This is a genomic window from Streptomyces cellostaticus (assembly GCF_001513965.1).
In the GTDB taxonomy this organism is placed as follows: domain Bacteria; phylum Actinomycetota; class Actinomycetes; order Streptomycetales; family Streptomycetaceae; genus Streptomyces; species Streptomyces cellostaticus.
The window spans coordinates 1-57,671 of sequence record NZ_KQ948051.1 but is presented as its reverse complement, the minus strand read 5'-3'; the positions used below and the strand labels follow the sequence as shown (position 1 = coordinate 57,671).

Here is a 57,671-nt window from a genome sequence, read left to right as displayed (position 1 = left end):
ATCCGGCAGGCCGCCGAGTGATCGGGCGGCTGCCGCGGGGCTACCGCAGACTGCGGCTCGGCACCCGGCTGGCGCTGGGGCTCGGGGTGCTGGCGCTGGTGGTGTTCGCCGTCGTCGGCACGGCCCTGACGACCTACATGCGGGACTATCTGTCGAACCAGCTCGACGACCAACTGGGGCTCGCCCAGGTCGCCCAGTCCAAGAACGTCGCGGAGACCGGCACTCTCCAGGGCAAGAAGTACTGGGGCTGGTACTACGCCGTGTACGACGTGTCGGGCGGCAACGCCGTGCTCCGCAAGCCGGAGGAGACCGGCGACCTTCCCCAGGACATCGCCCCCCTCACCTCCCTGGCCAGGGCCCAGGCCGCCGCGGACAGCGAGATCGTGCGCACCGCGGACCTCACGGGCGACGGCGACTACCGGCTGCGCGCCTGCGAGGTCAAGCCCGGTGTGGTCCTGATCAGCGGCGCGCCGATGGCCGACATCGACGACACGGTACGGCGGCTGATCACGGTCCAGGTCATCGCCTTCGGGCTCGCGCTGCTGGCACTGGTGGTGTTCGGCCGGCGGATGCTGCGCCGGGGTCTGAACCCGCTCAGCGACATGGCGCACACCGCCCACGGCATCACCTCGCACGACCTGACGGAGTCGGCGGCGCGGCTGCCGCTGCGCGCCGACAAGCGGGGCGGCGGCCCGGAGGTCGAGGAGCTGCGCACCGCGTTCAACACGATGCTGGAGCACATCGACGACTCCCTCGCCGTGCGCGCCGAGGCCGAGCAGCGGCTGCGCCGCTTCGTCGCGGACGCCTCGCACGAACTCCGTACCCCGCTGATGTCCGTACGGGGCTACGCGGACCTCTTCCAGTACGCCGCCGCCAACGCCCCCGAGGAGCGCGACAGGCACCTGGCCCGGCTGCGCGCCGAGGCGGCCAGGATGGGCGTGCTCCTGGACGACCTGCTGCTGCTCGCCCGCCTGGACTCCGCGGAGGCGGACGCCCCGCTGCGGCTGCAGGACACGGATCTGGCCGGGCTGGTCGAGGAGGCGGCCGCGGCCTTCCGGGCGAGCCATCCGGACCGTCCGCTGACGGTGCCGTCCCCTCCGGCCCCGCTGGAGCTGCGCGTGGACCCGCACCGCATCCGGCAGGTCCTGGACAACCTGCTCACCAACGCGGCCGTGCACACTCCGGCCGGTACGCAGGTGCGGATGGAGGTCGCGCAGGAGGAGGACAGGGCCGTGGTGCGGGTCGCGGACGCCGGCCCCGGCATCCCGCCCGCCGACCAGGAACGGATCTTCGACCGCTTCTACCGTGTCGACAGAACCCGTAGCCGCGACCGCGGTGGCAGCGGCCTCGGCCTCGCCGTGGCGAGTTCCCTGGTCTGCGCCCACGGCGGCACCCTCACGCTGGCCAGTGAGCCGGGGTCGACGGTGTTCACGGTGTCCCTTCCGCTCGACCACGAAGGTCTGACGAACCGGTGACGTGACCGGCGCGGCCGCGGCCCACCGGTCCGCCGACCCGACGCGAGATCGTCGACGCCCTGCGCTACATCGTCGACACCGGCTGGGGATCGGCCCGCTTGCGGGAGTGGCCCGTTGGGTCGTCCTGGTCGGGGGTAGGTGCGGCGGTGCGGCAGTACGAACCACCGGTGGTGGCAGATACGGCCGGCGGTTTCGCGGGCGCCGCGGTCTTGCGGGAGGTTCAAAGACGGTTTCTGGCGCGTGGGCACCCCCTTACCGTTCCGCGGTCTCCCCGCGCAGCCGGGCGGGGGTCACCCCGTGCCAGCGGTGCACCGCCCGCCGCAGCGCTCGCACGTCGGAGAAGCCCGCCTGCCGGGCGATGTCACGCAGGGTCAGCCCGGGGCGGCGCAGCAGCTGCTCGACCCGCTCGCGGCGCACCCCGTCGACGACCGCCTCGTACGTCGTGCCGCACTCGGCCAGGCGACGGCGCAGCGTGCGCTCGCTGGAGGCGTGCCGTCGGGCCTGCTCGACGAAGGACGGCACGTCGGGCAGGCTCTGTGCGATCGAGATCTCCAGCACCTCCAGCAGATCCTGCTGATCGCGCCTCGACGCCGCCTGCTCCCCGAGAAGCTCCACGACGGCGGTGTAGGTGACCTGGTCGCGGCCCGGCATCGGCCGCCCGGCCCATGCCGTGGGGAACACCAAGCTGTTCCCCACGGCGTCGAACCGTACCGGGCAGCGGAACAGCTCGGTGAACGGCTCGCTGTCGCGTGGGGCGGGGAAGGCGAACTCGACGCTCTGCGGGGCGAACTCCTCACCGGAACTCAGCCGTGTGAGGGCGACGACGCTGGCGAACGCCTCCTCGGCCAGGAAGACCGCGACCGCCGGATCGAGGGCGGGATCGGGCAGCGCGGCCCGCAGCACGTAGCCGGCTTCCTCCTGCCCCGCCGACCAGACCACCATCGCCCCGGACAGGTTCTGGAAGCGCACGCCCGTCTCGATGGCCTCCCGCAGCGTCTCCGCGGCCATCTGGGCGAACCCCAGGAGGCCCCAGGAGGTCAGGTGCTGCACGGCACCCACCCGCAGGCCCAGGTGAGCGTCACCGGTGAGCTCCAGCGCCCGCCGGATAACGGCACTGCCCTGACGGTAGGAGACCCGCAGCGCCCCCGAGCGCATCATCGTCTCGTCCAGCCCGACCCGTCTCAGCTCGGGCCGGAGGTCGACTCCGTACCCGTCGGTGACCGGGGTGAGACAGCGCAGAATGTTCGGCGGGATGGTCGCCGAGGTGCTGCGGCTGGTTCCCGGCGACTGCGCCGGGGCGGGGCTGTCGGACATGGCGTTCCTTGTGACCGGGCGTTGCTCGCTGCGCACACAGTAGAAGGGTTCTTCCCCGATGCCTCTCAGGCAGGGGTACGGCTCATGCTCAGCTGCTCCGGGAACTCGTCCGGTCACGCCGCCGTCCGCAGGGACGTCCGCTGCCCCGCGCCGACACCGTCGCCGCCATGACCGGCGAGGTCCAGCGCCGCGGAGGCGGACTGTCCTGGCCGCCGCCGGCATCCTCGTCGCGTTCGCCCTCCCGGCGCCGGGAACACGACGCCATCCTCAGCGCCCTTCAGGCACGAGACACCCTGCCGGCACCATCTGCCGCGTCACGCACCGCTCCATGGCGCTCGACAGCAGTGATGCGAACTGCGCTCCGGTCCGTTCGCTGCCCGGCAGGCGGCCCCGCCCTTGCCAGGTCGCGCGGGCAGGTAGCGGGCGGGGGAAGATCAAGTGGTGAACTCATCTGTGGCGGAGGCTGTCTCCGTCGTTCTGCTGCTGGCGGTGCTGGCGTGTGCCGTCGTTCGCCCGTTCGGGTGGCCGGAGGCGGTTGTCGCCGTCCCGGCTGCGGGCGTGGTGATCGCCACCGGGGCGCTCTCGCTGGGGCACGCCCGTGAGGAGGCGGAGCGGCTCGGGCCGGTGATCGGGTTCCTTGCGGCCGTCCTGGTCCTTGCCCAACTGTGTGACGACGAGGGACTGTTCCACGCGTGCGGGGCGTGGATGGCCCGTAGCGCGGCGGGGCGCCCGCGCCGCCTGCTGGTGCAGGTGTTCGCAGCCGCGTCGGTGATCACCGCGGTGCTCAGCCTGGACGCCACGATCGTGCTGCTGACGCCGGTGGTGTTCGCCACCGCTGCCCGGCTCGGTGCCCGGCCGAAACCGCACGTCTACGCCTGCACCCACCTGTCGAACACCGCGTCGCTGCTGCTGCCGGTCTCCAACCTCACCAATCTGCTCGCGTTCGCCGCCAGCGGGCTGAGCTTCACGCGCTTCGCCGCCCTGATGGCCTTGCCCTGGCTGGTGGCCATCGCCACCGAGTACGTGGTCTTCCGCCGGTTCTTCGCCACCGACCTGGACGCAGGAGCTCAGGCCCCGCGCATCGCCGAGCAACGCGAACTGCCGGTGTTCGCCCTGGTCACAGTGGCCTGCACGCTGGCCGGGTTCGTCCTCACCTCCATGGTGGACGTCAACCCCGCGTGGGCGGCCTTCGCCGGCGCCCTCGTGCTCGCCGTGCGGGCTCTGGCCCAGCGCCGCAGCACGCCCACCGCCATTGTGCGGGCCGCCGCGGTGCCGTTCCTCGCCTTCGTCCTGGCCCTGGGACTGGTGGTCCGCGCGGTCGTCGACAACGGGCTGGCGGCGGGGCTGGGGCACCTGATCCCGGGCGGTACGGGACTGGTGGCCCTGTTCGGCATCGCGGCCCTGGCCGCGGTGCTGGCCAATGTCATCAACAACCTGCCCGCCGTTCTGGTGCTGCTGCCGCTGACCGCCCCGTCCGGGCCGGGCGCGGTCCTGGCCGTCCTGCTGGGGGTGAACATCGGCCCGAACCTCACCTACGCCGGCTCCCTGGCCACGCTGCTGTGGCGGCGCATCGTGCACGAACACGACAGTGACGTCGAACTCGGCCAGTTCACCCGGCTCGGTGTGTTCACCGTGCCTGCCGCCCTGGGAGTGTCGGTGGTGGCACTGTGGACCTCGCTCACCCTCATCGGAGGCTGACCGTCATGAAAGTCATCGCCTGGATCACCGAGGGCACCTGGCCCGCCGGCATCGACGCCGCCCGCGCCCACGCGCCCGACGACGCCGACATCGTGCTGCTCCACGTCACCCCGGCCGACGTCCCGGGCGCGGCGCACGGCGCCTTCGCCGGTCTGCTCGGCCGCGGCCATGGCGAACGCGACCCCGGCACGCAGGTGGAGCATCTGGCCGCCGCCTCCGCCGAGACATTCCTGGCCGAGGCCGCGCAGCGTCTGGGCCGCCCGTGCGCCCGTGTCGAGCGGACCGGCCGCGTCGAGCGGGAGGTCGTCGCCGCGGCCGAGGGCGCCGACCTGCTCATCCTCGCCCGTGACGGTGACCGTACCCATCTCGGGCCGCGCAGTCTCGGGCATGCCAGCCGTTTCATCGTCGACCACGCCCCGTGCCCTGTCCTGCTGGTGTGGCCCGAGCCCGCACCCGGCATCGACACCATCCCGCCCCCGCCACCCCACCCGCCGCACCACCGATAGCGGCAGGCACCCGGCACCGGACCGTCTTCCGCAGCCAGGAGCATGGCCGACGGTGAAGCAGACCGATTCCTGATGCGATGCGCGTGATGCGGCTGCTGCCGATCTCCTGCCCCGGCCGTCTCATCCCGGAGGGAGCCGACGCTCCGCCGACATGGCTTGGCAGGGCGTCCGCAGGGAGGCAGCCCCTGGGAGCTCCTCACCCCTCCCGGCGGCGGGGCTTGGCCGGAGCTCCCCGTCGACGCCCCACTGAACCGGTGACGGGTGACTCCGAGGCGTGAAGGTGTTCCCTCAGCCACTGCTCCGTGTTGTTGACGTGCAGGAGTGCGGCGGCCTGGCTCAGGAAGGCGTCGCGGGTGGAGAGGGCCGTGAAGATCGACTCGTGTTCGGCGAGGGTGCGGCCCGCGGCCTGGTCGTCGACCAGGCCACGCCAGATCCGGGCGCGCAGCGTACGGCCCGAGATGCCTTCCAGGAGCGTGAGCAGCGAGTCGTTGCCCGTCGCGGAGATCACGGCCCGGTGGAAGGCCGCGTCGTGGGCGTTGAGCTGCTCGACGTCGTCGCGGGCCTCGCGCATGGCGTCCAGATGGCGCTTGACCTCGGCCAGTTGGTCGTCGGAGATCCGGGTGGCGGCCAGCGCGGTGGCCGCCGGCTCCAGCAGCCGGCGGACCTCCATCAGGTCCAGCAGTGCGGCCGAGTCGCTCTGGAGGAGTTCCACGGCTCCGCCGAGGCCCTCGAACAGCAGGCTGGGCTCGAGACTGGTCACGTACGTTCCGTCGCCTCGCCGGACGTCCAGCACGCGTGCGACGGCCAGTGCCTTGACGGCCTCGCGGGCGAGGTTGCGGGACAGACCCAGCTGGGCGGCGAGGTCCGCCTCCGGCGGCAGCTTCGAACCCGGAGGCAGCGCGCCGCTGCGGATCAGCTCACGGATGTGCTCGATGGCCTTGTCGGTCAAAGACACCGCGCACTCCTCCCGCGACCGGCCCGCGCCGGCACGTCCGCCCTGATCAGGCCCCGAGCGCGAAGATCGGCCCACAAACCGTCGGGAACGGGCCGATGGTAAAGCTGCACGTTTCGTTCGACCCGTTCGAGATGTCGCATGCCCAGGGTGACGTTGATGATACTGGGATGCGTGCCGGGGAAGGCCATGGCCGCGGCGGGCAGGCTCATCCCGTGCTCCGCGCAGACCTGGGCGATCTCCCGGGCGCGCGCGACCCGCTCCGGCGGAGCCTCCCGGCAGTCGTACATCATTCCCTCGGCGGGCCGGTCGTGGGAGAGCAGCCCGGAGTTGAACACGCCGACGGCGACCACGCTTTTGGCCAGTTCCCGCGCGGTGGGCAGGACGCCGTCCAGCGCCGACTGGTCCAGCAGCGTGCAGCGCCCGGCCGGCATCACCACGTCGGCGGCGGTCTCGCGCAGGAAGCGGGCGAGCATCGCCGACCGGTTCATGCCCGCGCCGATCGCGCCGATCACTCCCTCGCGGGCGGTGCGGATGCGGCCCTCACCGGGGTGGAAGCGGAGCATCACCTCGCCGAGTGCGATGACGTACGGCGAGGGCCCGACGAAGACGGGCGGCGGTGCGCCCGGCGGCTCGCTGACGATCAAGACCTCAGCCCGGACCGGATCAACCTCTCGTCGCTGACCTCGGTGCCGGCATGACAAGCGGCTGCGGCGGTGCGCTCCCGGCGCAGCCGCAAGCTGTCCGGCATGGTCACCGAGGCGGAGCGGGGCCACCGGAGTGTGGCCCCGCTCGCACCCGTACGCCGATCTCTGGAGGCCGTCGCGGAAAGGCGAGGCGCCCGGAGCCGATCAGCGGCCGCGAACCAGTCGAGGGCTTCCCACACGTGGTCGCATGTCGTCGCGCTGCCCATGTCATGACGGCTTCCTCCAGCCACGGCCCATGGGGGAAGCAGCGCGAACAGACGCGTACCAGCGCCGGTTGACCGGCAGGAGGACGGTCGCCGTACCGATGGGAGGTGCCGTTCGTCCCACCCGACAGGACCGCGTCCTCCCAGGCGCACCAGTCGGCCGTGGCCTTCTCCCGTACCGCGGCAGCGGAGAGCGTTCTGTTCGGCCGCGGGACGCACATCGTCGTCCGCACGGCGTGCGGGTCGCCGCCGTCGACCAGTCCCAGTGGATCGTCATGGCCGACGATGACTTCCACGTCGCCCGTGTCAGCTCGGCGTACAGGCGGTCGCCTGGATTCCGCAGAGGTCGGCGTAGCGCCCGCCGAGAGCGAGCAGTTCCTCGTGGGTGCCCTGTTCGGCCAAGCGCCCCCGGTCCAGGACCAGGGGCCGGGCAGTTGTCGGGATGATGGATCGGACGTGGGCGGCGGGATCAGTGCCGGGCGAACTGGACCTGGGTCGGTTGCACGACGTTCGGCCGTAGCGCGATCCCGCTGATGGCCAGCTGCTCTCCATAGATGTCCGTGAGTCTGATCGCGCTGCCGCATCCGCGGCCGTCGGCGGAAATGAAGTAGTTGTAGTCGGTGCGGGGCAGCTGCCGCCAGCCGTTGCCGGTGCGGACCTCCAGCCGCGCGACCGGATTGCGGTGGCCGATCGCCTGGATACCGCACCAGTAGGGGTTGGACCCGGTCTTGTACCGGATGGAGATCGTGTCGGACGTGTGGGGGCTCAGCAGGCTCCAGGTGATCGGTATCCGGCCGACCTTGAGCGGGGCGAGTTTGGCGAAGGCCTGTTGGCTGAGGTCGAGTTGCCCGGGAGCGCAGGGCAAGGGGCATTCGTTGGTGATCCGGACCGTGATGGAGGCGCCGTTGGCCGCGCGGACGCGCACGTACGCGCCGCACGCCCTGGATGTCTCGTAGTCGGTGGTGTTCATCGCGGCGATCATGAGGTCGCTGCTCGGGCCGAACAGGCAGGCGCCGTTTCCGTCGCCGGCCTCGTAGGCGGTGGCGACCCCTCGGTAGGTGGCTCCGGGCCGGATCCGTCCCGTCGACGGTGCCGCGGTGGACGCCGTCCGCGAGGGCCGCGGGGTGACTTTGGCCGATGGTCGTGCTGCCGCGGTGCTCGCATCAGCCGTCGGCGTCGAGGTGCCGGTCGCGGTCGGGGTCGCCGACGGGGTGTCCTTGTCGGCCGCGTTGCCGGCTCTCACCTGGGCGCTGGCGGCGGGTGTGGCCGCGGCAGGTGCCACATCCGTCTTGCGGTCGGGAAGCAGCCCCATGACCAGGTAGGCGAGAACGCCCACGGCGGTCAGCCCCACCGTGGTACCCAGCATCAGCCTCTGTCTGCGCCGGCGCTGCCGCGCGGCCTGCCTCGGTGTCTTCATGTCCGTCCGTTCGGAAGATCGAATCGATGGTGCACTGCTCAGTGGCCGCATGCAGCGAAAAGGTTGCCGCCGATTTCTCACAGGGGAGGGCTCCCGTTCCCGCAGCCCCCGACGGGCTGCCGACGCCCCGCGCAGTGACCGCAGCTCGTGTGCGAGCCGCGGCACGAGACCGGCGTCGGAATGCACGGGGCTTTCACGTGTGGTGTTGATGACATCCGGAAGTCGCCGCTACGGCCGGTGTCATGGCCGTCGTCGGCCTGACGCCCACCGCCGGTGCGGCTCAGGCGGCGGGGCCGATGGGCGCGCACCACATCCGGGGGCGACCCGGGCAACACCGACTGGTCGATTGAGCTGTTCTGCAGACAGAGCCAGGCGGACGAGCGCATCTCGCAGTGGATCGCCAACCGGGGCCGTACCGACGACAAGGAGACCTTCGCCCGTCCGAGACGGCACGCCCGCCGGGGGAGGCGGCCGTCGGACACTGTACGGCCGCGGGAGAACGGGCGACCATCGGTGATGTCGCTGCCCGGGGTGGGCGTGGGCACGGTTTCGCGTGTCCTGAACGGCAGCGACCACGATCTCACCCTGCTGGATGTGGCCACGCCGGACCAGCGTGACCGGCAGTACCGGGCGGTGGCGGCCGGCGATCGCTTCGACGGGCTGCTGACGATCTCGCTCGCTCCCACCGATGACGAGGTGAAAGAGCTGACCCGGGCTGGTCTGCCCACGGCGCTGCTGGACTGCGAGCACCCGGACCTGCCGCGCGTGGTGATCGACCCGGGGCTGTCCGGCTGGGACGGCGTCCACGGGTTCGTCGGTCCGTCGCTGCGCAGTGACTACCAGCCGCTCAACGGCAGCGCGCTGGTCCTGGGCAACCCCGAGGACGCCCCGACGCAGCAGTACTCGCATGACGTGATGCCCAACGGACTGGTGGAGAGCTTCATCGACACGGTCCCGGCCGGCGACGGCGGGACCCGCTTCGGCGGCACCCTCGCCCGCACGCTCGTGCTGTCCCCGCGGGGCAACAGGACCAGGCACACCAACCAGTTGGACTACGGCTTCATCCCGTAACCCACCCTCAGTCGAGCACTCTGCCGTGGCCGGCCACATCAGCCATGGCCGGCCACGACCCTCGCAGCGGTACACGAGCGGCCGAGCCGCGCCGCGGTGACTGCGACGCGGGTCGATCACCTCAGGCCAGGGGGTCGAGGAAAGTCAGGACAGAGGCGTCCTCCTCGATCAGCGGAGCGAGGGCGGCGTTGAACGGGCCGCCGTACGAGGCCTTCAGATGCGCCTGGAACGCGTCCTCGTCCCGGTAGACCTCGAAGATCCAGAAGGCGCGCGGGTCGGACTCCTTGGTGTACACGTCGAAGGTGAGGTTGCCGTCCTCGTCTCGTACCTTCTGCGCGTACTCCCGTATCAGGCGGGCGACTTCGCCCTCCGCTCCCTCGCGGGCGGTGAACTCGGCGAGCAGGGTTTTCTTCACGGTCTTGTGTCCTTGTCAGTTCGGGGTGGGGGAAGATCTGGTCGGTGATCACGGCCTCGCCGCTGCCGCCGAAGACCTCGACGGACGACCGGTCGACCAGGATCCGCAGCTTCACCTTGCCGTTCGTGGCCTTCAGAGGCGCGGTCCGGATGCCGGGGAAGGCGCTGCTGAAGTCGACGGCACCGGAGCGGGTGCGGTCGATGTACAACTCCTGTGTGGTGGTGTCGTATCCGATGACGGTTTGCTCTCGCCCGGTGCCGGTGCGCATCTTCAGGCCGAAGCGTTCGGCGTCGTTCAGGGTGAACGTCGCCTCGATGTCGAGTGCCTGGCCCTCGGCCGCGGAGCCGATCAGGGGCTGTGAGGTGTTCGTGACGGTGACGTCGGCCGCCGTCGCCGCGGATCCCTCGCGCAGCGAGGTCAGGTTCGACACCGGCTCGCTGGTCAGCCGGATGCGGCCGTCGATGGTGCGCAGGGCCGTCTGGCGGGGGATGCTCTGCGCGCCGCGCCAGGGTGAGGTGGGGATGGACGTCCCGTACTCCCAGTCGTTCATCCAGCCGATCCTGTACCGCTTGTCGCCGGGCACGTTCTCCCAGGACACCGCCGCGTAGTCCCCAGATGTCGCCGTTGGGGTTGTACTGGTGGAAGAGGTGGTACTCGCCCTTGTCGAGGGCGCAGACGGTCGCCATGGCCGCGATCGTCCGCACACGGGCATGCCGGACACGGATATGCCGGAACACACGTCGAGAGGTCATCGGGTCTCCTGTGCCGCGGCCGTCCGCGCAGCGGAGACTGCGGCTCTGACACGGACGGACCGAAAGGTGGCACCCCGGCCGGCGCCGTCGTCCATGCCGTCGACCAGTGTCATCGTTGACTTGTGTCATCGATGACATCGAGTGGCCCGATGATGAGCGCAATCCGGTCGACGCGTCAACAGTTCGGGCGTGATTGACCCCGCGCGGATCCCGGTCGCGTCAGATGCCGCCGACTGCCGTCAACCGGTCCAGCTGCCTCTGCCAGGGCGGGTTGGGACCGGCGACCGAGCAGGTCAGGGCCGCGACCCGAGCGGCGAACCGGCATGCCTGGGCCACCTCGCCGAGATCGAGGCCGGTCAGCCGGCCGCCGAGGTGTCCGCGGGCGCCGAGGTGGTGCAGCAGGCCGGCGGTGAAGGAGTCCCCCGCCCCGACGGTGTCCACCACCCGCGTCGCCACGGCCGGCACCTGCAGCCGTTCGCCGTCGAGGGAGGCCAGGGCGCCGTCGGCCCCGCGCGTGATCACGACGAGCCGGGCTCCGGCGGCGTGCCAGACGTCGCAGGCCCGCTCGGGCGAGGTTCCGGGCAGGAGCAGTTCCAGGTCGTCCTCGCTCAGCCGCAGTACGTCGGTGAGGGCGCACCAGTGCGCCAGCCGGGCGCGATAGACCTCGGGGCGCACCAGCAGCGGCCGTACGTTGGGGTCGATGCTGATGGTGGCCCGGGCGGAGGCCGCCGACAGGAACTCCTCCACCACCGCCGCGCCGGGCTCGCGGACGAGCGCGAGGGAGCCGGTGTGCACACAGGCGGTTCCGGACAGATCCACTCCTGCCAGTTCCTGAGCCGTCCACTGCCAGTCGGCCGTGTTCTGCGCGTGGAAGGAGAACGCGGCCTGCCCCTGGGCGTCCAGCTCCGCCACGGCCAGCGTGCTGGGTTCGGCGGCCGGGACGGCGTACGACAGGTCCACCCCGGATTCCTCCAGGTGGGCCCGGAACAGGCGGCCGAACACGTCGCCGGACAGGCGCGCGAGGAGGCGGGCGCTGGTGCCGAGCCGGGCCAGGGACGCGGCCGTGTTCGCCGGTCCGCCGCCGGGCAGCACCCGCAGGGCGAGTTCGTTCGAGGCGCTCGCGGGTTCGCAGAAGGCGTCCGCGACACACTCTCCCAGGACGGTGATCTGACTCGGGTTCATGGCTGCCCTTCTCGCAATCGCTGGGTGGCCGCGTGGGGGTTGCAGCCGCGAGCGTTGCCGATTTGTGACGGGGGTAAGGCATTGACGTTGCCGGGATGCGGAGTCCATCATCCTCGCCATGCGGTGTCAACGATGACATAAGTCAACGATGACATCCCGGGGACGGCATGCTCCGATGCCGACCACGCCGCTCGTGATCCCGCAGGAGTCGTTCATGTCGCGCACCACTCGTCTGACCCCGTCCCTCCTCAGAGTCGCCGCCTGCACGGGCATCGCGGCCCTCACCCTGACGGCCTGCGGATCCGGCTCCGGATCGGGTTCCGCGGGCTCAGGCTCGGGCAGCGTCAAGGTCGGTCTGATCACCAAGACCGACACGAACCCGTTCTTCGTGAAGATGAAGGAGGGCGCGGAGAAGGCCGCCAAAGCGGACGGCGCCCAGCTGATGACCGCCGCGGGCAAGTTCGACGGGGACAACTCCGGTCAGGTCACCGCCATCGAGAACATGGTCGCCGCCGGTGTGAAGGGCATCCTCATCACCCCGAGCGACTCCAAGGCGATCGTGCCCGCGATCCAGAAGGCCCGTGCCAAGGGTGTCCTGGTCATCGCCCTGGACACCCCGACCGAGCCGCAGAGCGCGGTCGACGCCCTCTTCGCCACGAACAACCTCACGGCCGGCGAGCTGATCGGCGAGTACGCCAAGGCCGCCATGAAGGGCAAGACGGCGAAGATAGCCACCCTCGACCTCGCGCCCGGCGTCTCCGTCGGCGTCCAGCGGCACGACGGCTTCCTGAAGGGCTTCGGCGCCACCGACAAGGACGTCGTCTGCGCCCAGGACACCAATGGTGACCAGGCCAAGGGCCAGACCGCGATGGAGAACTGCCTTCAGAAGTCGCCCGGCATCAACCTCGTCTACACCATCAACGAGCCGGCTGCCCTGGGCGCGTACACCGCACTGAAGGCCAAGGGCCGGGAGAAGGACGTCCTGATCGTCTCCGTCGACGGCGGCTGCACCGGCACCCAGGCGGTCAAGGACGGCAAGATCGCCGCGACCTCGCAGCAGTACCCGCTGAAGATGGCCGCCGAGGGCGTCAAGGCCGTGGTGACGTACGCCAAGAACGGCAAGAAGGCGTCCGGTTACACCGACACCGGTGTCACCCTGGTCACCGACAAGGCGCAGGCGGGCGTCACGTCCAAGGACACCGCCTACGGCCTGGAGAACTGCTGGGGCTGAGCTGCCCACGAGGACAGTACTTCCACCGCCTCTCCCCCCAGTGGGGCGGCCGGCCCACGTACCTCCCCGACCTGGGACGGCCGCCCCCATGTCCTGACGACAAGGACATCTGTCTTCCGACAAGGACTTCGCATGACAGCCACGACGACGCCGTACGCCGAGCTCAAGGCACCGACCACGGTCCGCAGACTGCTCACGGCACCGACCACCGGCCCGCTGGTCGCCCTCCTGCTGGCCTGTGTCTTCTTCTCCCTCTCCACCGACCAGTTCCTCACCGGCGGGAACTTCTCCCTGATCGTGCAGCAGGTGATGGTCGTCGGCACGCTCGCCATCGGCCAGACCCTGATCATCCTCACCGCCGGCATCGACCTGTCGTGCGGCGCCGTGATGGCGTTCGGCAGCATCATGATGGCCAAGATGGCGGCCGAGGGGACCCTGCCCCCGCTCCTCGCCATCGCGCTGGGCCTGGCCGTCTGCGGCGGCTTCGGCCTGCTCAACGGGCTGCTGGTGCAGAAGGTCCCGCTGCCGCCGTTCATCGTGACCCTCGGCATGCTCAACGTCGCGTTCGCGCTGACGCACATCTACTCCAAGGAGCAGACGGTCACCAGCCTGCCCGGCCTGCTGACGGCTCTCGGGCAGACCTTCCCGCTCGGCCACACCGACATCACGTACGGCTCCCTGGTCACCATCGCGCTGTTCCTCCTCCTCGCGTACGCGCTGAGCAGCACCGGTTGGGGCCGGCACGTCTACGCCCTGGGCAACAGCTCCGAGGCCGCCCGGCTCAACGGCATCCGCACCTCCCGCCTGACCATCGGCATCTACACCGTGGCCGGCCTGCTGTACGGCATCGCCGCCCTGCTGCTCATCTCCCGCACCGGCGTCGGTGACCCGCAGGCCGGGCAGACCGACAACCTCGACAGCATCACCGCCGTGGTCCTCGGCGGCACCAGCCTCTTCGGCGGCCGCGGCTCGGTGCTGGGCACGTTCATCGGCGTTCTCATCGTCGGCGTGTTCCGCAACGGCCTGCAGCTGATGGGCGTCGCCTCCATCTACCAGACCCTGATCACCGGCGTGCTGGTGATCCTCGCGGTGACCGTCGACCAGATCTCCCGGAAGAGGGCACGATGACCGCCACCACGTCCCCCACCCCTGTCCTGCAGGCCCGCGGTCTGGTCAAGCGCTACGGCCATGTCACCGCCATCGACGGCGCCGACTTCGACCTCCTGCCCGGCGAGGTCCTCGCCGTCATCGGCGACAACGGAGCCGGCAAGACCAGCCTCATCAAAGCCCTCACCGGCGCCCTGGTTCCCGACGCCGGCGAGATACGCCTGAACGGCGAACCCATCACCTTCTCCGGCCCGCAGAGCGCCCGCGCCCACGGCATCGAGACGGTGTATCAGGACCTCGCGGTGGCCGCCTCCATGGACATCGCCTCGAACATGTTCCTCGGCCGGGAGCTACGCCGCCCCGGTGTCCTCGGCAGTGTCTTCCGCATGCTCGACAAGAAGCGCATGCGTCAGGAGGCCGCCGAGCACATGGCCGACCTGAAGATCGGTCTGCGCTCGCTCACGCAGGCGGTCGAGACTCTCTCCGGAGGTCAGCGGCAGGCCGTGGCGGTGGCCCGTTCCGTCGCCTGGGCCCGCAGCGTCGTCGTCATGGACGAGCCCACCGCCGCACTCGGCGTCAAGGAGTCCGGCCAGGTCCTGGACCTCATCCGCCGCGTCCGCGACAAGGGCATGCCAGTCGTGCTCATCAGCCACAACATGCCCCACGTCTTCGAGATCGCCGACCGCATCCACGTCCACCGGCTGGGCCGGCGCGCGGCTCTGATCAAGCCGTCCGACTACTCCATGGCCGAGGTCGTCGCCATCATGACCGGCGCACTCGGCGTCGACGAGGCCGGAGGTACTGTCGTAGCGGATTCGGAGGCCGCGAAGGCCGCCGGAGTCCAGGCCACCTGACAACACGACTCAGCTCTCACATGTCCGGCCGAGGCCGCGGCCGGAACCGAGGGCTCACAGGAGACGGTTTCTCCATGGCAGCGAACCGCCGCCCCACCCTGGCCGACGTCGCCCGCGAGGTCGGCGTCAGCGCGAAGACGGTCTCCCGTGTCCTCAATGAGGACGGACCCGCCTCGGCGCAGACCAGGGAACAGGTACTCGCCGCAGTGGCCAAGCTCGGCTTCCAGCCGAACCTCATGGCCCGCAACATCCGCGTCGGCGGCCCCGACACCACCATCGGCCTGGTCATCCCCGACCTCGGAAACCCCTTCTTCGGAGCCGTGGCGCGCGCCATCGAGGACACCGTCCGCGAACGCGGACTGACTCTGCTCATGGGCTCTTCCGCGGACGACCCCGACCGGGAACGCGCCCTGACGGACAAGTTCCTGGCCCGGCGTGTCAGCATCCTGATGATCGTGCCGTCCGTCGGTGCCGACCACTCCCACCTCAAGAGCCACCGCGCAGCGGGACTGCCCGTGGTGTTCCTCGACCGTCCGGGAGTCGGCCTGTCCACGGACAGCATCGTCAGCTCCAACCGCGCGGGGGCCCATGACGGCGTCGCCCACCTGATCGCCCACGGCCACCGGCGCATCGGCTTCATCGGCGACCTGCCCGTGAAGCTGTACACCCGCCGCGAACGCCTGGCCGGATACCGTACGGCCCTGCAGGAGGCCGACCTGCCCTACGACCGTGCGCTGGTCACCAATGCCCACGATCAGCAGGGAGCCGTGACCGCGACCTCCCAACTGCTCGGCCTGGCCGATCCGGCCACAGCCCTGTTCGCCGGCAACAACATCGTCGCGCTGGGCATAGTCGCCGAACTCGCCCGCAGCAAGCGGAAGGACATCGCCGTCGTCGCCTTCGACGACGTCCCGCTCGCCGAGGCACTCGAACCCGCCCTGACCGTCGTCGCCCAGGATCCCGAGGAAATCGGCCGAACGGCAGCGGCCACCGCCCTGGCCCGCCTCGACGGCGACCGCTCCCGCGCCCGCACCATCACCGTTCCCACCCGACTGATCGTCCGCGGATCGGGCGAGCACCCTGCGCCTGCGCTGCAGGAGGGTTGATCCTCTCGGCGGACTCCTGACGTCCGCCCCTGGAGACGTCACCGACGTGATCTTCAAGGCCGTCCACCACGACGACATCACACCACCGCACCGCGGCCCGGCCTACTGGAGCGCCGTCTGCGCGTTCGGCGAAGGCGACACCCCCGCCCCCGGCTCGAGCGCCGAGCGTGTCCGGCGCGACATGCCGGCCATCCGCAACGACCTGCGCGCCGTCCACCCAGGAGATCGGCCGCTGCACTGCTCGCCTCCTTCGAGGCCATGGGCCGGTACGCAGCGGCTGTTCAGGTGTCGGTGACCGGAGCCTTTTGGACGCGGCACTCTCGCGCCCACCCGACCGCGCCCCGGCCCCGTCGGACAGGCCGGGGCGCGTCCGCCCGGCCGGGTCAGTGTCCTCGGCAGCAGGACTCACCCGGCGCCCGGCCGGTGCCCAGCACGCCCATGCGCTGCGCCGCCTCGGCCCGTGCCCGACCCGTCTGCGATCCCGCGTCGTGGACTACCCGTCCGGAGATCAGGGTGTACCGGACCTTGCTGCCCCGGATGTCCTTCACCGGGATCTTGGTGATGTCCCGGTCCAGGACGATCAGATCGGCCCGCCGTCCCGGCCGCAGGGTTCCCGAGGCGGCGTCGTGCAACTGGTACGCCGTGCCCGCGGTGTGCATGACCAGCGACTGCAACCGGGTCAGCCCTTCGCGGGCGTTGAGCGGCGGCTCCTGGGACTCGGGGTTGCTGCGGTCGATCGCCGTGGCGATCTGGGTGAAGGGGAGCAGCGGGTCCACCGGCCAGTCCGAGCCGCCGGCCAGCCATGCTCCCGCCCGGGCCAGGCTTTGAGCCGGGTACAGCCGTGCGTACCGCTCCGGCCCGATGTAGGGCCGCAGCGCGTCGCTCGTGAACGATGTCGGCATCGCCCACTGCAACTGCATGCTCGCCACCACTCCGGCCCGGGCGAAGCGTCCGTAGTCGTCGGGGTGCACCAGTTCGAGGTGCGTGATGGTGTGCCGTCGGCCACGGCGACCGGGGCGGGCGACGGCCTCGTACGCGTTCAGGGCCGTGCGTACGGCGCGGTCGCCGATGGCGTGTGCGTGCATCTGCCACCCGTCCGCGTCCAGGGCGCGGACGACAGCCCGGTAGTCCCGGTCGCTGACGTACAGGTCGCCACGGTGGTCGGTCGGCCTGCCCTGGGCGTCCAGGTACGGGGTCAGCAGGGCGGCGGTCTGGGCCGGGAACTCCATCACGCCGTCGAGGAACACCTTGGCGGTCGTCAGCCGCAGCGTGGCCGGTCCGGCGAAACGTCTGCGCACGTCGCGCAGGTACTCGGCCGCCGCCCGGGGCTTCTTGGCGAGGTCGGCGTCGATCAGCAGCGCGGGCGTGATGTGCTGTGGCAGCAGGCCCTTCTTGATGAGGTCGGCATAGGTCTTGACGCTGTCCTCGCTGCTGGCGGCGTCGAGGAAGGACGTGATGCCGTTGGCCAGGAGCGTGTCGGCCATCCTGGCGTGGGCGGCGTCGATCCGGTCGGCACTCGGCGGAGGGATCACCGCGGAGACGAGCCCTTGGGCGTTGTCCTTCAGCAGACCGGTCGGGTTCCCCGCGCCGTCGCGGACGATCTGCCCGCCCGCCGGGTCGGCGGTGCTGCGGTCGACTCCCGCGAGGGCGAGTGCCCGGCTGTTGACGAGGCTGTTGTGGAAGTCGGAACCCTGCAGGTAGATCGGGCGCCTGGTGTTCAGCGAGTCGAGCAGCGTCTTGTCGGCGACGGTGCCCGCGGGCTGCAGGCCCACCGGGTTCCAGTCGGTGACTTGGAGCCAGCCGTCCGGTTCCTGCGCCGCCGTGGCGTCCAGCATCTCCTGGACCCTGGCGCGGAACTGCGGAACTGTCATGGTCTGATTGCCCAGCGACGGGTTCAGCGACTGCATGGCCGCCCCGAGCGGGTGCATGTGCCCGTCCTGGAGGCCCGGCATGACCGTACCTCCGTGGGCGTCGATGACGACGGTACGGCGGCCGATGCGACGGCGTATCTCCGCGTCGGACCCGACGGCGAGGATCTTCCCGTCGCTGCCGACGGCCACCGCCTGGGCCGGTGCGCCTCCGTGAGCTCCGGTGAACACCCGCCCGTTCAGCACCACGGTGGTCACCCGCACCGGGGAGCGGCCGGTCGCGGCCCGGGCGGCCGTACCGGTACCGGCAACCGCGAGCGCACCTGCCCCGGCCGCGGCCAGGAACGTCCGCCTGTGCAGCGAGCCGTCCGCGGGCCCCTCGACGCTGGTGACAGGGATATCTGGCATCTGATCACTCCTCTCCCGGCGACCGGTCCCGGCCTCCGTTGCCGGGTAGGCTGATTGATTAAGTTCTTAACCACAAGCCGTTCCGCTGGTTGGGGTGTGCATGAACAGCTCGGGCTCCTGGCGGCGTCCCACGCTCGACGCCGTGGCCACACGGGCGGGGGTGTCCACGGCCACCGTGTCGAATGCGCTGGGCGGCACCGGACGGCTGTCCGAGGCGACCAGGCAGCGTGTGCTGGCCGCGGCACGCGAACTCGGTTACGCCCCGGCCAGCACAGCCCGTGCCCTGGCCCGCGGCGGCACCGGGGTGCTCGGCCTGACCATGACGACGTACGGCGACCTGCCCGTCCCGTACACCGAGATCCCGTATTACGCCCAACTGACGCTGGGAGCCATGGCGGCGGCCCACGAACGCGGCTATCTGCTCCTGGTGATGCCGAGTTCGATGTCACCGTGGATGTGGCTCAACACGCCGATGGACGGCGTCATTCACGTCGGACCGCGCGCGGAGGACCCGGTGCGTTCCATCCTGCGGGAGCGCGGCATACCGATGATCAGCGAAGGCCGGCCGCCCCAGCCGCACCGGTGCGACGCGTGGGTGGACGCCGACCACGAATCGGGCCTGAGCCTCCTGCTCGAACACCTCGCGCAGTCCGGCGCCCGGCGGATCGGACTCTCCCTGCCCCTTCACGACGACGCGTACCCGCACCTGATCGCACACGCCTACCGGTCCTGGTGCGACGAACACCGCATGCCCGCCCTCGTGGAGGAGTACGCCTCGCTGCCCGACTACTTCATGGCCGAACAGAACGCGGTCGGCCGGCTGCTCCGCCGCGATCCGCGGCCGGATGCCGTCATCGGCGTCTACTCCGACTCCGGTCACAACATCCTCGCCGCCGCCCGGCGCCACGGTCTGCGGGTGCCGCAGGATCTGCTGGTGGCGTGCGTCAGCGAGGATCCGGATTACGCGAGCACAGCCCCGCCCGTCACCACCGTCAGCCTCCGTCCGGACCAGGTGGGTACCGAAGCGGTCGATCTGCTGATCGCTCTGATCAACGCCCGCAGCGGTGTGGAGCGGCGTCGGCTCGTGCAACCGGTGCTGGTCCCTCGCCGGTCCACGCGCCGCGCGGTGCGACGCAGGACCGGCACACCGTGACCGTGCCAGGGCTACGGAGGCGCCCCTCCTCGGCGAGGGGTGTCCGGCCGAGGACAGCTGTTGCGGACGACACCGGCCAAAACAGCTTGGGAACTGCTGCTCATCGGTGGTGGTGCGGGCCTCGGCGACACGGCGTTCGACGCCCGCTGGTCGGGTGAGCGGGGTGTGCGGTGGCGGGATGCCGGAGGCGAGGTCGTCCTGGTCGAAGGTGTAGCGGGCGGCGGGCTGGGGCGCCTCGGCCGCCTGCGCGGGGACGGCCGGGGCGGCCGGCAGGCCCGCGCCGAGAGTCAGTGCCACGGCGGCCGGTGCGCGTCTCCGGGATGATCCGTCAGCGGGAGGCATGGATCGCGTCCTCACTCTTTGAGTGTCGGCATACGTCGGACCGACAGATCGTCTGCGCCGCAGAGGCAAGGAAAGTCGTCTGGCCGGGCAGGGACGGGGTCCGCGACCTCGGGGGAGGGTGCGGACCGGGCCCACGGTTGTCGAAAGGATCACTTCATCGAACCGGTTCGGCGAAGCTAGCACCGGGCAACCCGGCCAGCAATCCCCTCGACACGAGGATCTACCGGCTCCGGCCGGGTTTGCGAGAATGCGGCCCGGGGTGTTGACAGGCCTTCGGGCGGTTCCTACCTTCACTTCATGCGAACCGGTTCGACAATCCGGAGATCGCACTTCACCGTTCCCAGCCTCAGGCGCCCGGCGGTATGTTCCTCGCGGAGCAGCGAACCGGTTCGAGCAAGGAGTTCCCGTGAACATCGGTGAGATCGCCAAGCGGGCCGGTGTCTCGCGGAGCACCGTGTCGTATGCGCTGAGCGGCAAGCGCCCGGTGTCGGAGGAGACCCGCCGGAAGATCCAGCAGGTCGTCGACGAGCTGGGCTACCGGCCCAGCGCCAGTGCCCGCGCGCTGGCCAACGGCCGGACCAGCACGATCGGTCTGGTCTTCCCGCCGGCCGGGAACCACTACACGGGGATGCAGCTGGACTTCATCGGCAGCGTCGTGGAGGCCGCCGCGGCCTACGACTACGACGTGCTTCTGTCGCCGAGCGGTGTGGACAGCGACCGCTCCTTCCAGCGGCTGCTGGGCGAGCGGCGGGTCGACGGCGCGATCCTGATGGAGATCAGGCTGGAGGACGACCGGGTCGATCACCTGGCCGAGCTGGACTTCCCCTCCGTCGCCATCGGCCGTACCGCCCATCCGGAGCGCGGCTGGTGGGTAGGCCTGGACCACACCGCGCTGGCGGCGGCGTGCGTGCACCACCTGGCGGATCTCGGCCATCGCCGGGTCGCCTTCGTCAACCGTCCCGAGCAGTTGCTGCGGGCCGGGTACGAGTCCGCGCACCGTGGCCTGGACGGCTTCACCAAGGCCGCGGCCGAGCGCGGGCTGACGGTGCGGACGTACTGCTGCGGGGACGACGCCGCGTCGGGCCAGGCATGCGTGGAGCAGATCCTGCGCGACGACCCGGCCACCACGGCCCTGGTCACGCTGAACGAGGCCGCTCTGGGCGGCCTCTACCGGGGGCTCGCCCGGGCAGGCCGCCATGTGCCGCGCGACTTCTCCGTCACCGGGGTGGTGGCCGGCCGGTGGGCGGAGACGGTGACCCCGCAGCTCACAGCGGCGGACGTACCGGCGGAGGAGATGGGCCGGCGCGCCGTCGACCTGCTGGTGGAGCGGCTCGACCATTCCGACGCGCCGCCCCGGCACCATCTCCTCACGCCGCCGATCTCCCTGCGGGCCAGCACCGGGCCCGCGGGAGTCACACCCACCGCGGACGCAGGGTCCGGTACGACGCCCTGACCGCACCCACGTAGCACTCTTCAACCCTTCTCACACCACCGGGCGCTCGAACCGCTCAACGGTGCCGTTCGCCGTGCCCGTCTCTCCTCTTCACCCCATGCCTTCGGCACTGTCATGACCAAAACAAAGGAATCCCTGCAATGAACCACTCCTCCAGACAGCGTCGTCTGACCGCCGCAGCCCTCACCGCCCTGGCCGTGGCCGTCAGCGCCACCGCCTGTTCCTCCGGTTCGGGCAGCACGGACGCCAAGGGTGCCGGCAGCGGCACGTACACCATCTGGGACCCGTACCCGCAGTTCGACAAGGGCTCGGCCTGGGCGAAGCTGCTGGACCGGTGCGGCACCGAGGCCGGAGTGAAGATCAAGCGGACCGCCTTCGACACCAGCGACCTGGGCAACAAGACACTGCTGGCGGCGCAGCAGGGCAACTCGCCGGACGTCCTCATCGTGGACAACCCGGTGGTGTCGACCCTGGCCGAGGCGGGCGTGATCACCACGACCGACGACACCAAGCTGGACACCTCGAAAGCCGACCCCAACCTGCTCGCGGCCGGCCAGTCGGGCGGCAAGACGTACGGCACGCCCATCGGTGCCAACACCCTGGCCCTCTACTACAACAAGAAGGTGCTGAAGGAGGCCGGGGTGGACATCGCCTCGGTCAAGGACTGGACGTCGCTGACGGCGGCGCTGGCGAAGGTCAAGAAGGCGGGCAAGAAGGGCGTCACGTTCTCGGCGATCGGCACGGAGGAGGGCAGTTTCCAGTTCCTGCCGTGGTTCTGGGGCGCGGGCGCCAAGCTGACCGGGCTCGACTCCGCGCAGGCCGTGTCCGCCCTGTCGCTGTGGAAGGACTGGCTGAAGCAGGGCTACGCCCCCAACTCGGTGCTCAACAACACGCAGACCACCAGCTGGCAGGAGTTCGCCAGCGGCGACTACGCCTTCGCGGAGAACGGCACCTGGCAGCTCGCCAATGCGAGGAAGGCCGGGCTCGATTACGGGGTGCTGCCCATCCCCGCCGCCACGGGGGGCAACGCGGCGGCCCCGACCGGCGGTGAGTTCGTCACCATCCCGGTCCAGGACGACACCGCCCGCTACACCACCTCCCAGAAGCTCACCACCTGCCTGACCAGCAACGGCAACCTCTACGACACCGACACCACCCTGTCCTACGTGGCCCCCACCAGCGAGGTCCAGAACAAGCAGGTGGCGGCGAACGCCGGGCTGAAGCCATGGGTCGACGCGGTCAAGTCGGCCAAGGGGCGCACGAGCGACGACCTGGGCACCAAGTACCCCAAGATATCCGAGCAGATGTGGAAGGCCGTCCAGTCCGCCCTCAGCGGGTCCAAGTCGCCCAAGGACGCGCTCACTTCGGCGCAGGACGCGGTCAAGTGACGTGGGTTCGATGAAACAGACCACCCATCCGCCGGACCACCGGTCCGCGCGCGTCCGGAACGGGGCGGCCACCGCCGCCCCGTCCCCGGCCCGCACCAGGACACGCCGCCGTCCGACCTCCCAGCAGTGGGCCGCCTGGGGATTCCTCGCCCCAGTGACCGTCTATCTCGCCCTCTTCTACGCCTATCCGCTGTACCGCAACCTCGACCTCAGCCTGCGCCACTACACCGTCCGCTCCTTCGTGCAGGGCAACGCACCCTTCACGGGCCTGAGCAACTACCAGACCGTCTTCGACGACCCGACCTTCGCCCCGGCCCTGCTCCACACGGCCGTCTTCACTGCCGTGTGCCTGGCCTTCCAGTACGCCATCGGCCTGGCCCTCGCGGTCTTCTTCAACCAGCACTTCCGGCTGTCGGCCACCCTGCGCGCCCTGTTCCTGGTGCCCTGGCTGCTGCCGCTGATCGTGTCGGCCTCCACCTGGTCGTGGATGCTCAACAGCGACTCCGGCATCGTCAACGCCCTGGCGAGCGCCGTCGGCATCGAGCCGGTGAACTGGCTGACCTCACCGTCCTGGTCGCTGACCTCGGTGATCATCGCGAACATCTGGATCGGCGTCCCGTTCAACCTGGTCGTCCTCTACAGCGGCCTGCAGTCCATCCCCGCGAGCCTTTACGAGGCCGCCGCCCTCGACGGGGCGAACGCCTGGCAGCGTTTCTGGCGCGTCACCTTCCCGCTGCTGCGCCCGGTGTCCGCGATCACCCTGCTGCTCGGGCTGGTCTACACGCTCAAGGTCTTCGACATCATCTGGATCATGACCAAGGGCGGCCCCGCGGACTCGTCCACCACCTTCGCCACCTGGTCCTACCAGCTCGGCTTCGGCAACCTCCTGCCCGCCTTCGGCCCGGGCGCGGCCGTCGGCAACCTGCTCGTGGTCGCCGCCCTGGTCTTCGGCCTGGTCTACGTCCGGGTCCAGCGAAAGCAGGCGCTGTCATGAACCGAAGCACCAGCCGTACGTGGTGGAAGACGACCGTCGGTGTCCTGCTGACCGCGATCATGCTCTTCCCGGTCTACTGGATGCTCAACGTGTCCTTGACCCGCGACCAGGACATGCGCAAGAGCCCACCGGACCTGCTCCCTGTGCACGGCACCCTGGCCGGCTACCGCACCGTCCTCGACGAGCAGTTGCCCTACCTCGGCACCAGCCTCGTCATCGGCCTGGGCACCGTCGTCCTGACCGTCGCCCTGTCCGCCCCCGCCGGCTACGCCCTGGCCAAGCTGCGCCCGCGCGGCGGCGGCATCCTGAACTTCGTCCTGCTGGCCGCGCAGATGATCCCCGGCATCATCATGGCGATGGGCTTCTACGCCATCTACCTCCAGCTGGGTCTGCTCCAGTCCGTCCCCGGGCTGATCGTCGCCGACTCGACCCTGGCCGTCCCGTTCGCGGTCCTGATCTTCACGGCATTCATGTCCGGCATCCCCGGCGAGCTGATCCAGGCCGCGCAGATGGACGGAGCAAGGGCCCTGCGGACCTTCTGGTCCGTGGTGCTGCCGATGAGCCGCAACGCCGTCGTCACGGTCTCCCTGTTCGCCTTCCTGTGGTCCTGGTCCGACTTCGTCTTCGCCAGCACCCTCGCGGGCGGCGGCGCCCACGAGCCGATCACCCTCGGCATCTACCACTACATCGGCAACAACAACCAGCAGTGGAACGCCATCATGGCGACCGCCGTCGTGGCCTCGCTGCCGACCGCCGTGATCCTCGTCCTCGCCCAGCGCTACGTCGCCGCCGGCGTGACCGCCGGCGCCGTCAAGGACTGAGTCCCTCCCTCCCGTCACGACCGCTCCGGCTGCACACCAGTCGGCCGGTGCCCCCTGCCCGAGAAACGAGTGACGCATCATGACCGCCGCCCCGTCCGGCCCGGCCTTCTCCGTCCACGACATTCCGTTCAGCACGTACGGATCCTGGTTCGACATCTCGCCCGTGGTGGCGGAGAAGACGTACGCCGAGGACCTCCACCTCGTCTCGCACCAGAACGGCATGCACGCCGTACTGCGCCTGGTCCCCCTGGACCCGGCGACGGGTGAGCGGGCCGCGGCCCGCGTCGAGGCGACACCGGGCCTGCTCAGCTGGCTCGGCGAGGGCGGGCACGTCGACCTCGCCTACGAGTCGCCGGACACCGTGCGGCTGCGGGGGAGCGGCCTGGGCATCAGCGTCTTCGCCGCCGCGCAGGCCCTGACCCCGTTCAGCGGAACGTACTTCTTCCACGACCCGGCAACGAACGGGCACGTGTTCACGTCGTACGAGACCGGACGCCGGTACCGCGTCACCGTGCTGTCCGGCACCCTCGCCGACCCGGCCGGAGCCCAGGCCCTGGGCAGCGGCGACCGCGGTCTCGCCATCACCGCCGCGGCGGACGGGGCCTGGGAGATCGCGATCGAGGAACTCGACACCTCTCGTCCGCCCTACGCGTCCTCGACGCCCTTCGACGAGATCGTGGAGGCCGCGAAGAAAGGCTTCAGGGACTTCGTCGACGCCATGGCCCCCTGGCGCTCGTCCGCCACCCCGGCCGCCGAGCTCGCCGCCTACGTCGTCTGGTCGGCGACCGTACGACCGACCGGCCTGGTCACCCGGCCCGCCGTGCTGATGTCCAAGCACTGGATGGACAAGGTCTGGAGCTGGGACCACTGCTTCAACGCCCTCGCTCTGGCGCCCGGTTGTCCCGGACTGGCCCTGGACCAGTTCGCCCTGCCCTTCGACCACCAGGACGACAGCGGCGCCCTGCCCGACTCGGTCACCCACTCCGAGGTGCTCTACAACTTCGTCAAGCCGCCCATCCACGGCTGGGCCTTCGGCCACCTGCGCCGCCGCCTGCCGACACCTCCCGGCCACGCCGAACTGACCGAGGTGTACGACCGGTTGGAGCGCTGGACCGACTTCTGGCTCACCGCACGACGAGCCCCCGGCGCCGAACTGGCCCACTACCAGCACGGCAACGACAGCGGCTGGGACAACGCCACCACCTTCGACCCCGAGCGCGTGGTCGTCACCGCCGACCTGGCCGCCTTCCTCGTCCTCCAACTGCGCGAACTCGCCGAGCTGGCGGGGGAGTTGGGCAGGCAGGACGAGGCGCGCGGGTGGACGCGGGCGGCCGAGGAGACCCAGACGGCGCTGCTGGGGCAGCTCTGGAGCGGGGACAGATTCGTCGCCCAAGGCGTCGCCAGCGGGGACACCTGGAGCAGCTCAAGCCTTCTCGACCTGATGCCCATCGTGCTGGGCGAGCACCTGCCCGGCGAGGTCGCAAGCGCCCTGGCCGACCACATCAAGGCCCATCTGACCTCGTACGGCCTCGCCACCGAACTGACCACCTCACCGCACTACCTCGCCGACGGCTACTGGCGCGGCCCGATCTGGGCCCCGGCCACCGTCCTCGTCGAGGACGGCCTGCGTCGCGCCGGCCACCACCGGCTGGCGGACGACATCAGCGCCCGCTTCCGCGCCCTGTGCGAGACCCACGGCTTCGCCGAGAACTTCGACGCCCTCACCGGCACGGGTCTGCGCGACCGCGCCTACACCTGGACCGCCAGCAGCTACCTCCTGCTGGCCGCAGCACACGCACACCGAGACGGCCGCTGACCGGCTGCCTCCCCCAATAGCCCCCGGGCCGTCCGGGCCCGCCCCACTCATGCAGGAGCCGCACCATGAAATCGCCCCGGATACACCCCAGCCACACCACCCGCACCGGACGCCGAACGGTCCCCTCCGTCGCCGTCCTGCTGACCGCCCTGGCCGCGACCCTCGTGCCCGCGGCCCCGTCACAGGCCGCCGACACCGGCGTCACCGTCGACTTCGCCACCGCCGGAGGCGCGCCCACCTACCGCGCCTCCGGCATGATCTACGGGATGACGCCGAACGGGTCGCTGCCGCAGGACCACTTCTTCAAGGACATCAAGTGGCACTTCATGCGGGCCGGTGGCGCCCAGCTCAACAGCGGCGGCTACGGCACCAGCCTCGCCGACTACCAGACCCGCTGGAACGCCACGCTCGCCCAGTACAAGCGCACCGCGGCACTCGGCGGCACCTTCGTGCTGCTGCCGCACGACCTGTGGGGCGCGGACAGCACCACCAGCCAGGGCTGGCCCGGCGACAACGGTGACTGGACGAAGTTCGACAACTTCGTCACGCAGCTCATCAACGACGTCAAAGCCAACAACATGACCGTCCAGTGGGACCTGTGGAACGAGCCCGACGGCAGGGGCTTCTGGGCTCCCTCGCAGAGCCAGTACCTGCAGATGTGGTCGCGCTTCCACGCCCGCGTCCGGGCGGCCTTCCCGGGCCAGCTCATCGTCGGCCCCAGCATGGCGGGCCAGCCGACCTCCTCCAACACCTGGTGGACCACCTACCTCACCTACGTCAAGGCCCACAACGTCGCCCCCGACATCTACAGCTGGCACGACGAACCCGCCGATCCCGTCCCGGGCGTCGCCGGCGCCAACTCCACCCTCGCCGCGGCAGGCCTGACCAACACCCGCCCGTACCAGATCAACGAGTACGCGGCGCTCTCCCAGCAGAACCCCGGCGGCGGCGCCTGGTTCATCGGCCGTCTGGAGCGCGCCGGTGCCGACGGCCTGCGCGGCAACTGGGCCTCCGGCACGAACCTGCACGACTACGAGGCCAACCTGCTCACCAAGAACAGCTCCGGCCAGTACCTGCCGCTGGGCGAGTGGTTCATGTACCGCTACTACGGCTCACAGACCGGCAACATCGTCAACCTCACTCCGGGCACCAACACCGACGGCCTCGCCACCAAGGACAACACCGCCAAGAACGCCAAGGTCCTGCTCGGCAGCAACGGCAACACCGGCAACGTCACGGTCAACCTCACCGGCCTGAACACGACCTCGGTGGTGGAGAGCGGCAAGGTCCGCGCCGTCGTCCAGCGCGTCCCGTACAACGGCGGCGCCGCGGTGGCCGGACCCGAGACGATCTCCGACACCACCCTGACCGTCGGCAACAACGCGGCCTCGGTGAGCATCCCCTGGAGCAACGCCAAGGACGGCTACACCGTCACCCTGCTCCCGCCGTCCAGCACCACCGTCTCGACCGTCGCCGTCAGCGAGAACAGCGGCCAGTGCCTGGACGACACCAACCTGAGCACCGCCAACGGCACCCAGTACCAGCAGTACCACTGCGAGGGCGGCTACCAGCAGATGCTCGACCTCAAGCCGGTGGCGGGGAAGACCAACACCTACACCGTCGTCGACGAGCTCAGCGGCAAGTGCCTCGACGTCTCCGCGGCGTCGACCGCCGACGGCGCCGCCGTCATCCAGTACACCTGCAACGGCGCGGCCAACCAGCAGTTCACCCTCAACCCTGTCACCGCGCTCGGCAACAGCCAGGACTACCAGTTGGTCGCCGTCCACAGCGGCAAGTGCGTCGACGTCAGCAACATCTCCACCGCTCCGGGAGCGCTGATCCACCAGTGGACCTGCGACCCGGCAAGCGCCCTCAGCACCAAGAAGAACCAGATCTGGCGACTCCCCGGCAAGTTCTGACTGTCCCGTCCGCCTTCCTCAACGCACTCAAGGACGGCACACGGGTGAAACTCACCTTCCACTTCTGGAGCGGCACCACCGCGACGTACTACGTGACCAAGTCCGGAACCTCGGTCACCGGTACGACGGCCTGACCGTCCCGCCGTGACGCATTCCGTCCGGCGAAGGGGGGCCGGCGCTTGGGTCGGGCCGGCCCCCCAGGCCTACTGCTGCGGGGTCAGCCCGCGTTCGCGCAGCCACTTCAGCTGCTCTGCGGTGTTGAAGCCGAAGCCGCCGCCGTGGTCGGCGAAGGGCCAGGCCGTCATGGTCCGGTCCGTCCCCGCGTAGTGGTTGAAGGCGGCGTAGACGGTGGGAGGCGGACAGGTCGGGTCCATGAGGCCGACGCTGAACAGCGCCGGGGCCGTCGCACGGCGGGCGAAGTGGACGCCGTCGAAGTAGTCGAGTGTGGCGAAGGTCGCTTCGACGCGGTGCGGACTGTGCCAGCGCAGGTATTTGGTGAGTTCCAGGTACGGGCCGTCCCCGCTGGTCCGCGCCGCGTGGCGGAAGTGGCACAGGAACGGGACGTCGGCGAGCACCGCCGCCACCCGTTCCGGGACGAGTCCGCCGACCGCGAGGGCCAGGCCGCCGCCCTGGCTGCCGCCCGCGACGACGACCCGCCCGGCATCCAGCCCGGGCAGTTCGGCGATCGCGTCCACGGCGCGCACACAGTCCGTCATGAGGCGGCGGTAGTAGTGGTTGCCGGGTGAGTCGATGCCGCGGGTCATGAAGCCTTCGACCCATTGTGTGCCGTCGCCCTGACCGTGGTCCGGGGTGTCGTGGCCCTGGCCCCGGCTGTCGACGACGAGTTGGGCGTAACCGGCCGCGGACCACAGCAGGTGGTCGGTGGGCAGCCCGCGGCCGCCGCAGTAACCCATGAAGGTGACGACGACCGGCAGCGGCCCTTCGGCGCCGCGCGGGCGCAGCAGCCAGGCGGCCACCGGTTCGCCGTTCCAGCCGGGGAAGCGGACGTCGTCCACGTCGACGGTGCTCAGCAGATACCGCTCGGTGACCCGTTCGGCCTTCACCGCTCCGCCTCGGGAGCGTGCTTCGGCCAGGGTCTGTTGCCAGAAGGCGTCGAAGTCCTCCGGCGGGGACATCTCCGGCCGGTACGCGAGGAGTTCGTCAGGACTTTGATCAGAGGGATACATGGTGGTCCTTGTGATGGGGAGGGGACCGGACTTCGGCGTAGTCGAAGCGCATCGACGCCGTCATGCGCTACAAACCTGTCACCTGGCGGCATCAACTGTCTAGTTCGTAAGACCTTGTCGTAGGTGAAACGCCATCGTTAGTCTCGACTTCACTGCTTCCGCTTCGTGGAAGTCGAAGCGCTTCGATTGTTCACGCCGACAACTGACCGATTGTCGTGCCAGGGGCCGCTCCACCAACCAACGGAGGTCGCTCATGCCCGCCCTGCCCGCCCGCGTCCTGTTCGGCGCCGCCTACTACCACGAGTACCAGCCCCATGAGCGGCTCAAGGCCGACCTGGATCTGATGGCCGAGGCGAAGTTCACCGTCATCCGGGTCGGTGAGTCGGTCTGGTCGACCTGGGAGCCGGAGAACGGGACGTTCGACCTCGACTGGCTGCGGCCGGTTCTCGACGGTGCCCACGAACGAGGAATCTCGGTCGTCCTCGGTACGCCGACCTACGCCGTGCCGCCGTGGCTGTCCCGGCAGTACCCGGAGATCGCCGCGGAGCGGGCCACCGGTCAGCGCATCGGCTGGGGTGCCCGCCAGGAGGCGGACTTCACCCACCCCGCCTTCCGGTTCCACGCCGAGCGCGTCACCCGCGAGATCCTCGCCCGGTACGCCGCCCACCCGGCGGTCATCGGCTTCCAGGTGGACAACGAGCCCGGCCTGCGGCTGCCGCACAACCACGGTGTCTTCCAGCGGTTCGTGGACCACCTGCGCGCCCGGTACGGGGACGTGGAGACCCTCAACCGCGAATGGGGCCTGGTCTACTGGTCGCACCGGCTGTCGACCTGGGCCGACCTGTGGACACCGGACGGCAACGCCCAGCCGCAGTACGACCTCGCCTGGCGGGCGTTCCAGGCGCGGCAGACGACCGAGTTCGTCGCCTGGCAAGCCGACATCGTGCGCGCCTACGCACGCGACGACCAGTTCGTCACCACCTGCATCTCCTACGGCCACCCCGCCTTCGAGGACGACGAGCTGACCGACAGCCTGGACGTCACCGCGGGCAACCCGTACTACGACATGCAGGACGGCCTGTCCCTGCCCGACCGGACACCCGACGACCACGAGCAGCAGTGGAAGACCAGAGGCGTCTGGGCGCTGTTCCAGAGCGGGGACCGGATGTTCTCCTCCCGCCAGGCTCCCTTCCTGGTCACCGAGACCAACGCCCAGGCCATCGACGCCCCTTGGGTCAACAAGCCCGCCTACGACGGCCAGTGGCGGCAGGCGGCCTGGGCGCTGGTCGCACGCGGTGCGCGGATGGTCGAGTACTGGCACTGGCACACGTTGCACTTCGGCGCGGAGACCCACTGGGGCGGAATCCTGCCGCACAGCGGCCGTCCGGGGCGTGTGTATGGCGAACTCGCCCGGCTCGGCGCGGAGTTCGACGCCGCCGGGGCGCTGGTCGCCGGCATCGAGCCGGACGCCGACATCGCCATGGTCTACTCGATGCCGACCAATGGCTGATGCAGAAGTATCCGCCGCTCGCGACCGCCGACGGCGGCCCGGACCCCGCCGCGTACCAGCGCATCTTCGACCCCTTCTACCGCGGCGCGTTCGACGCCGGCCGCCAGGTGCGCATCTTCCACGCCCGTCAGTTGCACGACCCCCGCGGCGAGCGCGAGGGCATGGCACCCGACCAGGCCGCACGCAGCCACCCCGTGCTGGTCGTCCCCGGGCTGTACATCGCCGACGACGCGACCCTCGACTGGCTCGGGCAGTACGCGCACGCCGGTGGCCACCTGGTTCTCGGACCCCGTACCGGCTACGCCGACCACGAGGCCCGGGCGCGGCACGAGCAGGCTCCCGCACGCCTCGTGGCGGCGGCCGGCGTCTGGTACGACGAGGTCGGCAACCTGCCCGCCGAACTGCCGCTCCGCGCCGCGCCCGGAAGCCCGCTCGCACTGCCCGAGGGCGGGACCGCGACACATTGGGTGGACGGACTGACGGTGGTCGACGCCGAGGTACTCGCCGAGTACGAGCACCCGCACTTCGGCCGCTGGCCGGCGATCACCACCCGCCGCCACGGGGCGGGCCGTGTCACCTGCGTCGGCACCGTACCCGGACGCGGCACGGCCCGCGCACTTGCCGAGTGGCTGGCGCCCACACCCAGCAGCGGATGGGGCACCCTGACCGCGTCCGTGACCGTGACGACCGGCACCTGCCCCGACGGGCGACGCGCGCACGTGGTGCACAACTGGAGCTGGCAGGAGGCCGCCGTCCGCGCACCCGGCGATCTGACCGACGTCCTCGACGGCCGTGTGATTCCCGTCGGCACATCGGTGAGCCTCGGCGCCTGGGACGTCCGGGTCTTCGTCACTTCCTGAGGGTTTTCCCGGGAACCGGGGGCTTCGGCCGGCGTGGCCGAAGCCCCCGGTGCCGAGTGTCCGGCGCTTACGATCCCAGCTCGGTGGAGAAGGGCCGGTCGTAGACCTCAAGGTTGCGTATGGACGCCCATGCCCCGGAAGGCAACCCGGTGACCGTGACACGCACGTACCGTGCCCGAGTGCGGAACAGAGCGACCTGGACCTGACGGGTGCTGGTGGTGGCCGTGCTGTCGACCAGCGTGCTCCACGTGCGGTTGTCGAGGGAACCCTCGATCGTGTACCGGTAGTTGGTCCCGTCCAGTTCCCAGGCGATGCGGGTGCCCGTCAGCGAGCGGGGCGAGCCGAGATCGACCTTGAGCCAGTGGCCGGTGCCGCCGTCGTTCGCGCACCACCGGGTCGCGGTGGAACCGTCGACCGCCCTCGCGGCGGTGTTGCCCTTCGAGGACTCCTCGCTGTCGGCCGTCGTCGTCCGGCCGACAGCGATGTCGGTCGGCTGCACGGACCGGTCCAGCGTGACGCCGACGACGCTGTCCTCGGGCTGGGTGGTGCGGTCGATGCCGGTGATCGTCACCCGGCCGTCGCCGCCGGCCGAGTACGCCAGGGCGGCACCGGTGCGCACATTGAAGGCCCGCACGATCCTGGCGTCACCGAGCGACGGGGTGGTGAACGAGGTTCCGCTGTAGCCGGGCAGCAGGTGCACGTAGAGGGTGTCGTCCTTGTACGTGAAGCCGTACTTGCCGTCGACCGGGTTCCACGGGCCGCCGCGGGTCCCGTAGACCGACCGGCCGCAGGACGCCATGAAGGTGCCGATCCGCCGCAGCAGCCCGGCCTGGGCGTCGGACACCGTACCGTGCCGGTCCGGGCCGACATTGACCATCGCGGTCATGTTCCGCACCCAGCAGTTGACGAGAATGTCCATGGCGGTGCCGTAACTCATCACGGCGCCGTCGGAGTTGTAGCCCCAGGTGCTGCCGACGCTGAACACCTTCTCGACGAGGCCGGTGCGGATCGCCCCGCTCGGGACGGAAGGGCCCTCGTCGCTGGCGTAGTCGCCCGTCCAGCCCGAGCGTGAGGTGGCGACGATCCCGGGTTGGTGCTTTCGCACCATGCCCATCAGCCCCAGCGGTCTGCCGTCGCCGTCCGTCTCGCCGTAGACGTCGTCCACCGGCCACTCGTTGGCGGGGTCGCGGTACCGGCCGGGCTCCCAGAAGAACGCGCCGTCCGCGTCGCTGCCCTGCTCCGCCACCCAGCCGCCGTCCCACCACAGGTCGTCGATCGGGCCGTACCGGGTGACCAGCTCCTTGACCGACTGGTACACCTCGGTCTTCATGACCCGCGCGTTCTCCTTGTGCGCGGGATCGGTGGTGTAGTTCCAGGGGTTGGGCGCGCAGTGGGTGCCGCGGACGTCGTAGTAGCCGGGATAGCGCCAGTCGATCGGCGAGTAGTACAGGCCCACCTTCAGACCCGCCGCCCGCACCGCTGCGACGTAGTCCCTGACGAAGTCACGGTCCAGCGGCGCCTGCCCTGAGTTCCAGCTGTTGGGATGGTTCAGCGGCCACAGTGCGAAACCGTCGTGGTGGCGCGTCGTCAGCGTCACGTACCTTGCACCGAAGTCCTTGGCCAGCCGCGCCCACGCCTCCGGGTCGTAGGCGTCCGCGGTGAACTGCTCGTCGGTGGCGTCGGTGACGTATTTCCGGTAGGCCGCCGGCGTGACCGGGGCGCTGTGCATCCACCACTCGCCCTTGGCCGGGCCCGCGTACACGCCCCAGTGGATGAACATGCCCAGCTTGGCGTCCTGGAGCCACTGGATCGTGGAATCCGGCTGCTGCTCGATCCCCATGTCGGTCCTCGGGATCCGCAGGGCAGGCAGCGGCAGCGGCGGCGGCGCGTCGGGCGCGGCGTACGCGGGTGCCGCCACCGCGACGGAACCGACTGCGGTGGCCACCGTCATGGCCGCCATGGCGGCGAGTACCGATCTGCGTGACGTGGATTCCGGCAACGTGGATCCTCCTGTTCGATCGATCTTCCGAGACATTGGATGAATTAACGAACGCCGGTGGCATCTCTGTCGAGTCTTGGGACACATATTGTGGTGAAACGGCCGTAGTTGGCCGACAGGTTACCCTGATGGTGTGCAGCGACATGGGATGTATGGACTGGAGTGGAACGGAGCTGCCCACATCGAAAAGATCCACTCCATGACACGGACGAGATGATCGACGACACGGTCGGACGGCGCCCCCAGTGCGTTCTGTCGGTGGCGCAGCTCTCCGAGGAGGAGCGGGACCAGCTGAAGGCCAGGAGTATCCCGTTCCCGATCGCCCCACCGCAGTCTTCACCGCGAGGCGTGAGGCCGCGCCGTTACGCGGGAAGTGCCCTGGTCACCCAGCACGGGGGCGAGCAACCAGGGCGGAGGGCCGGTCGGTCAGGACGCCGTGCCGGTCACCGAGCTTCCGGACTTCGTCACGTGGTACGTGACGGTGGTGCCGCTCCAGAAGTGGAACTTCAGCGTCACCGGCGCGTTGTCGTGCAGCGCCTTCAGGAAGTCGGACGTCAGGGTGATCCTGCCGCCCGCGTAGTCGGGCGAGAAGGACTGGTTGAACTGCTGGTACGGGGTCCAGTCGGCCGGACCGGCGTTGCTGCCGTCGGCGTACGTGGCCTCCATGGTCGCCAGCACGTCACCGCGGTACTGCGTGGGAAGGGCGAACGAGCTGCTCGTGCCCGTGGTGCTCGACAGCACCGGGGTGTCGTAGGTGATGACGTCGATCTTCCAGGGCAGCCCGCGGGAGAACCGGGCCTGGAGCGTCGCGTTCACGCCGTACGCACGATTGCCGGTCAGCCGGGTCAGCGCGGTGGCCGTGAGGGTGAGCCGGTCGCCGGACACGGTGTAGTCCCGTCCCGCGACCAGCTTCTTGCTGCCCTGCCACAGGCCCCGGAAGGTGGTGCCGTTCGGGTTCAGGGTGAGTGACTGGGCCGTGATCGGGGTCGACTTCGCCACGAAGACCTGGTCGGAGGAGGCGGTACCCGAGCGCGTGGTCCAGCTCGACTTGATCCAGGCGAACAGGGCGGGGTCACGCCACTTGAGGGTGGAGCGGTTCAGGTAGGAGAAGGGGTCCCACAGGGCGGTGGTGACCCCGGCGACCCGCGCCTGGTGTCCGAGCTGCTCCAGGTACTTCAGTCCCTCACCCCGCTCGATGGGGTCGGGATGGTTGTAGTCGGGCCAGCTCAGCGTGCCGTACTCGCCGAGGTAGACGGGGATGCCCTTGGCGACGAACGTGTCGTGCATCCGGGCGAAGGCGTCGGTCAGGTCCTTCTGGGCGGAGGCGTCGTACCGGGTGCCGCCCGCGACGTTCACGCTGAACGGGTACCAGCTGTAGTAGTGCACGGTGGCGACGAGGTTGCGGTCGTGCAGTGCGCTGATCGTGGTGGACAGGTCGTCCATGAGGTTCTGGGCGGGTGTGCAGCCCTGCGTGGGCAGGACGAGCAGGCGGTTGGTGTTCCCGCCGCCCGTGGCGCGGACGACCTTGTGGAAGGAGGTGTTCAGCTCGTTCAGGAACTGGGTCTTCTGCGCGGGCGTGGCGTTGTTGAACTGCGGCTCGTTGACGCTCTCGAAGAGCAGGGTGCGCGGCTCGTTCCGGAACGTGGCGGCGATCTGGGACCAGGAGGCGTCGAAGCGGGCGAGCACCTTGTCGTGGTTGGTCGTCATGTCAGCGATCCACTGCCACGAGTCGTGGTGGACGTTGATCACGACGTACAGGCCGTCGGCCAGCGCCCAGTCGACCACCTGCTTGACGCGGTTCATGTACGTGGCGTCGATGGTGTAGGGCGCGGTGGTGGACTGGTGGTCGGTCCAGGTCACCGGGATGCGGACGCTGCGGAAGCCCTGCGCGCGGAGGGTGTCGAACAGGGACTTGGTGACCGCGGGGTTGCCCCAGGAGGTCTCGTCCGGGATGGCGTCCAGCGTGTTGCCCAGGTTCCAGCCGGGCTGCATGGCCGCCACGGCGTCCTTGGCGGAGGCCGGAACCCTGACCTGGGTCCGCGCCGGGTGCGCCGGGCCGTCGGTCGCCGCCATCGTGGTGCCGCTGGTCAGGCCCACGATGACGAGCAGCGTCAGCAGCAGGGCGGCCAGGCGCCCGGGGCCGCGGCTGCGGTGGTGTGCGGGGTGCCGTATGTCCTTCACCTGTTGTTCCTTTCGCTCGGTTGTCGGGTTGTCGCGTTGTGGGTGGTCGGATCGGTGGTCATGGTCTGAGGGGCTCGTATGCGAACCAGTCGAAGTGGACGGTGCCGGCCGCGGCGTACATGCCGATGACGCGGCCCGTGAAGCCGCCGGCGACCTCGGTCGACAGGTAACGGCCGTCGAGGGTCGCGAGCACGGTGAAGGTGCCGTCGGGCTGCTCGAAGCCGAGGGAGACGACGTCGGGGCCGGTGCGGGCGTCGTGTGGCGGCGGAGGGTCGGTGATCGTGAGGCCGAGGACCACCGGCCCGTCGGGTACGGGCTGTGCGGCCACGACCGTGCGCAGGGAGCCGACGCGCGCGATCACCCGCACTTCGCTGCCGGACGCCTCGATCGCGTAGTGGTGCCGCTCGTCCAGCCGCACGGCCAGGCCGCCGGTTCCGTCCGAGGGATCGACCAGGGTCCGCGCGCGGCACGACAGGTGCTGCTGGCGCCGGCCGGTGAAGACGACGTCGGGTTCGTCGAGGTCGACGCCCCGCGCGCGGAGCGTCAGCCATCCGGGGCGCTCCTTGGTGGTGCAGTGCTCGGCCGGGCGGTCCCGCACGGAGATCCACGACGGGCGCAGTTCGCTCAGGTCGAAGTCGTCCCGCGGCTCCTCGACGGGTCCGGGGACCACAGGCCACGGGAGTTCCGGCAGGTCCAGGGCGACCTCGCCGACCACCGGCCAGCCGTCCACCCAGGTCACGGGTGCCAGGAAGGTCTCCCGGCCGAGCACGTGCCAGCCAGGCGTGCCGCCGCCCGGCCGTACCCCGAGCAGCACCATCCACCACGAGCCGTCGGGCGCCTGGACCAGGTCGGCGTGCCCGGTGTTCTGCACGGGGTGGTCGGTGCTGCGGTGGGTGAGGATCGGGTTGGCCGGGCAGGGCTCGAACGGGCCGCTCGGTGTGAGACCGCGGGCGATCGCCACGCCGTGGCCGCGCTCGGTGCCCCCCACGGCGATGAGCAGGTACCAGTAGTCGCCTATCCGGTACAGGTGTGGCGCCTCCGGAGCCTTGTCACCGGGCGCGCCGGACCACAACTTCCGCGGTGGCCCGTACGTCTCGCCGGTGTGCGGGTCGATGCGTACCTGCCCGACCCCGGCAAAGGTGCACCAGCAGGTGCCGTCCTCGTCCCAGGCCAGGTCGGGATCGATGCCGGGCACGCCCGGCGCCCAGATGGGATCCGACCACGGTCCGGCCGGGTCCGTGGCGGTGACGAGCAGGTTGCCGCCGCCCCCGCTCACGTTGGTGACGATCAGCCAGAAGCGTCCGTCGTGGTGGCGCAGGGTAGGGGCGTAGATCCCGGCGGAGGACGGCACGTCGGCCGCCAGACGCAGCTGGCTCGGCCGGTCCAGGACGTTGCCGATCTGCGTCCAGTGCACCAGGTCACGGCTGTGGAAGAGGGGTACGCCGGGGAAGTACTCGAAGCTGGAGCAGGCGAGGTAGTAGTCGTCGCCGACCCGGCAGATGCTGGGGTCGGGGTGGAAACCGGGGATCACGGGGTTGGCGGGGCCGGTGTCTGACAAGCCACCAGGTCCTTTCGGTATACGGGTTGTGCGTGTCTCAGGCGGATGTTTCGTCCGGAGAGGTCGCGTTGAGGCGGCTGAGCCGGAGCAGCACGGCGGAGGGCGCGGTGGGCAGGGTCACGGCGAGTTGGCCGGTGTCCGGGTGCCAGCTGGTGGTGGCCTGGCTGGAGGACGGGTAGAGCAGGTCCACGCGGACGTGTGAGCCGCGCAGGTGCGACAGGCGGAGAGTCGCGGAGGTCTCCGTGCCGGGGCGGCGCCAGGCCGTGAGGTAGGTGGTGCCGCCGGTGCGCAGGGCCAGTGCGATCCAGGGGTCGTCCCAGGCGGGAAGGCCGAGGGGCCAGCAGGGCACGGCCTGTGCCAGGTCGGCGCGGACGGCCTTGTACACCGTCACCGCCTCGTGGACGAGGGCGCGCGCCTCGGGCCGCAGTTCGGGCAGCCGACCGGAGAGGTGGATACGGCCCAGGAGAGCGCCGGCCATCGTGAACGCGACTTCGTCGAGGGAGTCCTCCGCCTGCGGGTAGGCCCAGACGGCGCCCTGTTCGGGGGTGACGGCGGTGGGCGCCGAGGCCGCGATGGGCGCGTAGAGCCGGAGGTTCTGCTGGTCGCTGGTGGACTGCACCTGCAGCCGGGACAGCAGGGCGTGGTCCCACCGCATGCCGCCGGAGGAGCAGTTCTCCAGCACCAGGTGGGGGTGCCGGTCGAGGATGCCGTCGAGCCAGTCGAGCTGGGCGCGGTTGTGGCCGAGCAGTCCGGCACCGGGTGACTCGCCGGGACGGTTGCTGGTTCCGGAGCCGGGGTCGATGTTGTGGTCGAGCTTGAGGTAGCCGACGCCCCATGTGCCGGCCAGGCGGTCCACCACCTGGTCCACGTGGGCACGTGCGGCGGGGTGACGGAGGTCCAGGTGGTACCGGCCGCCCTCCACGACACGGACCCCGTCGCGGCGGAAGAACGCCTCGTCGGGCAGGATCCCGGCCACGGGGCTGTGCACGCCGACCACTTCCGGCTCCAGCCACAGCCCCGGGACCATGCCGCGTGCGCGGATCCGGTCCAGCACCTCGTGGATGCCCCTCTCACCGGGGAAGCGCGAGGCGGCCGGTTCCCAGGCGCCGACGGTGGTCCACCAGCCGCCGTCGCCGTCGTCGTACCAGCCGGCGTCGATGACGAAGTACTCGGCACCGGCCTCGGCCGCCGCGTCGACCAACGGCAGGAGCTTGTCGGTGGTGGGGTCTCCCATCAGGCAGTTCATGTAGTCGTTGAAGATGACGGGCAGCCGCCTGTGGTCGGGATGCGGGCGGCGCAGGGCGCGTCGGTAGCGGGTCAGCGCGGCGAACGCGGCGTCCGGGCCGCCGTCGGCGCTGAACGCCAGGGCGGCGGGTACGGTGCTGAAGGCCGCCCCGGGTGCCAGGGCGTGCCGCCAGCCGTGGTGCGTGTCGGTCGGCCCGGACAGTGCGGTGTACGCCGCGCCGTGGCGCTCGCCGCACTCCCAGCGCCAGCCGCCGTTGTGCTCGATCTGCCACACCCAGGTGCGGCCGAAGTGACGGTCCGTCAGTCCACCCATGGGCAGATGTCCGCAGCTGGACCAACTGCCCTGCCCGGTCAGGGCGAAGCCTCCTCTGCCATTGCCGAAGTGCACACGTCCGCTCAGGACGGGCGAGGTCAGGCGCATCGGACGGCGCTGCCACCGGCATTCCGCGAGCCAGTCGTTGTCCGCCCACAGCAGGTCGGCGGCGTCGATGGCCGCCGGACCTTCCGCGGTCAGGCAGCCCACGACGAGAGAGCTGACCGACTCCAGGGACAGTGTCTCCCGTCCTTCGTTGCGCAGGGTCACCTCGCCGCGCACGACGGGCACACCGTCGGGTGACCGGTACATCATATCTGCGGCCAACCCTGTCCCGGGATCGTGGAGTTGGACGGTCAGTGTGTGCCAGTCACCCTCGCGGGCCGTGTGGTGGGAGCGGTGGCGCAGACGCCCGCCGATCGTGGTGTCGACGAGGCGGTTGCCCGACCAGCCGCGGCCGTGCCCCGCTGCCGTCACCTCCACCAGGGGCAGAAGGGCATCGGGGCTCGCGTCACCGTCGGCGGGCGGCCCGAGGTACGTCAGGCGGGGGCAGCCGTCCCCGTCGAGGGTGATCTGGAGCCGAAGGGCGTCATGCCCCCAGCGGATCGTGTGCTGTTCCTCGGTCATGGTGGCCTCTCGGAGTCATGGCCTGCGCAGCACCGCGCAACCACCGGGGGGCAGTTCGTGGGCCGTGGTGCCGGTGAGCAAGTCGTGAGCGGGCACCGGCAGCGGTACGGCGTCCGCACGGTGGTTGAGCAGGACCTGCCAGCGACGGCCGTTGGGGGCGTGCCGGGTGACGGCTTCGACGCCGGCCGGCAGACCCGGCAACTCCGGCTCGACACCGGCCTCCTGCAGCAGTCGGCGGACCAGAGCGCCGTAGTCGGCGTCGTCGAGGCGGGTGGAGACGTACCACCCCTGTCCGGTTCCGAAGCGGTGCCGGGTCAGCGCCGGGCTGCCGGTGAGCATGCCGTGGGTGTAAGCGGCGAGCGTCTCGGCGCCCTCGGTGCGCAGGGACTCGCTCCAGACGGTGCCGTACGAGCCGTCCGACAGGGCGATCCGCTCATCCGTCCGCAGCGGGCGGTGCTCCTCGACACGGATGCCCAGGGCCTCGCGCAGCGGCCCGGCGGGATAGCCGCCGAGCCGGGCGTGCATGCGGTCGTCGACGCATCCGTTCGCGTGCTGGACGAGGAGCGTCCCGCCGTCGGCGACGTAGCGGCGCAGGTTCTCGGCGCCCGCGTCGGACAGGAGGAACAGGGCCGGCGCGACGACGAGCGTGTAGCGGCTCAACTCGTGTTCGGGATGGGCGAAGTCGACCGTGACGCCGGCGTCCCACAACGCCCGGTGCGCCCGGCTCAGCTCCCCGTGGTAGCCGAGGCCGGCGGAGGGTAGGCCGTCGACGCTCAAGGCCCACCAGGCGTCCGCGTCGTGCAGGACGGCCACGGACGCGTCGACCGTCGAATCCGCCAGTTCGCCGAGCCGGGCGACCGCCTCGCCGGTCTGTGTGACCTCGCGGAAGATGCGGCTGTCGGGGCCCGCGTGCGGGACCATCGCCGAGTGCCATGTCTCGGCACCGGCCCGTGACTGCCGCCACTGGAAGAACAGGGCACCCTCCGAACCGCGCGCGATGTGGCCGAGGGTGTGGCGCAGGATCTCCCCGGGCTCCTTGCCGAGCACCCGGTCGCCGGCGTAGACGGTGTTGGTGCCCTGCTCCATCAGCAGCCACGGGCGGCCGCCGCCCAGGGAGCGGGCGCGGTCGGCGTGGAAGGCGGCGTCGGCGGCGGCCTCCAGACCCGGCGACCCCGGGTAGTGATCGGAAGTGACCACGTCGAGTTCTCGGGCCAGGGCCCACAGGTCCAGGTTCTGGTAGCCGGGCAGCATCAGGTTGGTCGTCACCGGCCGGTCGCTGTGCGCGCGGATCGCATCGCGCTGCTCGCGGTAGGCGGCGACGGTCTCGTCGGACCAGAAACGGCGGAAGTCCAGGCTCTGGCCCGGGTTCTTGTGCCACTGCGTCGCGCGTGGCGGCAGCACCTGTTCCCAGGACGTGTAGCGCTGGCTCCAGAAGGCCGTTCCCCAGGCCTCGTTGAGGGCGTCCAGTGAGCCGTGACGGGCGCGCAGCCACACCCGGAAGGCCGCCGCCGCGTGCTCGCAGTAGCAGAGGGTGGCGTACTCGTTGTGCACGTGCCACAGCGCGAGGGCCGGGTGGTCGCCGTACCGTTCGGCGAGGGCCGAGGCGATCCTGCGGGCCGCGTTCCGGTAGGCGGGTGCGGCCAGGCAGTAGGTGTCGCGGCTGCCGTGGGTGAGGCGGGTGCCGTCGGGTGTGACCGGCAGGGCATCGGGGTGGGCGAGGGTGAACCAGGGAGGCGGGGAGGCCGTCGGTGTGGCGAGGTCGACGGCCACGCCGTTCGCGTGCAGGCGCTCCAGGTGGGCGTCGAGCCAGGCGAAGTCGTAGCGCCCCTCCTCCGGTTCGAGCATGGCCCAGGAGAAGACGCCCACGGTGACCAGGTTGACCCCGGCCCGGCGCATGAGCGCGTCGTCCTCCTTCCAGACGGGCTCGTCCCACTGCTCGGGGTTGTAGTCCCCGCCGAAGGCGAGCCCGCCCAGGCGGCCGGTGATGCTGCGGGTGGTCACGGCTGTTCCTCCGGTACGGGAGTCGGGTGTGGTGTGCTCTCGCGGGTGGCCGGCACCTGCGTCAGGAAGTGGAGGCCGGTGGCTGTCGTGGCCGTGGCGGGGGAGCGGTCCCTGTCACGCGGCGGGGAGGGGCGAGCGGGACCGCTCCCGGTCCGGGTGTGTGCCTTCGGCGCGGTACCGGTTCAGCCTTTGACGGCGCGGCTGAGCACGCCGGTGCGGAAGTTCCACTGCGGGGGGCATGTCCGTGATGCCCTTCGGGTTGGCCGACAGCGCCGCCTTCCGACCCGCCTTCGTGTTCCTGCCCGTGTGTTGCTGTCCGCCACCCCCGTGGGCGGACAGCAACGGAGCCAGTGCGGCCGCTCCCGGGACCGAGGCGGCTGTGCCGACGAAGCTTCTGCGGTTCAACGCGTGTGGCATGGTGGCGGCCCCTTCCCTGAGTGTCGAAGCGCTTCACCTGACACGCGAAGTTAACGGACACGTTTCATGCGAAACAAGAGTGCGAACATAAAGAGAGGTTCTTTTCGCAGGTCCATTGACAGTCCGTCGTGACGATGGAAGCGTCGATGCGCTTCGACATTCGGCCTTCAAGCCGACATCCACTCCCGCCTGTTGAGGGGTCTGCCTCGTGGGTTCTCCCTCCGTGTCCGCCACCGCCCGGCTGCCGTTCCGTGACCCCGCGCTTCCGCTCGGGGAGCGTGTCGACGATCTACTGGACCGGCTCACCCTGGATGAGCGGCTCGCCATGCTGCACCAGTACGTCCCGGCCGTCCCGCGCCTGGGCATCGCCTCGTTCCGCACCGGGACAGAGGCGTTGCACGGCGTGGCCTGGCTGGGGGTGGCGACCGTCTTTCCCCAGGCCGTGGGGCTGGGAGCCACATGGGACGAGGATCTGGTGCGCGCCGTCGGCGAGGCGGTCTCGGTCGAGGTGCGCGCCTTCCACCGGCACCGGCCGACCGCGACCGGGTCCGGCACCAACAGCCTGCAGACCTGGTCGCCCGTGGTGAACCTGCTGCGCGATCCGCGATGGGGCCGGGGCGAAGAGGGTTACTCCGAGGACCCGTTGCACACCGCGCGCCTCGGCACCGCGTACTGCCGGGGGCTGGCCGGAGATCACCCCGACTTCCTGCGCGCCGCTCCGGTGCTCAAGCACTTTCTCGCCTACAACAACGAGAATGACCGCTGCGTCACCTCCTCCGGCCTGCGCCCCCGCGTGCTGCACGAGTACGACCTGGCCGCCTTCCGCCCGATCATCGCCTCCGGCGCGGCCACCGGCGCGATGGCCGCCTACAACCTGGTCAACGGCCGCCCCTGCCACGTCAGTCCGCTCATCGAGGACGAACTACGGCGCTGGGCAGGGCGGACAGGCCATGAGCTGTTCGTGGTCAGCGACGAGGAAGCGCCCTGCAACCTGGTGGAACTGGAGCACTACTTCGAGGACCACGCCTCCTCCCACGCCGCCGCGCTGAAAGCCGGCATCGACAGCTTCACCGACCACCGCGAGGACAGCGCGACCGTGATCGGCCGGCTGCGCGAGGCACTGGAGCGCGGACTGATCGAGGAGGAGGACGTGAACCGGGCGGTCCGTCGCCAGCTGCAACTCCGGTTCCGCCTCGGCGAGTTCGACCACGATCTCGATCCGTACGCCGATATCGGTCCGGAGGTGATCGACTGCCCCGAGCACCGCGCCCTGGCCCTGCGCGCCGCGACCGAGTCGGTGGTGCTGCTCAAGAACGACGGCCTGCTGCCCCTCGACCCGCAGCGAGCACCACGGATCGCCGTCGTCGGGCCGCACGCCAACGCCCTGTACGAGGACTGGTACAGCGGCACCCTGCCGTACCAGGTGGGCATCGCGACCGGTCTGTGCGCCGCGCTCGGAGACGGCGGCGGCCAGGCGGTCTGCGTGCCGGGCGCCGACCGGATCAGGCTGCTCTCCCGTACCTCCGGCAAGCCGCTGGGCGGGACTTCGTTCGATGTCCAGGAGTGGGGCGACGGCATCCTCACCCTGTGCGACGCCGGCACCGGCCGCTACCTCGGCGTCCAGGACGACGCCTGTCTCGTCGCCGACCGGGCGCTGCTCAAGTCCTGGTTCGTCGACGAGACTTTCCGTCTGGAGCCCGCCCCGGACGGCGAGGACGACACCTTTCTGCTCCGCAACGTGCGCACCGGCCGCTACGCCGCCCTCGATCCCGCCGACGGCCAGGTGCGGGTCACCGCCGAGAGCTCCGAGACAGCCGAGCGCTGGCAGCGGGAACTGCTGCGCGACGGCGCGGCCGAGGCGCGGGCCGCCGCAGAGGAGGCCGACGTGGCGATCGTCGTCCTCGGCAACCACCCGATGATCAACGGCCGGGAGACGGAGGACCGTACCGGAATCGGCCTGCCCGAGACCCAGGAGGCGCTGCTGCGCGCGGTCGCCGCGATCCGACCGGAGACCGCGCTGGTCGTCATGAGCAGCTACCCCTACGCCGTCGACTGGGCCGACGCCCACCTGCCGGCCGTGCTGTGGACCTCCCACGGCGGACAGGAAACGGGCCGGGCCCTGGCCGCCGTCCTGCTCGGCGCGGCCGACCCGGCCGGCCGGCTGCCGCAGACCTGGTACCGGGGCGAGGACGCCCTGCCGCACCCGCTCGACTACGACATCATCAAGGCGGGCTGGACGTACCAGTACCACCGGGCCGCCCCCCTCTACCCCTTCGGACACGGCTTGTCCTACACCGACTTCACCTACCGCGACCTGCGGCTGTCCACGCCGTCCATGGCCCAGGACGGCGCGGTGGACGTCGCGGTGACCCTGGCCAACGCCGGCACACGGTCCGGGAGCGAGGTGGTCCAGCTCTACGTCCGGGCGGTCGATGCCCTCTACGAGGCACCCCGGCTCCGGCTCGCCGACTTCCGCAAGGTGCGGCTCGCACCGGGGCACAGCCAGGAGGTGACCTTCCGGCTGCCGGCCGAACGACTGGCGCACTGGGACGTCACCGCGGGCGCCTTCACCGTCGATCCCGGCAGCTGTGAGGTGCTCGTCGCCCGCTCGGCCGAGGACATCGTCCTCAGGGCGCCGGTCACCGTCAGCGGCATCCAGCCCGCACCGCGGGCACTGGTGGGCCGGCGTACCCTCGCCGCCGACTTCGACGACTACACGGACATCACCCTGGTCGACGCCACCCGTGCCAGAGGCGATGCCGTCGCCCCGACCGATCCCGCCCACCCCGCGACCCTGCTGTTCCGCGCCGCGGACCTCACCGGTGCCTGCCGCTTCGAGGCCGAGGTCGCGCGCGAGGCCGCCGGACCGGGTGAGGCGCGGCTGGAGGTGCGGGCAGGAGACCATCTCGTCGCGGAGACCGCCGTACCGGTCACCGGCGACCGCCACACCTGGACGACCGTCACCGCCGCGACGGCGCCGTCTGCCGATGGCCACCGTGATCTGCGGCTCACCCTGCACGGCGACTTCCGGCTGGCTTCCTTCCGCTTCACCGCACCGGATGACGCACTCGCGGGAGACGACGCGCCTGCCCCGCGGAGCGAGGACGGTGCCCAGTGAACATCCCGCCCTTCCCGGTCCTGCCCGCCGGATTCCGCTTCGGCGCGGCCACGTCGGCCTACCAGATCGAGGGCGCCCATGACGAGGACGGCCGCGGCGCCTCCATCTGGGACACCTTCAGCCACACTCCCGGTCGGACGCGCGCGGGTGCCACCGGCGACACCGCTGCCGACCACTACCACCGCCACCGCGAGGACGTGGCACTGCTGCGCGGTCTCGGCGTCGACACCTACCGCTTCTCGATCTCCTGGCCCCGCCTGCTGCCGCAGGGCGTCGGCCCGGTCAACGCCAAGGGTCTGGACTTCTACGACCGCCTCATCGACGACCTGCTGGCCGCCGGCGTCGCTCCCGCCGTCACCCTCTACCACTGGGACCTCCCACAGGCCCTGGAGACTCCCGTCCATGGCGGCGCCGACGCGGGTGGCGGCTGGCGCGTGCGGGAGACCGCCGAGGCCTTCGCGGCGTACGCGGCGCTCGCCGCCGACCGCTACGGCGACCGGGTGGAACGCTGGATTACCCTCAACGAGCCCTACTGTTCCGCCTTCGTCGGCCATGCCGAGGGCCGGCACGCCCCCGGCACACAGGAGGGACGGGGCGCCCTGGCCGCCGCCCACCATCTGCTCATCGGCCACGGACTCGCCGTACACGCCCTGCGCGCCGCGGGCGTCGTCGGGGAGATCGGCATCACCCTCAATCCGGACCGCATCCACGCCGCGTCCGACCGGCCCGAGGACATCGCCGCCCTCCGTCGCGCCGAGACCCTGCACAACGACATCTGGACAGAACCGCTCTTCGCCGGACGCTACCCCGCGCACGAGGCCGAGACCTGGGCCGGGCTCGCCGACGGCCCCTGGCGGTTGCCGGGCGACCTGGACCTGATCGGCACACCGCTGGACTTCCTCGGCGTGAACTTCTACCGGCCCCTCACCGTGGCCGCCGCACCGCACCGCGTGGCCGATCCCGAACAGCGCACCGCCGTGGACATCGGCGTGGCCGAGCTTGATCCGTACGGCACGCGGCACACCACCATGGGCTGGCCGGTCGTCCCGTCCGCGTTCACCGAGCTGCTCTGCCAACTCCACGTCCGCTACCCGCAGTCGCCGCCGATCTGGATCACGGAGAACGGCTCGGCGGAGGCCGACACCGTCGCACCCGACGGCCGTATCCACGATCCCGACCGTATCGGCTACCTCGCCGAGCACCTCGCCGCCGTGGCCGACGCCATGGCCGCCGGTGCGGACGTACGCGGCTACTACGCCTGGTCGCTGCTGGACAACTTCGAGTGGGCACGTGGCTACGACCAGCGCTTCGGACTGGTCCACGTCGACTACGACACCCTGACCCGCACCCCCAAGGACAGCTACCACTGGTACCGGGGCCTGATCAGCGCGCACCGAGCGCGCACGGAGGAACCTGCCCGATGAAGTTCACGGACGGCTACTGGCTGATGCGCCCCGGCTGCACGGCCCGCCATGCCACCGAGGTCGCCGACGTCCGCACCGACGACCAGCGGATGACCCTGTACGCGCCCGTGAAACACGTGAGCCGGCGCGGTGACACCCTCAACAGCCCGCTGCTGACCGTGGAGTGCTGGTCCCCGGCCGAGGGGGTCATCGGTGTGCGGACGACCCACCATGCCGGATCGGTGCGCCGGGGACCGGAGTTCGCCCTGCCCGGCGCCGGTCCGGAGGCCGGCAAAGTGCGTCGGGACGGGGCGGTGCTGGAGCTGGTCTCCGGCGAGCTGACGCTGCGCGTGGACACGGAACAGCCGTGGCGACTGGAGTTCTCCGCCGGCGGTCACGTGCTGACCTCCGCGGGCGAGCGCGGCACCGGGTTCGTCACCGACGCCGAAGGCCGCCACCACATGCTCGGCCAGCTCTCGTTGGGAGTGGGAGAGCTGGTCTACGGCCTGGGGGAGCACTTCACCCCGTTCGTCAAGAACGGGCAGACGGTGGACATCTGGCAGGCCGACGGCGGCACCAGCAGCGAACAGGCCTACAAGAACATCCCGTTCCACCTGACCAACCGTGGATACGGCGTCTTCGTGAACCATCCCGGCAGGGTCAGCTACGAGGTCGGCTCGGAGGCCGTCGGCCAGGTGCAGTTCAGCGTCGAGGACCAGTCGCTGGAGTACTTCGTCGTCCACGGCCCGACCCCGAAGCAGGTCCTGGAGCGCTACACCGCGCTCACCGGCCGCCCGGCGTTGCCTCCCGCCTGGGCGCTGGGCCTGTGGCTGACCACGTCCTTCACCACCGACTACGACGAGGCCACGGTGGGCCGGTTCATCGACGGCATGGCCGAGCGCGGCATCCCGCTGAGCGTCTTCCACTTCGACTGCTTCTGGATGCGCGCCTACCAGTGGTGCGACTTCGACTGGGACACCGAGACCTTCCCCGACCCGGAGGGCATGCTGGTCCGGCTCAAGCAACGGGGACTGCGCGTCTGCGCCTGGATCAACCCGTACATCGCCCAGAAGTCGCCGCTGTTCGAGGAGGGCATGCGCGAGGGCCACCTCGTTCGCCGTCCGGACGGCAGCGTGTGGCAGTGGGACCTGTGGCAACCCGGCATGGCCCTGGTCGACTTCACCGACCCGGCCGCCCGCGACTGGTACACCGGCAAGCTGCGCACGCTGCTCGCGCAGGGCGTGGACTGTTTCAAGACCGACTTCGGCGAACGCGTGCCCACCGACGTCGTCTGGCACGACGGCTCCGACCCGGAGCGGATGCACAACTACTACACCCACCTTTACAACCAGGCCGTCTTCGACCTGCTGCGCGAGGAGCGCGGCGAGGGCGAGGCGATGCTGTTCGCCCGCTCGGCCACCGCCGGAGGCCAGCAGTACCCCGTGCACTGGGGCGGCGACTGCGGCTCCCACTTCAACGCCATGGCCGAGTCGCTGCGCGGCGGACTCTCCCTCGGCCTGTCCGGGTTCGGCTTCTGGAGCCATGACATCGGCGGCTTCGAGGGCACCCCGACGCCGACCGTGTTCAAACGCTGGGTGCAGTTCGGTCTGCTCTCCTCGCACAGCCGACTGCACGGCAGCAGGTCCTACCGTGTCCCGTGGGACTACGGAGAGGAGGCCGTCGAGGTCACCCGCGCGTTCACCCTCCTCAAACACCGCCTCGCCCCCTACCTCCAGCGCGCCGCCCAGCAGGCCCACACCACCGGCGTCCCGGTGATGCGGGCCATGGTCCTGGAGTTCCCCGACGACCCCACCACCGGCCATCTCGACCGGCAGTACATGCTCGGTGACGACCTGCTCGTCGCCCCCGTCTTCACCGACGACGGCACGGTCGAGTACTACGTGCCCGAGGGCACATGGACCAACATCCTGACCGGCGTCCGGGGCACCGGCCCCCGCTGGGTACGCGAGCAGCACGGCTTCCACACCCTGCCGTTGCTGGCCCGCCCCGACTCCGTCGTCCCCTTCGCCGCCGACGACCAGCGCCCGGTCTCGGCCTGGGCGGACGATGTCGAGCTGAGGGTGCACGCCTTCGCGGACGGTGCTCGCCGCACGGTCGTGATCCCGTCTGCGAACGGCGCCGGCGCGGCGGCCCGCTTCGAGGTCCGCCGCGAGGGCGACCGACTCAGCGTCACGACCGACAGCCCACACCCCTGGCGGCTGCGGACGGGCGGCCCCGACGGCACCCTGCACACCAACGCCGCGGGGCCCGCGACGACCGAGTTCCGGTACGAGGAGTGATCCTTCCGCACGTGTCACATGACCGCGAGACGATCGCACGAACCGGGAGGGTCCCTGACCGCTGAGGAGTTGCCTGGCCGGCTTCCTACCTTCCGTAGCCGGCGGCCGCGATGCCGACCTGTACGGCGCCCTCGGTGGCGTCCGAGGGGTAGCCGGAGGTCATGACGCCCTCGTAGAACGTGCCGGCGCAGCCGTGGCTGTTGTCGCCGCCTATACCGAGGATGATGGCGCCTTGTTTCTTCATCGGGTTGTAGCCCGGGACGTTGGGGCGAGTGCCGCTGTAGAAGGTGGACAGGCCGCCGGACTGGGCGTTGCCGCCGCGGATGGCCCAGTGGTTGGGCTCGCCCTTGACGACGGCCGTCAGGTAGCGGTGGCTGATGGAGGGGTCGTTGGCGTTGTAGTGCTGATTGACGCCGGAGAACAGGCCGTTCTCGAGGTCGGCCATGATCCAGGGGCCGTTGCCCGATCCGTAGCCCCAGACCTTGATGTTGCCGAAGTAGATGGCCTCCATGGTGCCGTTGCCGTCGTCACGGCTGTTGGTCTCGGCGTTGCCGTAGTCGAAGCAGCAGCCGCCGTTGTAGTGGGTGCCGTCGAGGACGGCGTACATGCCCTCGGGCTGGTCGCCCTTGGCGACTCCGTTGGTGTTGTTGTTGCGGTACCCGGTGCCGGGGGCGACGTAGACGCCGTAGGCCTTGTGGCCGCCGATCGTGATCGGTGCCGCGGTGGCGTCGGCGAGGTTGTCGTAGCCGTCGGCGGCCGGGCCGGAGAACCCGCCGGGAGGTGCCTGGGTGAGGCGGTTGCCGCGGCCGGACTGGTCGTAGATGACGGTGATGACGCAGGTCGTACCGGCACAGAACGAGTCCTGGGCGGCGGCGTTGGCGTATCCGCCACGGCTCAGGACGCCGATGTCGCGGGTGGCGTTGTCGGAGGCGCGGCGGACCTGGTACAGCGGGCCGTTGTAGGAGCCGTACAGCGCGCGGGTGGTGCTGTGCGCCGCCACGCAGGGGGTGCCGCCGGCGGCGTAGAGGTCGCACGGCAGCGAGGCGGCGGCCGGGGCGGCGGGTGCGGTGCCGGTGAACATGCCGAGGCTGAGTGCGGCGGCCGCTCCGGTGGCGAGCAGTGCATGGTGCAGGGGCCGTATCCGCGGGCGGACGGGCATGAGTGAGCTCCTTCGATGGTGGGGGGTGTCTCACGTGCCGGCGGTGTGCCGGTTTCAGAACTGCGTGAAGAACTTCCAGACCTCGGCCGGCACCCAGGTCCGGGAGCCGCTGTCGCCGCCGGCTCCGTCCTGTGGCGCGGGGATGTGGCCCTCGTCGAAGGCGGCCCACTCGACCGGGTGTCCGGTGGAGCATCCCGAGTAGGTGGTGATGCGGTGCGTCAGGCTGCCCTGTGCGGGCTCGGGCGGGTTCTGGGGAGCACAGCCGTTGTTCCTGACGAACCGGTCGCGCAGGGCACGTCCGCCGGAGACGCCGAGGACGCTGTCCCGGATGCCGTGTATGCCGAGGTAGGCCATGGGGCGGGTGCCGCCCTCGCAGCCGCTGAGCTGCCCGCCCGACTGGACCGCGACCGCACGGAAGACGGTTGCCCGGGCACATGCGAGCGCGTAGGTCATGGCGGCGCCGTAGCTGAAGCCCACCGAGAAGACCCGCGAGGTGTCCACACAGAGCGCGCCCTCGATCTGGCTGACCATGGTGTCGACGAAGGTCAGGTCCTCGCCGCCGGTGTTGGCCCAGCCGTTGTTGAGCCCCTGCGGCGCGACGAAGACCGCGGTGTTGTTCGCCGGCCGCTGGAGGCCGTAGTAGGCCCAGGTCCCGTTCTCGACGGTGCGGCCCGTGGCCACGTCGATGGCGGTGCCGCCCAGCCAGTGGAAGCCGAACACCAGCCGATAGGCGTGGTCCTGGTCGTAGTTGTCCGGCAGCTTCAGGATGTAGCTGCGGCTCTTGCCGTTGATCCGGAGGGTATGGGTGCCGCTCGTCAGCGCGGGGGCCTTGCCGCAACCGGCGGTCGGGGCCGCGATCCTGCTCGCCGCGAGGGAGGCGTCCTGTATGCCGTGGGCGCCGTTGCGCAGGGCCGTGCCGCCGGTGGCCATGACCAGGGCGAGAACCGTCGCGACCACGGCGGACCATAACGGGGGTTTGGGCATCACATCGCTCCGTCTTCTGTCGGATCCGGCTTGCTACTTCTCCATGGGGAACAAGTAGTTCGGAATATCGAACTGCGCTCGGAACTTCGGACTCTCCAGGATGATAGGAACCGTGCCGCAGACGTCAATGCCCGTCACCTGATCCACCGGAAGTCGACGGTCGCCGAAGCGGTGGGCGGACCCGACCCGGAGCCTCTCGCCCGATGGGGGCAGGCAGGCGAATCAAGCCGGAAAGGCATTCCTGCTCGGTCCCGTCGGTGCCGTAGTACGCCGGGAAAGGGGTGTTCAGCGCAGTCGGTGCCGTTGTGCATGTCCCACCAGTCCACGCTGAACGCGCCGTTCTCCAGCCAGGTCAGGTACTCGTCCGGGGCGAACAGGCCGTTGGGGGAGGTGTCCCGGTAGGCCGTGGCGTTCGCCTCGGTCACCGCGATGCCGACGTTGTCGGCGTTGGTGCCCGCGTACCTGCAGCACGTTGTTCGCGTAGGTCGTGGCGCTGTGGCTGGAGTGGTTGTCGGCCTCCCGAAGCCTCTCGAAAGTCGCATGGTGTGAGTTGACGTCCCGTCACATCGAGTGCGTCTCGCAAGGCTCTCGCCACCCGCTACGACAACGCGCCCGTGCCTGTCAGGCAAGGGTCACCTGCGCCTGACTCAGGGTGTGACTCCCCTGGCATCCCTGGTGTGAGTGTCCTCATGGGGCCGGACGATCTTCTTGCCCGTTCCCTCGCGCCCGGCTGCACGTATGTCACGCGGGCTCGCGCCGAGTTCGCGGCGGCAGGCCTTGTTGAAGGCCTGGAGATCGGCGATGCCCACGGCCGCGGCGATGGCGGTGATGGACAGGGTTGAGGACAACAGCAGGTGGCGGGCGCGTTGGAGGCGTCGGTGCCGGATGTACGACACGACCGTGAGGCCGGTCTCGGCACGGAACACGCGCGTCAGGTGAGTGTGGGAGATCCCGACCGCGCGAGCGATGTCCGGTACCGAGAGCGAGCCGGTCAGGTGTTCCTCGACATAGGCCTGTGCGGCGGCCACGAAGGGGTGGTGCCGCCCGGCTCCGTTGCTCCTCGGCAACTCGGCGATGCGCCACAGAGCGGCCCAGACCTCGGCCGTGGCTCGCGGGGGTGAAGTCGGCATGGCCGTCACGGCGTTTCGGAGCAGATCGGCCAGGTGCGTACTCTCTGCCGCGGCGTCCTGCATCACCGGCAGCACCCGCGCGGTTCCGCCATCGTGCAGCCGGAGATGGACGTACACATGCTCCGACCTGCCCAGGTAGTGAAAGTGCACCTCCGTGTTCGGCGGTACCAGGCTGACGTGGCCGGGGCGTATGGGGTGGACCGACTGCCCGAGGGACAGAGCACCCTCGTAGTTGTAGAGGTGCAGCTGCCACAGGTCGGGCAGCCGGAAGACGTCGTGCGTGGTGGAGACGCCGTGTACCCCGATGCCGGCATCGACCACTGTGGGCGGCTTGTCGAGCCGCAGCGTTGCGAGCTTCACGAGGGTGGAAAATTACCAGCAGTCGACGATTTCAGCCCACGACTCAGCCGGACCTGGCCCGTACGTTCGTCGTATGCCAACCAGCAAGCAACTCCTGACATCAGTTCAGGTGGCGCGCTTCGTCGCGCACGGATATCTGCGCCTGGACGGGGTGGTGCCGCAGGAGATCAACGAACGCGCCGTCACAACCCTGGCCGAGGGCATACCAGAAGTGTCCTATGGCACGCCGCTGAGCGGGGCGTTCGCGCAGGACACCTTCATCCACGGGCTGCTCGCCCTTCCGGTCGTCGCAGGCGCTGTGGAGAGCCTGGTCGGCCCTGAGCCGACCGTCGACCACCATGCCGTGCATGTGCGCGAGCCACACGAGGGGCACGCGCAGGCCCTCCACGGAGACGCGATCATCGACGTACGGCCTGATGCGTTCGACATCCAGCTCATGTACTACCCGCACGAGGTGACCGCCCAGATGGGCGGCACGCTCAGCGTGCCGGGAAGCCATCTGCGCAGGATCAACGAGACGGACATCGGCCGCGTCCAGAACCTCAGAGGGCAGACGCGTCTGACCTGCCCGGCGGGCACGGTCGTCCTCGTGCACCACGGCATCTGGCACGGTGGCCGCCGCAACGACACCGCGCACCGTCGCTACATGTACAAGCTCCGTCTCAACCCGACCGTGCCGCAGGTGCGGCTCTGGGAGACCTCCGACCTGCACGCCCAGGCCGTGACCGCGGAACTCAACACCTACTTCCCCTGGTACGAGCAGGCCACCGCCCGGCTGGAGATCTACAACCGGGTTCTGCTGTGGCGGGCCCTGACCGGCGACGAGTCGTTCGATGTCGAGTACTGGGTCACGCGCGTCAGCAACCGGCCGACCCTGAGGAGTCACGCATGAGACAGCAGGTTCTGGTCCTCTACCTTGCGTCGTCGGCGCTCGACGCCGACGTGGTGGGCTGGTCCCGATACGACGGGACCGCCCGAACCCGTCCGACGACCGGTGACAGCGACGAGCCGCCCTACCGCACGGGGCTTGCCGCGCTGCAGGACGGGTGGCGCCTGTTCCAGGCCTCCCAACTGCTGCCGCCGCAGTCCGGCCACGAGTACGACGTCTCCTTTCCCAAGCATGAGTTCTTCTTCGAGAAGCTGGAGGAAAGCTCTCGCCCTTGAACCGGAGCAGCGACACAACCTCGCGTGGCACAAGGTCCCCGACCCGGAGCGCCGTCCCGCGAGTCCGCGGCCGGAGCGGCGGAGTCGACGTTTCGCTGGATGTGCCACAGACTCAGGCGGTGGCGGTCTCCTCGGGGTGGGATCAACTAGCTTTAGCAGTGCGGTAGATGTGGTTGAGCACCGAGATGGTCTGGGTGGCACTGCCGGCCTGGAACGGGGAGGTACGTAGACGGCCACCCACAACCAGAGTGGGCGTCTCGGTCACCTGGTAGCGCTCACGGAGTGCTGGTGCCGCCTGTACGGCGTCGGCAACTTTCTTGGATTCGTAGGCGGTTCGTACCGCCTTGACGTTGAGTCTCTGCGTGGCTGCCCACTTCAGGACGTTCGGCTCGGTGGTGAGGTTCTGTCGCTGGTCGCGCACTGCGTGGAAGACAGGGATGGCCTCTCGGTGGGCGAGGCCGAGTCTGTCCAGCGTGTAGTAGAGGCGGGCGTAGGCGACCATGTCGGGCTTGTCCGTCCAGACTGCGGGGATTCGCAGCACCTTCACCGGGGGCTTCTGCCGGGCGGCCCACTCATTCAGCGGCCGTTCGATCTGGTAGGAATGCGGGCAGTCGTACCAGAACACCTCCACCACTTGCCGAGCGCCGACACCGGTGACCTGGTGCGCGAGCCGGATGTACTGCACCCCTTCCTTCGGTTCCCCGGAGGCGGCGCCGAGCAGGCAGGTGAAGACGGTGGACAAGGCGAGCAGGCGAGACAACCTCTTCATGGCGGCCACCCTTGCGCTATGCGTTGGGCGCACCCCGCTGACACACGTAATTGTCCCTCAATCGGATCAGTCGTAAGTCCCTCGATCGCATTGTCCCAACAACCGCTGACGCAGTGAGCCGCGTTGTCGGTGGGTGATCAGGCAGCAGGCGAGCTTGAGGAGCGCTTCGTGGATGTCGGCCCGCTGTTTCCAGCGGATCCGCAGGTGTCCGAAACCGGGGAGCGAGGCGAAGTTCCTCTCGATCACCCACCGGTAGGCGCCCAGCTCGGTGCCGTGGGCGGGCACCGCGGCGGGCGTCGGCGGGCACGCGGATGTCACGGTCAGATCCGGTCAGGCGCTCTCTGGCATGTGGTCTGGTCTCCGATGCTCGTGCCGTGCGGTGCACGGCGGCTGCTCTGTCGGATTCGGCTCTGTGGTAGCGCTCCTGCACCCAGGAGTCGTACGGCGACCTCGCAGAGGTTCCGGCCACGGCGGGTTGCCTTGCATGAGCGGGGCCGGGCGCAGATGCTGCATGGTGCGTATCCCGGTCATCGAGGCCCGGCCACCGGATGTCGAGATGGGGCGTCATGTCTGTCGGTGGGCTGTTCCGCGTGCTGCGGGCCGCGGTGTTCGCGGCCGTCTGTGTCGTGCTCGCGGCCATCGGCCACGTGCTGATGTCGGACTTACCGTTGCCCTGGTGGGTGCTGCTCGCCTCAGTGACCGCAGTGGGAGCCGTCGCTTGGGCGCTCGGGGGCACCGAGCGTGGCCGGACCGGTGTGATCGCCCTGACGGTCGGCGTGCAGACCTGCCTTCACATGTGCTTCACGCTCGCTCAAGCAGGTCGGCATCCTGGTATGGCCGCACCGGATGACGCGGCCGCGGTCCGGCAGTGGGCTCGCTGTCTGCTGCGCGGGACCGATCCCGGTCCAGGCTCTACGGCCCGCGCCTGCGACCTGGCAGTGCGTTTCGGGCCGACGCGCAGGATGCCCCTGCCGGTGGCGCATGACATCGTCCCCATGAACCATGTCGGCCACTCGATGACCGGCAGGGGTGGTGTGGCTGGCATGCATCAGATGGGGGGCATGACCGGAACGGTCTCCTCCGGGATGCTCGCCGCCCACCTTCTGGTCGCTGTGCTGTGCGGGCTGTGGCTCGCCCAGGGCGAGCGTGCGGCATTCCGCCTGCTGCGGGCGCTGGCGGACAGGGCGTTCGTGCCGCTGCTGCTCGTGCTCGCCGTACTACTGCCCTTCCCGCGCCGGCCGCGTCTGCGGCCCTGCCACCGGCGGGTGCGCCGTCCTCGGCGCCTGCTACTCGTCCACACGCTCACCACCCGAGGCCCGCCCGGGGAGACCGCTGTCGTCTGACAGCCGGTTTCCCGCCCCGCGACCGACGCGGCGCAGGCTCCCGTTTGCGCGTTGGCGCGAGCGGATCTCTCTCACTCGTGCGCGGCCGACGGGACAACCATGCCCGCCCACCGAGAGCATGAAGGTGTCCGCCTGTCGGCTCCGTCGCACGGGTTCAGTGAAAGGACCTCGGGCAATGAGCCCTGCCCTGCCTGCCGTGACCGATGAGACGGTCACCGCATGGGCCCTCGCCGCCGCGGGCGGCGATCGTGACGCGGTCGACCGGTTCGTACGCGCGCTCCAGCGCGATGTGCGCCGCTATGTGGCATACCTGACCGGTGACCCGCAGAAGGCCGACGACCTCACTCAGGACACCTTCCTGCGCGCCCTGGGCAGCCTGCACCGGTTCGAGGGACGCTCCTCGGCCAGGACGTGGCTGCTGACCATCGCCCGCCGCGCGGTGGTGGACAGCATGCGGCACGCGTCCGCCCGGCCCCGGCTGACGGACACCGGCGACTGGCAGACCGCCGCCGAGCACACCCAGCCGCTGGGCCTGCCCGGTTTCGAGGAGGGGGTCGCTCTCATGGACCTCGTCGACTCCCTGCCGGACGACCGGCGCGAGGCATTCGTCCTCACCCAGATGCTCGGACTGCCGTACGCCGAGGCGGCTGCCGCGAGCAGATGCCCGGTCGGGACCGTGCGCTCCCGGGTCGCCCGGGCGCGCCTGAGTCTGGCGGGGGCGCTGGAGGTAGCCGAACCGGTCCGCAAGGCGGAACCGGCTGCTGCCTGACCGCATGCGTTCGCCGTTCAGGACCCGCCGACGGACATACCGTCAGCCAACGGCCGGAGCGGCGAACGCGCCCACAACCGTGGGGACACTCACCACGCTGGTCCGTGTGTCCCATCGGCCGCACTGGCTCGCCCGAGGAATCGCGCTCTCCCGGTTCGACGGACGACGGCGCAAGCCCCATGGCCTCCTTCATCACGCGGTGCCTTGTCGCAGGGAGTCCCTCCGGCCGGCCGGGACACCTCGGCCGTCGACACGTTCTCGCACCGCCGACCGTGACGCGTCACACCGTCGTCAGGAGGGTCACCGCCGTGACACCTCCCATGGCGATGCGGCACCGGCGACACAGCCACCGAGACCGAGGAGCCTTCCGTGGTGACGTGCCACCAGAGGCTCACGGCCATGGAGACGACGAAGTACAGGGCGAGGACGAGGCAAGGCAGCGCCCCACCCTGACGTCACCATCGTCATGGCCGTACCCGGGTGCGCCGGAGCCGAACGGGTAGCCCGCGTCGGCCTCCGGCCCGCGCGTCGCTCTCGTGTGATCGACACCACGGGGAACCCGGCACGAAAGAACCACCTCGTCACCGGCATGAGCTGCGATCACTGCGCGGCAGGCATCACGGAGGAACTGCTCCAGGTCCCCGGGGTGAGCGACGTGGACGTTGACGTCGCGAAAGGCACCGTCACTGTCGACGGCGCGGAGCTGGACGACGCGCTGCTACGCGCGGCAATCGTCGAGGCGGGCTACGAGGTGCGTGGTTCGGTGGCTGCCTGACAGGCACGTGCCGCGTCCGGCCGGGACGTCGCGAAAGGTCCGGCTTCAGCAGCCGGGCTCCCTCCTCACCGAGGGTCACAGGGTCCGGACCAGTCTGCGCGGCGGCGCTCACCGGGACCCGACACGGCCCGTCGCACAGCCACGTGCACCATGCCACTCATGAGGATGCCGAGAGCTGCGCCGGCCAGGGCGCCCGGGACGGCGCAGGCAAGGAGCCCCAGCCAGGCGTACCCGCAGCCGAGCAGTCCCGTGGCCAAAAGAGACAAGGGCTCCACATCGCCCAGACGCCGCCGCGCCGCCCGCAATCCCCTTCCTCGGGCACCGGCCGCTCCCAGGGCCACGTCTCT

42 protein-coding genes and 6 pseudogenes (1 of these 48 running past the window's edge) are annotated in these 57,671 nt (G+C 70.4%); 28 read left to right on the top strand and 20 right to left on the bottom strand.

The genetic code is table 11. The annotated features are described in order from the left end of the window. A protein-coding gene (locus AQI88_RS38215) for a response regulator transcription factor (RefSeq protein ID WP_079058070.1) crosses the window boundary here: on the top strand, positions 1–21 show its end. Its footprint begins 669 nt before the window's first position; only the last 21 of its 690 coding nucleotides appear in the window; its start codon lies beyond the left edge, outside the window; the stop codon is at positions 19–21. Next, positions 18–1,475: a sensor histidine kinase gene (locus AQI88_RS38210; protein WP_067009247.1), complete on the top strand. Its 1,458-nt coding sequence runs from the start codon at positions 18–20 to the stop codon at positions 1,473–1,475. The genes AQI88_RS38215 and AQI88_RS38210 overlap by 4 nt, the downstream gene beginning before the upstream one ends. A 252-nt stretch (positions 1,476–1,727) precedes the next feature. On the opposite strand, the gene AQI88_RS38205 is transcribed toward AQI88_RS38210, so the two are convergent. Next, on the bottom strand, positions 1,728–2,789 hold the full coding sequence (locus tag AQI88_RS38205) for an AraC family transcriptional regulator (protein WP_067009244.1): 1,062 nt from the start codon (positions 2,787–2,789) through the stop codon (positions 1,728–1,730). Between the two features lie 441 nt (positions 2,790–3,230). On the opposite strand from AQI88_RS38205, the gene AQI88_RS38200 reads away from it, so the two are divergent. Both AQI88_RS38200 and AQI88_RS38195 read left to right on the top strand, forming a co-directional pair. Next, on the top strand, positions 3,231–4,487 hold the full coding sequence (locus AQI88_RS38200; RefSeq protein ID WP_067009272.1) for an SLC13 family permease: 1,257 nt from the start codon (positions 3,231–3,233) through the stop codon (positions 4,485–4,487). 5 nt (positions 4,488–4,492) lie between these two features. Continuing rightward, positions 4,493–4,993: a universal stress protein gene (locus AQI88_RS38195; RefSeq protein ID WP_067009241.1), complete on the top strand. Its 501-nt coding sequence runs from the start codon at positions 4,493–4,495 to the stop codon at positions 4,991–4,993. 196 nt (positions 4,994–5,189) lie between these two features. On the opposite strand, the gene AQI88_RS38190 is transcribed toward AQI88_RS38195, so the two are convergent. From AQI88_RS38190 to AQI88_RS38175, 3 genes and pseudogenes are all read right to left on the bottom strand, one after another. Next, entirely contained in the window at positions 5,190–5,948 is a 759-nt protein-coding gene (locus tag AQI88_RS38190; RefSeq protein ID WP_067009238.1) for a FadR/GntR family transcriptional regulator, read from the bottom strand. Continuing rightward, positions 5,939–6,466: pseudogene (locus AQI88_RS38185) on the bottom strand (aldo/keto reductase); the annotation flags it as partial. The pseudogene AQI88_RS38185 and the gene AQI88_RS38190, both read right to left, overlap by 10 nt. 858 nt (positions 6,467–7,324) lie before the next feature. Continuing rightward, complete coding sequence (locus AQI88_RS38175; protein ID WP_244184520.1) at positions 7,325–8,221, bottom strand: expansin EXLX1 family cellulose-binding protein; 897 nt, start codon at positions 8,219–8,221, stop codon at positions 7,325–7,327. Positions 8,222–8,788: 567 nt separating this feature from the next. Between AQI88_RS38175 and AQI88_RS48145 the strand changes: the two genes are divergently transcribed. Then, positions 8,789–9,343 (top strand): glycoside hydrolase family 68 protein, encoded by a 555-nt coding sequence (locus tag AQI88_RS48145; RefSeq protein WP_067009229.1) that lies wholly within the window; start codon positions 8,789–8,791, stop codon positions 9,341–9,343. A gap of 121 nt (positions 9,344–9,464) precedes the next feature. Here AQI88_RS48145 and AQI88_RS38165 read toward each other — a convergent pair whose 3' ends face one another. From AQI88_RS38165 to AQI88_RS38155, 3 genes and pseudogenes are all read right to left on the bottom strand, one after another. Beyond that, positions 9,465–9,758 carry a putative quinol monooxygenase gene (locus AQI88_RS38165; protein ID WP_067009226.1) on the bottom strand — a complete coding sequence of 98 codons (294 nt, stop codon included), beginning with the start codon at positions 9,756–9,758 and terminating at the stop codon, positions 9,465–9,467. After that, positions 9,748–10,365: pseudogene (locus AQI88_RS44145) on the bottom strand (GH32 C-terminal domain-containing protein); the annotation flags it as partial. The gene AQI88_RS38165 and the pseudogene AQI88_RS44145, both read right to left, overlap by 11 nt. 364 nt (positions 10,366–10,729) lie before the next feature. Further along, positions 10,730–11,692, bottom strand: a complete 963-nt coding sequence (locus AQI88_RS38155; RefSeq protein WP_067009220.1) for a carbohydrate kinase family protein — start codon at positions 11,690–11,692, stop codon at positions 10,730–10,732. Between the two features lie 214 nt (positions 11,693–11,906). On the opposite strand from AQI88_RS38155, the gene AQI88_RS38150 reads away from it, so the two are divergent. The 5 genes from AQI88_RS38150 to AQI88_RS38130 all read left to right on the top strand — a co-directional run bounded on the left by AQI88_RS38150 (position 11,907) and on the right by AQI88_RS38130 (position 16,285). Then, complete coding sequence (locus AQI88_RS38150) at positions 11,907–12,923, top strand: sugar ABC transporter substrate-binding protein (protein WP_067009269.1); 1,017 nt, start codon at positions 11,907–11,909, stop codon at positions 12,921–12,923. A 132-nt stretch (positions 12,924–13,055) separates the two neighbouring features. Beyond that, positions 13,056–14,051 (top strand): ABC transporter permease, encoded by a 996-nt coding sequence (locus AQI88_RS38145; RefSeq protein WP_067009217.1) that lies wholly within the window; start codon positions 13,056–13,058, stop codon positions 14,049–14,051. Continuing rightward, the gene (locus AQI88_RS38140; protein ID WP_067009213.1) at positions 14,048–14,884 is read left to right on the top strand and encodes an ATP-binding cassette domain-containing protein; all 837 of its coding nucleotides are present in this window, start codon (positions 14,048–14,050) and stop codon (positions 14,882–14,884) included. The genes AQI88_RS38145 and AQI88_RS38140 overlap by 4 nt, the downstream gene beginning before the upstream one ends. A 74-nt stretch (positions 14,885–14,958) precedes the next feature. After that, positions 14,959–15,990 (top strand): LacI family DNA-binding transcriptional regulator, encoded by a 1,032-nt coding sequence (locus AQI88_RS38135; RefSeq protein ID WP_067009210.1) that lies wholly within the window; start codon positions 14,959–14,961, stop codon positions 15,988–15,990. 46 nt (positions 15,991–16,036) lie between these two features. Next, the gene (locus tag AQI88_RS38130; protein ID WP_067009207.1) at positions 16,037–16,285 is read left to right on the top strand and encodes a hypothetical protein; all 249 of its coding nucleotides are present in this window, start codon (positions 16,037–16,039) and stop codon (positions 16,283–16,285) included. An 88-nt stretch (positions 16,286–16,373) separates the two neighbouring features. On the opposite strand, the gene AQI88_RS38125 is transcribed toward AQI88_RS38130, so the two are convergent. After that, positions 16,374–18,266 (bottom strand): amidohydrolase, encoded by a 1,893-nt coding sequence (locus tag AQI88_RS38125; protein WP_067009204.1) that lies wholly within the window; start codon positions 18,264–18,266, stop codon positions 16,374–16,376. Positions 18,267–18,366: 100 nt separating this feature from the next. On the opposite strand from AQI88_RS38125, the gene AQI88_RS38120 reads away from it, so the two are divergent. The 9 genes from AQI88_RS38120 to AQI88_RS44140 all read left to right on the top strand — a co-directional run bounded on the left by AQI88_RS38120 (position 18,367) and on the right by AQI88_RS44140 (position 28,286). Continuing rightward, complete coding sequence (locus AQI88_RS38120; protein ID WP_079058067.1) at positions 18,367–19,419, top strand: LacI family DNA-binding transcriptional regulator; 1,053 nt, start codon at positions 18,367–18,369, stop codon at positions 19,417–19,419. 60 nt (positions 19,420–19,479) lie between these two features. Continuing rightward, positions 19,480–19,743 (top strand): hypothetical protein, encoded by a 264-nt coding sequence (locus AQI88_RS46280; protein ID WP_159050493.1) that lies wholly within the window; start codon positions 19,480–19,482, stop codon positions 19,741–19,743. Positions 19,744–20,167: 424 nt separating this feature from the next. Continuing rightward, positions 20,168–21,214, top strand: a complete 1,047-nt coding sequence (locus tag AQI88_RS38115; RefSeq protein ID WP_067009201.1) for a LacI family DNA-binding transcriptional regulator — start codon at positions 20,168–20,170, stop codon at positions 21,212–21,214. Between the two features lie 140 nt (positions 21,215–21,354). Next, on the top strand, positions 21,355–22,602 hold the full coding sequence (locus AQI88_RS38110; RefSeq protein ID WP_067009198.1) for a sugar ABC transporter substrate-binding protein: 1,248 nt from the start codon (positions 21,355–21,357) through the stop codon (positions 22,600–22,602). Between the two features lie 10 nt (positions 22,603–22,612). Next, on the top strand, positions 22,613–23,596 hold the full coding sequence (locus tag AQI88_RS38105; protein WP_067009263.1) for a carbohydrate ABC transporter permease: 984 nt from the start codon (positions 22,613–22,615) through the stop codon (positions 23,594–23,596). Next, positions 23,593–24,417 (top strand): carbohydrate ABC transporter permease, encoded by an 825-nt coding sequence (locus AQI88_RS38100; protein ID WP_067009195.1) that lies wholly within the window; start codon positions 23,593–23,595, stop codon positions 24,415–24,417. Before AQI88_RS38105 ends, AQI88_RS38100 begins: the two co-directional genes overlap by 4 nt. Positions 24,418–24,496: 79 nt before the next feature. After that, the gene (locus AQI88_RS38095; RefSeq protein ID WP_067009192.1) at positions 24,497–26,233 is read left to right on the top strand and encodes an amylo-alpha-1,6-glucosidase; all 1,737 of its coding nucleotides are present in this window, start codon (positions 24,497–24,499) and stop codon (positions 26,231–26,233) included. A 65-nt stretch (positions 26,234–26,298) separates the two neighbouring features. Beyond that, the gene (locus tag AQI88_RS38090; RefSeq protein ID WP_067009189.1) at positions 26,299–28,152 is read left to right on the top strand and encodes an RICIN domain-containing protein; all 1,854 of its coding nucleotides are present in this window, start codon (positions 26,299–26,301) and stop codon (positions 28,150–28,152) included. Continuing rightward, positions 28,080–28,286, top strand: coding sequence for a hypothetical protein (locus tag AQI88_RS44140; RefSeq protein WP_079058066.1), 207 nt, complete (start codon positions 28,080–28,082; stop codon positions 28,284–28,286). Before AQI88_RS38090 ends, AQI88_RS44140 begins: the two co-directional genes overlap by 73 nt. Before the next feature lie 69 nt (positions 28,287–28,355). Here AQI88_RS44140 and AQI88_RS38085 read toward each other — a convergent pair whose 3' ends face one another. Then, on the bottom strand, positions 28,356–29,339 hold the full coding sequence (locus AQI88_RS38085) for an acetylxylan esterase (RefSeq protein ID WP_067009186.1): 984 nt from the start codon (positions 29,337–29,339) through the stop codon (positions 28,356–28,358). Positions 29,340–29,592: 253 nt separating this feature from the next. On the opposite strand from AQI88_RS38085, the pseudogene AQI88_RS38080 reads away from it, so the two are divergent. Beyond that, a pseudogene (locus tag AQI88_RS38080) lies at positions 29,593–31,709 on the top strand (beta-galactosidase). A gap of 67 nt (positions 31,710–31,776) precedes the next feature. Here the strand turns inward: AQI88_RS38080 and AQI88_RS38075 are convergent. The 5 genes from AQI88_RS38075 to AQI88_RS38055 all read right to left on the bottom strand — a co-directional run bounded on the left by AQI88_RS38075 (position 31,777) and on the right by AQI88_RS38055 (position 41,633). Beyond that, a complete protein-coding gene (locus AQI88_RS38075) occupies positions 31,777–33,669 on the bottom strand; it encodes an alpha-L-fucosidase (RefSeq protein WP_244184519.1) in 1,893 nt (630 codons plus the stop codon). A 465-nt stretch (positions 33,670–34,134) separates the two neighbouring features. Continuing rightward, positions 34,135–35,889 carry a cellulase family glycosylhydrolase gene (locus tag AQI88_RS38070; RefSeq protein ID WP_067009180.1) on the bottom strand — a complete coding sequence of 585 codons (1,755 nt, stop codon included), beginning with the start codon at positions 35,887–35,889 and terminating at the stop codon, positions 34,135–34,137. A gap of 58 nt (positions 35,890–35,947) precedes the next feature. Continuing rightward, positions 35,948–37,447, bottom strand: coding sequence for a glycoside hydrolase family 43 protein (locus AQI88_RS38065; protein WP_067009177.1), 1,500 nt, complete (start codon positions 37,445–37,447; stop codon positions 35,948–35,950). A 37-nt stretch (positions 37,448–37,484) separates the two neighbouring features. Further along, positions 37,485–39,632, bottom strand: a complete 2,148-nt coding sequence (locus tag AQI88_RS38060; RefSeq protein ID WP_067009174.1) for an alpha-galactosidase — start codon at positions 39,630–39,632, stop codon at positions 37,485–37,487. Between the two features lie 15 nt (positions 39,633–39,647). Further along, positions 39,648–41,633 carry a beta-galactosidase gene (locus AQI88_RS38055; protein WP_067009170.1) on the bottom strand — a complete coding sequence of 662 codons (1,986 nt, stop codon included), beginning with the start codon at positions 41,631–41,633 and terminating at the stop codon, positions 39,648–39,650. A gap of 625 nt (positions 41,634–42,258) precedes the next feature. Here AQI88_RS38055 and AQI88_RS38050 point away from each other — a divergent pair. The 3 genes from AQI88_RS38050 to yicI are packed head-to-tail and all read left to right on the top strand — an operon-like array spanning position 42,259 to position 48,871. Continuing rightward, positions 42,259–45,168 (top strand): glycoside hydrolase family 3 protein, encoded by a 2,910-nt coding sequence (locus AQI88_RS38050; RefSeq protein ID WP_067009167.1) that lies wholly within the window; start codon positions 42,259–42,261, stop codon positions 45,166–45,168. 2 nt (positions 45,169–45,170) lie between these two features. Further along, entirely contained in the window at positions 45,171–46,592 is a 1,422-nt protein-coding gene (locus AQI88_RS38045; RefSeq protein ID WP_208616012.1) for a GH1 family beta-glucosidase, read from the top strand. Next, positions 46,589–48,871, top strand: a complete 2,283-nt coding sequence (yicI, locus tag AQI88_RS38040) for an alpha-xylosidase (protein ID WP_067009162.1) — start codon at positions 46,589–46,591, stop codon at positions 48,869–48,871. Before AQI88_RS38045 ends, yicI begins: the two co-directional genes overlap by 4 nt. A gap of 94 nt (positions 48,872–48,965) precedes the next feature. Here yicI and AQI88_RS38035 read toward each other — a convergent pair. From AQI88_RS38035 to AQI88_RS38020, 4 genes and pseudogenes are all read right to left on the bottom strand, one after another. Continuing rightward, a pseudogene (locus tag AQI88_RS38035) lies at positions 48,966–50,030 on the bottom strand (arabinofuranosidase catalytic domain-containing protein); the annotation flags it as partial. A gap of 57 nt (positions 50,031–50,087) precedes the next feature. Further along, positions 50,088–50,960, bottom strand: a pseudogene (locus AQI88_RS38030) (CE1 family esterase); the annotation flags it as partial. Between the two features lie 188 nt (positions 50,961–51,148). Further along, positions 51,149–51,439 (bottom strand): hypothetical protein, encoded by a 291-nt coding sequence (locus AQI88_RS38025; RefSeq protein WP_067009159.1) that lies wholly within the window; start codon positions 51,437–51,439, stop codon positions 51,149–51,151. 222 nt (positions 51,440–51,661) lie between these two features. Next, positions 51,662–52,504 carry an AraC family transcriptional regulator gene (locus AQI88_RS38020; protein WP_244184517.1) on the bottom strand — a complete coding sequence of 281 codons (843 nt, stop codon included), beginning with the start codon at positions 52,502–52,504 and terminating at the stop codon, positions 51,662–51,664. A gap of 73 nt (positions 52,505–52,577) precedes the next feature. Between AQI88_RS38020 and AQI88_RS38015 the strand changes: the two genes are divergently transcribed. Next, positions 52,578–53,396, top strand: coding sequence for a phytanoyl-CoA dioxygenase family protein (locus tag AQI88_RS38015; protein ID WP_208616011.1), 819 nt, complete (start codon positions 52,578–52,580; stop codon positions 53,394–53,396). Beyond that, positions 53,393–53,668 carry a hypothetical protein gene (locus tag AQI88_RS38010; protein ID WP_067009153.1) on the top strand — a complete coding sequence of 92 codons (276 nt, stop codon included), beginning with the start codon at positions 53,393–53,395 and terminating at the stop codon, positions 53,666–53,668. Before AQI88_RS38015 ends, AQI88_RS38010 begins: the two co-directional genes overlap by 4 nt. A gap of 142 nt (positions 53,669–53,810) precedes the next feature. Here AQI88_RS38010 and AQI88_RS38005 read toward each other — a convergent pair whose 3' ends face one another. Together AQI88_RS38005 and AQI88_RS38000 are read right to left on the bottom strand one after the other, a co-directional pair. Next, complete coding sequence (locus AQI88_RS38005; RefSeq protein WP_079058065.1) at positions 53,811–54,437, bottom strand: thiol:disulfide interchange protein DsbA/DsbL; 627 nt, start codon at positions 54,435–54,437, stop codon at positions 53,811–53,813. 66 nt (positions 54,438–54,503) lie between these two features. Then, positions 54,504–54,744 (bottom strand): annotated as a pseudogene (locus AQI88_RS38000) (transposase); the annotation flags it as partial. 736 nt (positions 54,745–55,480) lie between these two features. On the opposite strand from AQI88_RS38000, the gene AQI88_RS48890 reads away from it, so the two are divergent. The 3 genes from AQI88_RS48890 (at position 55,481) to AQI88_RS48140 (ending at position 57,324) form a co-directional block, all read left to right on the top strand. Beyond that, positions 55,481–55,780 carry a hypothetical protein gene (locus AQI88_RS48890; protein WP_341849527.1) on the top strand — a complete coding sequence of 100 codons (300 nt, stop codon included), beginning with the start codon at positions 55,481–55,483 and terminating at the stop codon, positions 55,778–55,780. A gap of 175 nt (positions 55,781–55,955) precedes the next feature. Continuing rightward, on the top strand, positions 55,956–56,549 hold the full coding sequence (locus AQI88_RS37990; protein ID WP_067009147.1) for a sigma-70 family RNA polymerase sigma factor: 594 nt from the start codon (positions 55,956–55,958) through the stop codon (positions 56,547–56,549). Between the two features lie 538 nt (positions 56,550–57,087). Continuing rightward, positions 57,088–57,324 (top strand): heavy-metal-associated domain-containing protein, encoded by a 237-nt coding sequence (locus AQI88_RS48140; protein ID WP_398697333.1) that lies wholly within the window; start codon positions 57,088–57,090, stop codon positions 57,322–57,324. Positions 57,325–57,671: the final 347 nt, after the last annotated feature.

What these genes read in the sequence shown, in the direction of transcription:
- AQI88_RS38205 (WP_067009244.1), bottom strand. Translation starts at nt 2,789, where the DNA reads ATGTCCGACAGCCCCGCCCCGGCGCAGTCGCCGGGAACCAGCCGCAGC.
- AQI88_RS38195 (WP_067009241.1), top strand. Translation starts at nt 4,493, where the DNA reads ATGAAAGTCATCGCCTGGATCACCGAGGGCACCTGGCCCGCCGGCATC.
- AQI88_RS38175 (WP_244184520.1), bottom strand. Translation starts at nt 8,221, where the DNA reads ATGCTGGGTACCACGGTGGGGCTGACCGCCGTGGGCGTTCTCGCCTAC.
- AQI88_RS48145 (WP_067009229.1), top strand. Translation starts at nt 8,789, where the DNA reads ATGTCGCTGCCCGGGGTGGGCGTGGGCACGGTTTCGCGTGTCCTGAAC.
- AQI88_RS38155 (WP_067009220.1), bottom strand. Translation starts at nt 11,692, where the DNA reads ATGAACCCGAGTCAGATCACCGTCCTGGGAGAGTGTGTCGCGGACGCC.
- AQI88_RS38150 (WP_067009269.1), top strand. Translation starts at nt 11,907, where the DNA reads ATGTCGCGCACCACTCGTCTGACCCCGTCCCTCCTCAGAGTCGCCGCC.
- AQI88_RS38145 (WP_067009217.1), top strand. Translation starts at nt 13,056, where the DNA reads ATGACAGCCACGACGACGCCGTACGCCGAGCTCAAGGCACCGACCACG.
- AQI88_RS38140 (WP_067009213.1), top strand. Translation starts at nt 14,048, where the DNA reads ATGACCGCCACCACGTCCCCCACCCCTGTCCTGCAGGCCCGCGGTCTG.
- AQI88_RS38135 (WP_067009210.1), top strand. Translation starts at nt 14,959, where the DNA reads ATGGCAGCGAACCGCCGCCCCACCCTGGCCGACGTCGCCCGCGAGGTC.
- AQI88_RS38125 (WP_067009204.1), bottom strand. Translation starts at nt 18,266, where the DNA reads ATGCCAGATATCCCTGTCACCAGCGTCGAGGGGCCCGCGGACGGCTCG.
- AQI88_RS38120 (WP_079058067.1), top strand. Translation starts at nt 18,367, where the DNA reads ATGAACAGCTCGGGCTCCTGGCGGCGTCCCACGCTCGACGCCGTGGCC.
- AQI88_RS38110 (WP_067009198.1), top strand. Translation starts at nt 21,355, where the DNA reads ATGAACCACTCCTCCAGACAGCGTCGTCTGACCGCCGCAGCCCTCACC.
- AQI88_RS38105 (WP_067009263.1), top strand. Translation starts at nt 22,613, where the DNA reads ATGAAACAGACCACCCATCCGCCGGACCACCGGTCCGCGCGCGTCCGG.
- AQI88_RS38100 (WP_067009195.1), top strand. Translation starts at nt 23,593, where the DNA reads ATGAACCGAAGCACCAGCCGTACGTGGTGGAAGACGACCGTCGGTGTC.
- AQI88_RS38095 (WP_067009192.1), top strand. Translation starts at nt 24,497, where the DNA reads ATGACCGCCGCCCCGTCCGGCCCGGCCTTCTCCGTCCACGACATTCCG.
- AQI88_RS38090 (WP_067009189.1), top strand. Translation starts at nt 26,299, where the DNA reads ATGAAATCGCCCCGGATACACCCCAGCCACACCACCCGCACCGGACGC.
- AQI88_RS38085 (WP_067009186.1), bottom strand. Translation starts at nt 29,339, where the DNA reads ATGTATCCCTCTGATCAAAGTCCTGACGAACTCCTCGCGTACCGGCCG.
- AQI88_RS38075 (WP_244184519.1), bottom strand. Translation starts at nt 33,669, where the DNA reads ATGGCGGCCATGACGGTGGCCACCGCAGTCGGTTCCGTCGCGGTGGCG.
- AQI88_RS38060 (WP_067009174.1), bottom strand. Translation starts at nt 39,632, where the DNA reads ATGACCGAGGAACAGCACACGATCCGCTGGGGGCATGACGCCCTTCGG.
- yicI (WP_067009162.1), top strand. Translation starts at nt 46,589, where the DNA reads ATGAAGTTCACGGACGGCTACTGGCTGATGCGCCCCGGCTGCACGGCC.
- AQI88_RS38015 (WP_208616011.1), top strand. Translation starts at nt 52,578, where the DNA reads ATGCCAACCAGCAAGCAACTCCTGACATCAGTTCAGGTGGCGCGCTTC.
- AQI88_RS38010 (WP_067009153.1), top strand. Translation starts at nt 53,393, where the DNA reads ATGAGACAGCAGGTTCTGGTCCTCTACCTTGCGTCGTCGGCGCTCGAC.
- AQI88_RS38005 (WP_079058065.1), bottom strand. Translation starts at nt 54,437, where the DNA reads ATGAAGAGGTTGTCTCGCCTGCTCGCCTTGTCCACCGTCTTCACCTGC.
- AQI88_RS48890 (WP_341849527.1), top strand. Translation starts at nt 55,481, where the DNA reads ATGCATCAGATGGGGGGCATGACCGGAACGGTCTCCTCCGGGATGCTC.
- AQI88_RS37990 (WP_067009147.1), top strand. Translation starts at nt 55,956, where the DNA reads ATGAGCCCTGCCCTGCCTGCCGTGACCGATGAGACGGTCACCGCATGG.